50 protein-coding genes and 1 riboswitch (2 of these 51 running past the window's edge) are annotated in these 57243 nt (G+C 71.5%); of the genes, 26 read left to right on the forward strand and 24 right to left on the reverse strand.

The window, feature by feature from the left end; genetic code table 11:
- The 3 genes from ACFQSB_RS03945 to ACFQSB_RS03955 all read right to left on the reverse strand — a co-directional run.
- Positions 1–418, reverse strand: partial view of a DUF6879 family protein gene (locus ACFQSB_RS03945; RefSeq protein ID WP_354838798.1) — the 5' portion only. It extends 230 nt beyond the left edge of the window; only the first 418 of its 648 coding nucleotides appear in the window; its start codon is at positions 416–418; its stop codon lies off the left edge, out of view.
- Between the two features lie 263 nt (positions 419–681).
- Positions 682–1308 (reverse strand): DUF1707 SHOCT-like domain-containing protein, encoded by a 627-nt coding sequence (locus tag ACFQSB_RS03950; RefSeq protein WP_380824258.1) that lies wholly within the window; start codon positions 1306–1308, stop codon positions 682–684.
- Positions 1309–1314: 6 nt separating this feature from the next.
- Positions 1315–2067, reverse strand: coding sequence for a PadR family transcriptional regulator (locus tag ACFQSB_RS03955; RefSeq protein WP_380824259.1), 753 nt, complete (start codon positions 2065–2067; stop codon positions 1315–1317).
- A 423-nt stretch (positions 2068–2490) separates the two neighbouring features.
- Between ACFQSB_RS03955 and ACFQSB_RS03960 the strand changes: the two genes are divergently transcribed.
- The 8 genes from ACFQSB_RS03960 (at position 2491) to ACFQSB_RS03995 (ending at position 13260) form a co-directional block, all read left to right on the forward strand.
- Positions 2491–3225 carry a metal-dependent hydrolase gene (locus ACFQSB_RS03960; protein WP_380824260.1) on the forward strand — a complete coding sequence of 245 codons (735 nt, stop codon included), beginning with the start codon at positions 2491–2493 and terminating at the stop codon, positions 3223–3225.
- A 284-nt stretch (positions 3226–3509) separates the two neighbouring features.
- Positions 3510–6296, forward strand: coding sequence for an aconitate hydratase (locus ACFQSB_RS03965; RefSeq protein WP_380824261.1), 2787 nt, complete (start codon positions 3510–3512; stop codon positions 6294–6296).
- 204 nt (positions 6297–6500) lie between these two features.
- Positions 6501–7700, forward strand: a complete 1200-nt coding sequence (locus ACFQSB_RS03970; protein WP_380824263.1) for a cytochrome P450 — start codon at positions 6501–6503, stop codon at positions 7698–7700.
- Positions 7701–7783: 83 nt separating this feature from the next.
- Positions 7784–8509 (forward strand): sulfite exporter TauE/SafE family protein, encoded by a 726-nt coding sequence (locus tag ACFQSB_RS03975; RefSeq protein ID WP_354838815.1) that lies wholly within the window; start codon positions 7784–7786, stop codon positions 8507–8509.
- Positions 8510–8738: 229 nt separating this feature from the next.
- Entirely contained in the window at positions 8739–9863 is a 1125-nt protein-coding gene (locus tag ACFQSB_RS03980) for a sugar ABC transporter substrate-binding protein (RefSeq protein ID WP_354838818.1), read from the forward strand.
- A 100-nt stretch (positions 9864–9963) separates the two neighbouring features.
- The gene (locus ACFQSB_RS03985) at positions 9964–10740 is read left to right on the forward strand and encodes an ATP-binding cassette domain-containing protein (protein WP_380824264.1); all 777 of its coding nucleotides are present in this window, start codon (positions 9964–9966) and stop codon (positions 10738–10740) included.
- Entirely contained in the window at positions 10737–11990 is a 1254-nt protein-coding gene (locus ACFQSB_RS03990) for a sugar ABC transporter permease (RefSeq protein ID WP_354838824.1), read from the forward strand. Before ACFQSB_RS03985 ends, ACFQSB_RS03990 begins: the two co-directional genes overlap by 4 nt.
- Positions 11991–12057: 67 nt before the next feature.
- On the forward strand, positions 12058–13260 hold the full coding sequence (locus tag ACFQSB_RS03995) for an ROK family transcriptional regulator (RefSeq protein ID WP_354839694.1): 1203 nt from the start codon (positions 12058–12060) through the stop codon (positions 13258–13260).
- A 15-nt stretch (positions 13261–13275) separates the two neighbouring features.
- On the opposite strand, the gene ACFQSB_RS04000 is transcribed toward ACFQSB_RS03995, so the two are convergent.
- Positions 13276–14088 carry a neutral zinc metallopeptidase gene (locus ACFQSB_RS04000; RefSeq protein WP_380824266.1) on the reverse strand — a complete coding sequence of 271 codons (813 nt, stop codon included), beginning with the start codon at positions 14086–14088 and terminating at the stop codon, positions 13276–13278.
- 71 nt (positions 14089–14159) lie between these two features.
- A complete protein-coding gene (locus ACFQSB_RS04005) occupies positions 14160–14999 on the reverse strand; it encodes a neutral zinc metallopeptidase (protein ID WP_380824267.1) in 840 nt (279 codons plus the stop codon).
- A gap of 238 nt (positions 15000–15237) precedes the next feature.
- Between ACFQSB_RS04005 and dxs the strand changes: the two genes are divergently transcribed.
- The 3 genes from dxs to ACFQSB_RS04020 all read left to right on the forward strand — a co-directional run bounded on the left by dxs (position 15238) and on the right by ACFQSB_RS04020 (position 19962).
- Positions 15238–17142 (forward strand): 1-deoxy-D-xylulose-5-phosphate synthase, encoded by a 1905-nt coding sequence (dxs, locus tag ACFQSB_RS04010; RefSeq protein ID WP_380824516.1) that lies wholly within the window; start codon positions 15238–15240, stop codon positions 17140–17142.
- A 198-nt stretch (positions 17143–17340) separates the two neighbouring features.
- Positions 17341–18813, forward strand: coding sequence for an amino acid permease (locus ACFQSB_RS04015; RefSeq protein WP_380824268.1), 1473 nt, complete (start codon positions 17341–17343; stop codon positions 18811–18813).
- A gap of 87 nt (positions 18814–18900) precedes the next feature.
- The gene (locus ACFQSB_RS04020) at positions 18901–19962 is read left to right on the forward strand and encodes a LacI family DNA-binding transcriptional regulator (protein ID WP_380824270.1); all 1062 of its coding nucleotides are present in this window, start codon (positions 18901–18903) and stop codon (positions 19960–19962) included.
- Between the two features lie 58 nt (positions 19963–20020).
- Here ACFQSB_RS04020 and ACFQSB_RS04025 read toward each other — a convergent pair whose 3' ends face one another.
- Both ACFQSB_RS04025 and ACFQSB_RS04030 read right to left on the reverse strand, forming a co-directional pair.
- Positions 20021–21268, reverse strand: a complete 1248-nt coding sequence (locus ACFQSB_RS04025) for an HRDC domain-containing protein (RefSeq protein ID WP_380824271.1) — start codon at positions 21266–21268, stop codon at positions 20021–20023.
- Positions 21265–21867 (reverse strand): DUF3000 domain-containing protein, encoded by a 603-nt coding sequence (locus tag ACFQSB_RS04030; protein WP_354838845.1) that lies wholly within the window; start codon positions 21865–21867, stop codon positions 21265–21267. Before ACFQSB_RS04030 ends, ACFQSB_RS04025 begins: the two co-directional genes overlap by 4 nt.
- A gap of 816 nt (positions 21868–22683) precedes the next feature.
- Between ACFQSB_RS04030 and hemE the strand changes: the two genes are divergently transcribed.
- A complete protein-coding gene (gene hemE / locus ACFQSB_RS04035) occupies positions 22684–23721 on the forward strand; it encodes a uroporphyrinogen decarboxylase (RefSeq protein WP_380824273.1) in 1038 nt (345 codons plus the stop codon).
- Positions 23722–23734: 13 nt separating this feature from the next.
- Here the strand turns inward: hemE and ACFQSB_RS04040 are convergent, their stop codons facing one another.
- A complete protein-coding gene (locus ACFQSB_RS04040) occupies positions 23735–24901 on the reverse strand; it encodes a DUF4349 domain-containing protein (protein WP_380824274.1) in 1167 nt (388 codons plus the stop codon).
- 128 nt (positions 24902–25029) lie between these two features.
- Between ACFQSB_RS04040 and hemG the strand changes: the two genes are divergently transcribed.
- The 3 genes from hemG (at position 25030) to ACFQSB_RS04055 (ending at position 27989) form a co-directional block, all read left to right on the forward strand.
- A complete protein-coding gene (hemG, locus tag ACFQSB_RS04045; protein WP_380824275.1) occupies positions 25030–26478 on the forward strand; it encodes a protoporphyrinogen oxidase in 1449 nt (482 codons plus the stop codon).
- Between the two features lie 105 nt (positions 26479–26583).
- Positions 26584–27225 (forward strand): hydrogen peroxide-dependent heme synthase, encoded by a 642-nt coding sequence (gene hemQ / locus ACFQSB_RS04050; protein ID WP_354839703.1) that lies wholly within the window; start codon positions 26584–26586, stop codon positions 27223–27225.
- A gap of 230 nt (positions 27226–27455) precedes the next feature.
- The gene (locus ACFQSB_RS04055) at positions 27456–27989 is read left to right on the forward strand and encodes a hypothetical protein (protein ID WP_380824277.1); all 534 of its coding nucleotides are present in this window, start codon (positions 27456–27458) and stop codon (positions 27987–27989) included.
- A 288-nt stretch (positions 27990–28277) separates the two neighbouring features.
- Here ACFQSB_RS04055 and msrB read toward each other — a convergent pair whose 3' ends face one another.
- Positions 28278–28682, reverse strand: coding sequence for a peptide-methionine (R)-S-oxide reductase MsrB (msrB, locus tag ACFQSB_RS04060; protein ID WP_354919692.1), 405 nt, complete (start codon positions 28680–28682; stop codon positions 28278–28280).
- 129 nt (positions 28683–28811) lie between these two features.
- Between msrB and ligD the strand changes: the two genes are divergently transcribed.
- Entirely contained in the window at positions 28812–29831 is a 1020-nt protein-coding gene (ligD, locus tag ACFQSB_RS04065) for a non-homologous end-joining DNA ligase (RefSeq protein WP_380824279.1), read from the forward strand.
- A gap of 85 nt (positions 29832–29916) precedes the next feature.
- Here ligD and ACFQSB_RS04070 read toward each other — a convergent pair whose 3' ends face one another.
- The 3 genes from ACFQSB_RS04070 to ACFQSB_RS04080 all read right to left on the reverse strand — a co-directional run bounded on the left by ACFQSB_RS04070 (position 29917) and on the right by ACFQSB_RS04080 (position 33291).
- Entirely contained in the window at positions 29917–31191 is a 1275-nt protein-coding gene (locus tag ACFQSB_RS04070; protein WP_354919698.1) for a C39 family peptidase, read from the reverse strand.
- A gap of 147 nt (positions 31192–31338) precedes the next feature.
- Complete coding sequence (locus ACFQSB_RS04075; protein WP_380824281.1) at positions 31339–32499, reverse strand: carbohydrate kinase family protein; 1161 nt, start codon at positions 32497–32499, stop codon at positions 31339–31341.
- A 249-nt stretch (positions 32500–32748) separates the two neighbouring features.
- Positions 32749–33291, reverse strand: coding sequence for a PadR family transcriptional regulator (locus ACFQSB_RS04080; RefSeq protein ID WP_380824282.1), 543 nt, complete (start codon positions 33289–33291; stop codon positions 32749–32751).
- 63 nt (positions 33292–33354) lie between these two features.
- On the opposite strand from ACFQSB_RS04080, the gene ACFQSB_RS04085 reads away from it, so the two are divergent.
- Entirely contained in the window at positions 33355–34155 is an 801-nt protein-coding gene (locus ACFQSB_RS04085) for an alpha/beta fold hydrolase (protein WP_380824284.1), read from the forward strand.
- A 63-nt stretch (positions 34156–34218) separates the two neighbouring features.
- Here ACFQSB_RS04085 and ACFQSB_RS04090 read toward each other — a convergent pair whose 3' ends face one another.
- Entirely contained in the window at positions 34219–34773 is a 555-nt protein-coding gene (locus ACFQSB_RS04090; RefSeq protein WP_380824285.1) for a Clp protease N-terminal domain-containing protein, read from the reverse strand.
- Complete coding sequence (locus tag ACFQSB_RS04095; RefSeq protein ID WP_380824286.1) at positions 34770–35009, reverse strand: helix-turn-helix domain-containing protein; 240 nt, start codon at positions 35007–35009, stop codon at positions 34770–34772. Before ACFQSB_RS04095 ends, ACFQSB_RS04090 begins: the two co-directional genes overlap by 4 nt.
- A 177-nt stretch (positions 35010–35186) precedes the next feature.
- Here ACFQSB_RS04095 and ACFQSB_RS04100 point away from each other — a divergent pair, with 177 nt between their 5' ends.
- Together ACFQSB_RS04100 and ACFQSB_RS04105 are read left to right on the forward strand one after the other, a co-directional pair.
- Entirely contained in the window at positions 35187–35921 is a 735-nt protein-coding gene (locus tag ACFQSB_RS04100; RefSeq protein WP_380824288.1) for an AfsR/SARP family transcriptional regulator, read from the forward strand.
- Between the two features lie 136 nt (positions 35922–36057).
- On the forward strand, positions 36058–36498 hold the full coding sequence (locus tag ACFQSB_RS04105) for a hypothetical protein (protein ID WP_380824290.1): 441 nt from the start codon (positions 36058–36060) through the stop codon (positions 36496–36498).
- Positions 36499–36600: 102 nt separating this feature from the next.
- Here ACFQSB_RS04105 and ACFQSB_RS04110 read toward each other — a convergent pair whose 3' ends face one another.
- Complete coding sequence (locus ACFQSB_RS04110) at positions 36601–37734, reverse strand: ATP-dependent DNA ligase (protein ID WP_459117322.1); 1134 nt, start codon at positions 37732–37734, stop codon at positions 36601–36603.
- Positions 37731–38453: a pyrimidine reductase family protein gene (locus tag ACFQSB_RS04115; protein WP_354838881.1), complete on the reverse strand. Its 723-nt coding sequence runs from the start codon at positions 38451–38453 to the stop codon at positions 37731–37733. Before ACFQSB_RS04115 ends, ACFQSB_RS04110 begins: the two co-directional genes overlap by 4 nt.
- Positions 38454–38611: 158 nt before the next feature.
- Here ACFQSB_RS04115 and ACFQSB_RS04120 point away from each other — a divergent pair, with 158 nt between their 5' ends.
- Positions 38612–39019, forward strand: a complete 408-nt coding sequence (locus ACFQSB_RS04120; RefSeq protein WP_380824291.1) for a hypothetical protein — start codon at positions 38612–38614, stop codon at positions 39017–39019.
- 34 nt (positions 39020–39053) lie between these two features.
- On the opposite strand, the gene glgX is transcribed toward ACFQSB_RS04120, so the two are convergent.
- The 7 genes from glgX to ACFQSB_RS04155 form a co-directional block, all read right to left on the reverse strand.
- Complete coding sequence (glgX, locus tag ACFQSB_RS04125) at positions 39054–41177, reverse strand: glycogen debranching protein GlgX (RefSeq protein ID WP_380824292.1); 2124 nt, start codon at positions 41175–41177, stop codon at positions 39054–39056.
- A gap of 375 nt (positions 41178–41552) precedes the next feature.
- Positions 41553–41981, reverse strand: a complete 429-nt coding sequence (locus ACFQSB_RS04130) for an OsmC family protein (protein WP_380824294.1) — start codon at positions 41979–41981, stop codon at positions 41553–41555.
- 43 nt (positions 41982–42024) lie between these two features.
- On the reverse strand, positions 42025–42792 hold the full coding sequence (locus ACFQSB_RS04135) for an ABC transporter ATP-binding protein (RefSeq protein ID WP_380824295.1): 768 nt from the start codon (positions 42790–42792) through the stop codon (positions 42025–42027).
- Entirely contained in the window at positions 42789–43676 is an 888-nt protein-coding gene (locus tag ACFQSB_RS04140; protein ID WP_380824296.1) for an ABC transporter permease, read from the reverse strand. The genes ACFQSB_RS04135 and ACFQSB_RS04140 overlap by 4 nt, the downstream gene beginning before the upstream one ends.
- On the reverse strand, positions 43673–44662 hold the full coding sequence (locus ACFQSB_RS04145) for an ABC transporter substrate-binding protein (protein ID WP_380824298.1): 990 nt from the start codon (positions 44660–44662) through the stop codon (positions 43673–43675). Before ACFQSB_RS04145 ends, ACFQSB_RS04140 begins: the two co-directional genes overlap by 4 nt.
- A 14-nt stretch (positions 44663–44676) precedes the next feature.
- Positions 44677–45846, reverse strand: coding sequence for an agmatinase family protein (locus ACFQSB_RS04150; RefSeq protein ID WP_354838902.1), 1170 nt, complete (start codon positions 45844–45846; stop codon positions 44677–44679).
- Between the two features lie 48 nt (positions 45847–45894).
- Positions 45895–45998, reverse strand: a riboswitch (guanidine-I (ykkC/yxkD leader).
- Positions 45999–46123: 125 nt separating this feature from the next.
- Positions 46124–47161 carry a fatty acid desaturase family protein gene (locus ACFQSB_RS04155; RefSeq protein WP_380824300.1) on the reverse strand — a complete coding sequence of 346 codons (1038 nt, stop codon included), beginning with the start codon at positions 47159–47161 and terminating at the stop codon, positions 46124–46126.
- 1101 nt (positions 47162–48262) lie between these two features.
- On the opposite strand from ACFQSB_RS04155, the gene ACFQSB_RS04160 reads away from it, so the two are divergent.
- The 6 genes from ACFQSB_RS04160 (at position 48263) to ACFQSB_RS04185 (ending at position 56517) form a co-directional block, all read left to right on the forward strand.
- On the forward strand, positions 48263–49285 hold the full coding sequence (locus ACFQSB_RS04160; protein WP_380824302.1) for a LacI family DNA-binding transcriptional regulator: 1023 nt from the start codon (positions 48263–48265) through the stop codon (positions 49283–49285).
- 183 nt (positions 49286–49468) lie between these two features.
- Positions 49469–51649 (forward strand): alpha/beta hydrolase-fold protein, encoded by a 2181-nt coding sequence (locus ACFQSB_RS04165; RefSeq protein ID WP_380824303.1) that lies wholly within the window; start codon positions 49469–49471, stop codon positions 51647–51649.
- Between the two features lie 208 nt (positions 51650–51857).
- A complete protein-coding gene (locus tag ACFQSB_RS04170; RefSeq protein ID WP_380824304.1) occupies positions 51858–53219 on the forward strand; it encodes an extracellular solute-binding protein in 1362 nt (453 codons plus the stop codon).
- 74 nt (positions 53220–53293) lie between these two features.
- Complete coding sequence (locus ACFQSB_RS04175; RefSeq protein ID WP_380824306.1) at positions 53294–54235, forward strand: carbohydrate ABC transporter permease; 942 nt, start codon at positions 53294–53296, stop codon at positions 54233–54235.
- Entirely contained in the window at positions 54235–55116 is an 882-nt protein-coding gene (locus ACFQSB_RS04180; protein ID WP_380824307.1) for a carbohydrate ABC transporter permease, read from the forward strand. Before ACFQSB_RS04175 ends, ACFQSB_RS04180 begins: the two co-directional genes overlap by 1 nt.
- Positions 55117–55395: 279 nt before the next feature.
- Positions 55396–56517 carry a glycosyltransferase family 2 protein gene (locus ACFQSB_RS04185; RefSeq protein ID WP_380824308.1) on the forward strand — a complete coding sequence of 374 codons (1122 nt, stop codon included), beginning with the start codon at positions 55396–55398 and terminating at the stop codon, positions 56515–56517.
- Between the two features lie 63 nt (positions 56518–56580).
- Here the strand turns inward: ACFQSB_RS04185 and ACFQSB_RS04190 are convergent, their stop codons facing one another.
- Positions 56581–57243 carry the end of an isovaleryl-CoA dehydrogenase gene (locus tag ACFQSB_RS04190; protein ID WP_380824309.1) on the reverse strand. Its footprint extends 966 nt past the window's final position, so only the last 663 of its 1629 coding nucleotides appear in the window; the start codon falls outside the window, past its right edge — the gene reads right to left on this strand; it ends in the stop codon at positions 56581–56583.

Raw genomic sequence — 57243 nt, forward strand, 5'->3', positions numbered from 1 at the left:
CGGACCGCTCCAGAGCGCGGACGGCCGAAGCGGGGACCACGCGGGCCTGCTCGCCGGCCTCGGCGCGGGCGGCGAGCACGTGCAGCTCCCACTGCATGTAGGGGGTGAGCGGCGCGTCGACGACGCGGACCCTGCGGAACTCGGCGTATCCGGCGTAGTCGGCGGTCAGGGAGCCGCGCAGGTCGTCGATCAGCAGGAGGGAACGGTCCCAATCGCCTGCGGCCATCGCCTCCCAGCTCGGCTCGTAGGGCTCGTGGAAGTGCTGGGCCCGCTCGAGCTTCCACACCACGCCTTCGGCGCTCTCGTACGCCCGGCGGAACTCCGGGCCGTACACCTCCGGGGGGAGGACCACCGCGTCGACGTCGCGCACCCTCTGGAACACACGGTGATCAAGCTGATCGTCCGTGATCGGGCCCATGGGCTACTCCTCGTCGTCGGGGGCCGAGCCCGTGGCGGTTCCACTAGGCCGGTGGCGCGCTGATCGCGGGCAACGTGCGCCACCATGCCCGGGTGCGCGCGAGCCGAAACCCGGGAATGACGACGGTCGGGAAGACAGGCCGATCATGAAACGGCTGACTGGAGGCGTCAAGACCCAATTAGCGCCGGCGGTTCCCAGCCGGTCCGCGAGACCCGGCCGGGGAACCGCCGGCGGTGCGTCGGAGGGGCGCCGGCCGGGCCGGCTCAGAGGCGGCGGCCGAGGCGCCCGCGGTGGTGACGGTGGTGGCGGTGGTGGGCCAGCCCCAGCACGGCCATGACGATCCAGACCAGGAACAGCACCTTCAGCACCCCGAAGATAGGCGCCAGCGAGCCCGAGACCGCCGCGGCGATCAGGATGACCGCGAGGATCATGAGCGGGACCGCCGGCACGCCGTGCCGGCGACGCCCCCGGCGGGCCAGGTGCTCGCGGCGGACGGCGGCCATGTGCCCGGCCCACACCGCCGGCCCGTCTTGCGGCGACGGCCAGCCGCCCGCAGGCCACCCGTGCCCGCCGTCCCACGACCCCGGACGCGGCCGGGGACCCGCCCACGGGCCGCGAGGACCCGCCCACGAGCCGCCCGGACCGGCCCACGGGCCGCGGGGGCCGTCCATCGCGGGATGATCGCCCTCGGCCGCGGCGCGCCGAGCGGGGAAGGGCAGGTCGGCCGTCACCCGCCGCAGCTCACCCGCGGTGCGGGCGGCGAGCGCCGTGTCGAGCCGCTCGTCGAGCTCTTCGTGGGTGAGCCGGCCCTGCGCGAAGTGCTCGCGCAGGGCGGCCATCACCTCGTCGCGCTCCGCGTCGCCGATGCGCAGATCGTCCCGCGATGTCATCGAGGCTCACTCCTCCGGGGTGTCGCCGTCGGCCAGGATCTGGTACAGATTGCGCCGGGTGTCGGCGAGGATCTTCTTGGCCTGGCCGACCTGGGCGTCACTCCCAGTCTGCGCGATCTGGAAGAGCGCCGCGGCGGCCTGGCGGCTCAGGTCGAACAATTCGTAGACGCCCTCCTCCATGTTCGGCGTCATGTCCTCCCAAGGCGCCCGCAGCTCATCGGCGTGCTGGGCCACGTAGTCGCGGCCCGCGTCGGTGAGCTGGAAGGTCTTGCGCCCCTCGGTCTCGTCGGCGCGCACGAGGCCCTCGTCGGCGAGCTGCTGGAGCGCCGGGTACACCGCGCCGGGGCTGGGCTTCCAGCCCCCCTCGCTGCGCTCGGCGATCTCCTGGATGATCTGGTAGCCGTTGCGCGGCTCCTCGCCCAGCAGGGCGAGGATGGCGGCGCGGACGTCGCCGCGCTTGGCCTTGCGACCGCCTCTGCCGAACGGCGGCCGCCCGCCCCCGAAGCCCCCGAACGGGAAGCCCTGCCGGAACGGGCCGCCGCCGAAGTCCCACGGGCCGGGGCCCCTGCGGCCGCCCCGGCCCCCCCGGTGGCGGCGCTCGGACCCGGCCTCGTCGTCCTCGCCGGGCACGCCGTGGCGGTGCTGGTGGTGGTGATGCGCCTGGTGCAGGGCGGCCATGGCGCCCAGCAGGCCGAGTGTCATGGGCCGTCCGCCTCGGGGGGTTCCCCAGGGCGCGGCTCCCATCGCGAATCCCGTCATCGTTCTCTCCTCACATCGACGATCGACCTTCGACCGTTCTCGATGCTTCAAAGATATATCGTTAGCGTTCTCAGAACAACCCCCCGAAACCAACTCGCCCACTTCGCGGGTGAAGAAGAACGCCGACGGCGCCGGGGCTCGGAGAAATCAGTGACACACATCACGCTCACCGGGGAACACATGCCGGGATGCGAGCGTTAACAGCATTCGGACGGGTCGTTCCGCTCTGAGAGGGCTGGGGGGTGCTCTTGGAGCGGAACGGCCCCGTCCTTCTTTTTTTCCACGACCCTCGGGCGGTTCTCTCCGCGCTTCCCGGCGTGCGCCGGTCGCCGGGCGCGAGGCGACACGCCGCGCCCCCGGCGGGACACCTCCGCCGCTTGGTGAGGTTTTTGCCATAGGGTGCCCGATCGTGATCGACGCATGATGGGGCATACGCACGCACTCAGCGGGGCGGCGGCCTGGCTGCTGGTCGCGCCGGGTCTGGTGGCGCTGCCGGGCCTGACGGCGCTGTCCGGCCTCACCGGCGACCTGACGCCGGTGGTGGCCAACGCGCTGTCCCCGGCCGAGCTGGTCGCCGGCACGCTCGTCTGCGCGGGCGCGGCGATGCTCCCCGATCTCGACCACCCGCACGCGACGATCGCCCAGACCTTCGGCCCGGCCACCTGGGTGCTGAGCAAGGCGGTCAACTGGGCGAGCGGCGGGCACCGGCACGCCACCCACTCGCTGGCGTTCGCGATCGCCGCCGGCCTCGGCGCGCACCTGCTCGCCGACCACTATTCCATCGGCCGCGACGTCGTGGTCATCCTGATGATCGGCCTCGCGCTGCGGTCGATCGGCATCGGCATCCCCGGCAAGACGATCACCTCGGCGATGGTGAACGTCGGCCTGACCGCCATCGCGTTCATCCTGCTCCACTCCGCCCACGTCGGGTACCTGTGGCTCGGCTTCGCGATCTCGATCGGCTGCCTGGCGCACGTGGTGGGCGACTGCCTGACCGAACGCGGGTGCCCGGTGCTGTGGCCGCTGCGGCACCGGTGGCTGCTGCCGTGGAAGATCGGCATCAAGACCGGGAGGGTGTTCGAGATCAAGATCCTCGGCCCGGTGCTGTCGGTGGTCGTGATCGGCCTGTTCGCCGCACGTCTCATGCCGTCCTTCTAGCGTCTCCCGCTCGCCTCGCCTCGCCGCGGACCGTCCCGCCGTCCCGCCGCCTTGCGTTCCGTCGCCGGGTCCTCGTCGCGCTCATCGCTACCCATGAGTAACTTGATGTCGAGATATAACACCCGATATCTTGATGTCGAGAGATCCGAGAGGCCGTGTTCGGTTAGGAGTACCTAACTGGCGGCGGCACTCCGCCGGTGCGGCAGGATCTATGGGGCGAACCAGGCACAGTCTGCGACCCATCATCAGTGGCGATGAGTGTGAAATGAGGGAGGCGAGTCTCCGTGTCCGCCAACAGCTTCGGCAGCCGTGACACACTCCGCGTCGGTGACGCGGCATACGAGATCTACCGGCTGGACGCCGTCGAGGGGTCGGCGCGCCTTCCGTACAGTCTGAAGATCCTTCTCGAGAACCTGCTGCGCACCGAGGACGGCGCCAACATCACCGCCGACCACATCCGGGCGCTCGGCGGATGGGACCCCACCGCGGCCCCCAGCGTGGAGATCCAGTTCACGCCCGCTCGCGTGATCATGCAGGACTTCACCGGCGTGCCCTGCGTCGTCGACCTGGCCACCATGCGCGAGGCCGTGCGCGACCTGGGCGGCGACCCGGCCAGGATCAACCCGCTGGCGCCGGCCGAGATGGTCATCGACCACTCGGTCATCGTCGACTTCTTCGGCGGCCCCGACTCCTTCCAGCGCAACGTCGAGCGCGAGTACGAGCGCAACCGCGAGCGCTACCAGTTCCTGCGCTGGGGCCAGACGGCGTTCGACGAGTTCAAGGTCGTCCCGCCCGGCACCGGCATCGTGCACCAGGTCAACATCGAGCACCTGGCCCGCGTGGTCATGACCCGCGACGGCAAGGCCTACCCCGACACCTGCGTCGGCACCGACTCCCACACCACCATGGAGAACGGCGTCGGCGTGCTCGGCTGGGGCGTCGGCGGCATCGAGGCCGAGGCCGCCATGCTCGGCCAGCCGATCTCCATGCTGATCCCCCGGGTGGTGGGCTTCCGGCTCACCGGGGAGCTGCCCGCCGGGGCGACCGCCACCGACCTGGTGCTGCGCATCACCGAGATGCTCCGCGAGCACGGCGTCGTCGGCAAGTTCGTCGAGTTCTACGGCGAGGGCGTCGCGGCGGTGCCGCTGGCCAACCGCGCGACGATCGGCAACATGAGCCCCGAGTTCGGCTCCACCTGCGCGATCTTCCCGATCGACGACGAGACGGTGAAGTACCTCACGCTCACCGGCCGCGCCCCCGAGCAGGTCGCCCTGGTCGAGGCGTACGCCAAGGAGCAGGGCCTGTGGCACGACCCCGCGAGCGAGCCGGTCTTCTCCGAGTACATCGAGCTGGACCTGACGACGGTCGTCCCGGCCATCGCCGGCCCCAAGCGCCCGCAGGACCGCATCGCGCTGACCGCCGCCAAGCAGACCTGGCGCCGTGACGTGCGCGTCTTCGTCCCCGACGCCGAGGGCGTGGACGAGGAGGGCAAGGAGTCCTTCCCGGCCTCCGACGCCCCCGCCTCCAACGCCCAGGCCGACGGGCACGACAAGGAGCAGGACAGGCCGCACGCCGCGGCGGCCGCCGAGGGCTCCACCCGGCCGAGCAGCCCCATCCCGGTCACCCTGGCCGACGGCGCCTCCTTCGAGCTGGACCACGGCGCCGTGGTGATCGCCGCCATCACCTCCTGCACCAACACCTCCAACCCGTACGTCATGATCGGCGCGGCCCTGCTCGCCAGGAACGCCGTGGACAAGGGCCTCACCCGCAAGCCCTGGGTGAAGACCTCCCTCGCGCCCGGCTCGCAGGTCGTCACCGGCTACTTCGAGCGGTCCGGCCTGACGCCCTACCTGGACAAGCTCGGGTTCAACCTGGTCGGCTACGGCTGCACCACCTGCATCGGCAACTCCGGCCCGCTGCCGGAGGAGATCTCGGCCGCCGTCCAGGAGGGCGACCTGGCCGTCACCGCGGTGCTGTCGGGCAACCGCAACTTCGAGGGGCGCATCAACCCCGACGTCAAGATGAACTACCTGGCCTCGCCGCCGCTGGTCGTCGCCTACGCGCTGGCCGGCACGATGGACCTGGACCTGGACACCGAGCCGCTCGGCACCGGGACCGACGGCGAGCCGGTGTTCCTCAAGGACATCTGGCCCTCGGCCGAGGAGATCGCCGAGGTCGTCCACTCCTCCATCGGGGAGGACATGTTCCGGCGCGACTACGCCGATGTGTTCAAGGGCGACGACACCTGGCGGTCGCTGCCGATCCCGACCGGCGACACCTTCGAGTGGGACCCCGAGTCGACCTACGTCCGCAAGGCGCCCTACTTCGACGGCATGCCGAGCGAGCCGGAGCCGGTGACCGACATCGCCGGAGCCCGCGTGCTCGCGCTGCTCGGCGACTCGGTGACCACCGACCACATCTCCCCTGCCGGTTCGATCAAGGCCGACTCGCCCGCGGGGCTGTACCTGAAGGAGCACGGGGTCCAGCTCAAGGACTTCAACTCCTACGGCTCGCGCCGCGGCAACCACGAGGTGATGATCCGGGGCACCTTCGCCAACATCCGCCTGCGCAACCAGATCGCGCCCGGCACCGAGGGCGGCTTCACCCGCGACTTCACGCAGGAGGGCGGCCCGGTCTCGACGATCTACGACGCCTCCTCGAACTACCAGGCGGCGGGCGTCCCGCTGGTGGTGCTGGCGGGCAAGGAGTACGGCTCGGGGTCCTCGCGCGACTGGGCCGCCAAGGGCACGGCGCTGCTCGGCGTCCGCGCGGTGATCGCCGAGTCCTACGAGCGCATCCACCGCTCGAACCTGATCGGCATGGGCGTGCTGCCGCTGCAGTACCCCGAGGGCGAGAGCGCCGCCTCGCTCGGCCTCACCGGCGAGGAGACCTTCGACATCACCGGTGTCGAGGAGCTCAACGCGGGGACGACCCCGGCCACCGTCACGGTGAAGGCGGGGGACAAGGAGTTCCAGGCCGTCGTGCGCATCGACACCCCCGGCGAGGCGGAGTACTACCGCCACGGCGGCATCATGCAGTACGTCCTGCGCTCGCTGCTCGCCAAGAGCTGAGACCCCGAGCCGGGCCCGCGGGCCCGGCGGACGGCGGGGCCCGTCGGGGCCCCGCCGACGGGACGTCGCGTCCCGTGCGGCCCGGCGGCACCTGGTGCCCCGGGCCGCACGGCGTCCTGTCGAATCTTTACTCCGCCCGATACCTCCCTTCATATAGCGGAATGTCCCCGCTTGTAGGGTCTGGGAGAAAGGGAGGAGCGCATCATGACGCACGCGATGTCACGGCCGGTTACCCTTTCCCTCGAACGCCCGAACCCCTTCGACCCGCCCGGAGAGCTGGCCCGGTGGCGCGAGGAGGGCCCGATCCGGCCGATGCTGTACGCGGACGGGCACGTGGGATGGCTGGTCACCGGCTATGCCGCCGCGCGCGCCGTGCTCGCCGACCCGAGGTTCAGCACCGACCTGAAGGTGCTGCACCCGCCGGTCGGCGGGCGGCTCACCCAGGCGATGTTCGCCGACGTCCCCGGCTTCTTCCTGCACCAGGACCCGCCCGAGCACACCCGCGTCCGCGGGCTGCTCACCGGCCAGTTCACGCTGCGCCGGGCCAAGGAGATGGAACCGAGGATCGCCCAGATCGCCGAGGACCTTCTGGACGCGATGGAGAAGGCCGGCCCGCCGGTCGACCTGGTGCGCGCGTTCGCCCTGCCGCTGCCCTCTCTGGTGATCTGCGAGCTGATCGGCGTGCCCGTCGAGGCGCAGGAGGACTTCCAGCGGCAGTCGGAGGTGATGCTCGATCTCGCCTCCACCCCGGAGATGGTCCGCCGGGCGAAGGACGAGCTGATGCGGTTCATGCTGGAGCTGGTGGACGGCAAACGGGCGCGGCCGGCGCAGGACCTGATCGGCAACCTGGTGGCGACCCGGCAGCTCACCAAGGAGGAGATCGCCGGCGTGGCGATGCTGCTGGTGATCGCCGGCCACGAGACGACCGCCAACATGCTGGCGCTCGGCACCTTCGCGCTTCTGCGCAATCCCGGGCAGCTCGCCGCGCTGCGCGAGGACCCCGGCCGCCGGGCCGGGGCCGCGGTGGAGGAGCTGATGCGCTACCTGAGCATCATCCACATCGGCCTGCTCCGCTCGGCCACCGAGGACGTCCTGGTCGAGGGCCACATGATCAGGGCGGGGGAGACGGTGACGGTGTCGGTGGCCGCCGCCGACCGCGACCCCGCGCAGTTCCCGGCCCCCGACGCCTTCGACGTCACCCGCCCGGCGACCGGGCACCTGGCCTTCGGGCACGGCGTCCACCAGTGCATCGGCCAGCAGCTCGCGCGCGCCGAGATGCGCGCCGGCTATCCCGCGCTGCTGCGGCGCTTCCCCGGCCTGCGCCTGGCCATCGAACCCGAGCAGGTCGCGACGCGGTCGGACATGGCGATCTACGGGGTGCACCGGCTCCCGGTCGCCTGGTGACCTCCGCAAGGCCCCGATCAGCGGTTGCGGGCGGCCGATAATCCGTTGCGGCGGGTGGGCGGCCTGCCTCTACTGTGCCACGCATGGGTGTCGAGGGCTTTTACGTGCTGGTCGCCGGCGTGGCGGTGTTCGTGGGCGCCATCGTGCAGGGAGGGGTGGGCTTCGGCCTCGGCCTGGTGGCCGCGCCGCTGATCACGGTGCTCGATCCGAGCGTGATGCCGGGGGCCGTCCAGATCGTCAACGTGACGCTGCCGCTGTTCACCCTGGCCGCCGAGTGGCGCAGGGTCGACTGGAGGGGCCTGGGGTTCGCGCTGCTCGGCCGGCTGCCGGGCAGCGCCCTCGGCGCGCTGGTCGTCGTGTACGTCAGCACCCGCGTTCTCGGCCTGTTCGTCGGCCTCATGGTGCTGGTCGCGGTGGCGGTCACCGCCTCGGCGGTCGCCGTCCCGCGCAACGGGGCCACGCTGGCCGGCGCGGGGTTCATCTCGGGGATCACCGGCACGGCGACCGGCATCGGCGGCCCGCCCATGGGCATCGTCTACCAGCACGCCAAGGGGCCGCAGATCCGGGCGACGCTCGCCCTGTACTTCTTTCTCTCGGCCGCGCAGTCGCTGGCCCTGCTCGCCGCCGTCGGCAAGCTGCCCGCCCGGTCGGCGCTGGCCGGGGCCGTGCTCATCCCGTTCATGGTCGCGGGCTTCGCCGTCTCCGGCCCGCTGCGGCGGTTCCTGGACGGCGGGCGGGTCAGGGCGGGAATCCTCGCGGTAGCCGCCATGTCAGCTCTTGTGTTGATCGGGCAGAGCCTGGGCAGTTAAGGGCGCGTTTCCCGATTGTTACCGGAGACAACAAATCTTGACCCTTCCAGGTCTGGTATCCGGCCCCGGGACGGAATACGTTGCCGCAAACAACATTCAAGGAAACGGCAAAACCGCGACCCGGTGACAGCCGTGCCATCCCCGGTCAGAGCTCGGCCGGGCACCTCCCGAACAGACCCCCGTGCCACGCCGTCAGTGGCCATCTCTGTAGAAAGGACCCGGTGCATCCATGCGCAAGGGGATCCTCGGCCTGACCGCCGCCGCGGCGGCGCTCTCTCTCGGTCTCACCGCCTGCGGGGGCGACAGCGGTGACTCCGGCGCGGCTCCGAGCGGCAGCGCCCCGGCGTCGTCCGCCGCCGCCAAGCCGGCGGGCAAGATCGGCGTCATCCTTCCCGACAGCAAGTCCTCCCCCCGCTGGGAGACCGCGGACCACAAGTACCTCGAAGAGGCCTTCAAGGCCGCCGGGGTCGAGTACGACATCCAGAACGCGCAGAACGACAAGACCGCGTTCCAGACGATCGCCGACCAGATGATCACCAACGGCGCCACCGTGCTGCTGATCGTCAACCTGGACAGCGGCACCGGCAAGGCCGTCATCGACAAGGCCAAGGGCCAGGGCGTCCCGGTCATCGACTACGACCGCCTCACGCTCGGCGGCGGCGCCTCGTACTACGTCAGCTTCGACAACGTCAAGGTCGGCCAGCTTCAGGGCGAGGGCCTGGTGAAGTGCCTGACCGACAAGAAGGTCGACAAGCCCATCATCGCCGAGCTGAACGGCTCGCCCACCGACAACAACGCCACGCAGTTCAAGGAGGGCTACGACGGCGTCCTGAAGCCCAAGTACGACTCGGGCGACTACAAGAAGGGTCCCGACCAGTCGGTTCCCGACTGGGACCCGCGCAAGGCCAACACGATCTTCGAGCAGATGCTGACCTCCGAGCCCAAGATCGGCGGCGTGCTCGCCGCCAACGACAACCTGGGCAACGCGGCCATCACCGTGCTGAAGAAGCAGAAGCTCAACGGCAAGGTCCCGGTGACCGGGCAGGACGCCGGCGTCCAGGGCCTGCAGAACATCCTGGTCGGCGACCAGTGCATGACGGTCTACAAGGCGGTCAAGCAGGAGGCCGACGCCGCGGCCAAGCTCGCCGTCGCGCTCGCCAAGGGTGAGAAGCCCACGGTCAGCGGCACGACCAAGGACACCCAGACCGGCCAGGACGTCCCCGCCGTCCTGCTCGACCCGCTGGCGGTCACCTTCGAGAACGTCAAGGACGTCGTCGCGGACGGGTTCGTCACCAAGGACGAGCTGTGCAAGGGCGAGTACGCCGACAAGTGCACCGAGGCCGGAGTCCAGTAGAACCGCGGTTCGGCACGGCTCACGCTCCCGCGGGGAGGTCCCGGCAAGGGGCCTCCCCGCGGGGATGCGGGTGACGTACCGTCAGTCCCTGAGGAGCAACGTGTCATCCCAACCCGTCCTGGAGATCCGGGGGCTCGACAAGAGCTTCGGTCCCGTGCAGGTGCTGCACAATGTCGCCTTCTCGGCCTACGCCGGTGAGGTCACCTCCCTGGTCGGCGACAACGGCGCAGGCAAGTCCACCATGGTCAAGTGCATCGGCGGCACCTACACGGCCGACGCGGGGGAGTTCCTGTTCGACGGCAGGCCCGTGCAGGTCAACAGCCCCCGTGAGGCCGCCGACCTCGGCATCGAGATCGTCTACCAGGACCTCGCCCTCTGCGACAACCTCGACATCGTCCAGAACATGTTCCTCGGCCGCGAGAAGAAGAGCGGCCTGGTGCTGGACGAGGCGACGATGGAGGAGATGGCGGCCAAGACGCTCGACAGCCTCTCGGTGCGCACCGTCAAGTCGATCCGCCAGCACGTGTCGAGCCTGTCCGGCGGCCAGCGGCAGACCGTGGCCATCGCCAAGGCCGTGCTGTGGAACAGCAAGGTCGTCATCCTGGACGAGCCGACCGCGGCGCTCGGCGTCGCCCAGACCGCCCAGGTGCTGGAGCTGGTGCGCCGCCTGGCCGACAACGGCCTGGCCGTGATCCTCATCTCCCACAACATGAACGACGTCTTCGCCGTCTCCGACCGCATCGCGGCGCTCTACCTCGGCCGGATGGCCGCCCAGGTCAAGGCGTCCGACGTCACCCACTCACAGGTCGTCGAGCTGATCACCTCGGGACGCAGTGGCGAGCTCGGCCTGCAGAACGTCAACGGAGTCACCGCATGAGTACGACGATGGTTCCCGACAAGCAGACCGCGGCGCCGGCCCCGAGCCTCAGCGGCAACGCCCGTGCCTACATCGGACGCGTCCGGGGTGGTGACATGGGCGCGCTGCCCGCCATCCTCGGGCTCCTCGTCCTGTGCACGGCCTTCGCCGTCCTGCGGCCGGTGTTCCTCTCGGCGATCAACTTCGCCAACCTGTTCACCCAGGGCGCCGCGATCAGCGTGATCGCCATGGGGCTGGTCTTCGTCCTGCTGCTCGGCGAGATCGACCTGTCCGCCGGGTACACCAGCGGCGTGTGCGCCGCGGTGCTCGCGGTGATGATGACCCAGAACGGGCAGCCGTGGTACCTCAGCGTGGGGGCGGCGATCCTCACCGGCGTCGTGATCGGCCTGATCCTCGGCGCGCTGGTCGCCAAGCTCGGCATTCCCTCGTTCGTGGTGACCCTGGCCGCCTTCCTGGGCTTCCAGGGCCTGCTGCTGGTGCTGGTCAACGAGGGCAACAACATCGCCATCCGCGACCCGCTGATCATCGCGATCGAGAACAAGAACCTGCCGCCGTCCCTGGGCTGGATCCTCTACGCGGTGTGCGTCCTGGTCTACGCCGCCATCCAGGTCGTGCGGGCGCGCCGCCGCGCCGGGCGCGGGCTCGCCGCCGACACCGCCGGCATCATCGCCGTCAGGGTGGGCGCCCTGGTGATCCTCGGAGGCCTGGCCGTCTATGCCCTGAACCTCGAGCGCAGCCGCAACGCCCTGCTCGTGTCGCTCAAGGGCGTGCCGATCGTCGTGCCGGTCGTGCTGGCCCTGCTGATCATCTGGACGTTCGTCCTGCGCCGCACCGCCTACGGGCGGCACATCTACGCGGTCGGCGGCAACGCCGAGGCGGCCCGCCGCGCGGGCATCAACGTGGACCGCATCCGGGTCAGCGCCTTCGTCATCTGCTCGGGCATGGCCTCGATCGGCGGCATCATCCTGGCCTCCCAGGCCAGCTCGGTCGACCCGAGCACGGGCGGCAGCGACGTGCTGCTGTTCGCCGTCGGCGCCGCGGTCATCGGCGGCACGAGCCTGTTCGGCGGCAAGGGCCGGGTGCTGGACGCCATCCTCGGCGGCGCCGTGGTCGCCGTGATCAACAACGGCATGGGCCTGATGGGCTACAGCGCCAGCGTCAAGTACATCGTCACCGGGCTGGTGCTGCTGCTGGCCGCCGGGGTCGACGCGCTGTCGCGCAAGCGGGCGGCCGCCTCTGGGCTCAGGTGATCGCCGGTCCGGTGCCACCTGACCCCCCACCCGGACCGGACGATCAACGAGCAGAGGAACGCCGATGATGCGCGCGGGACCCTCGCAGGAGGAGATCCGCCGCCACAACCTCGGAGCCCTGCTGCGTCACGTGCACCTGGGCGGCCCGACGTCCCGCGCCGAGCTGACCACGCGGATGGGGCTCAACCGCAGCACCATCATGGCCCTGACCGCCGACCTGACGGCGGCGGGCCTGGTGCGGGAGGAGCTGCCCAGGGAGACCGGCAGGGCCGGGCGCCCCTCCCTCGTGGTGCGGCCCGAGTCGGCGCGCGTGTACGTGCTCGCGTACGACATCGGGGTCGATCGCCTGGTGGCCGCGCGGGTGGGGCTCGGCGGGGTGATACTCGACCGGCGCGAGACCACCCGCCGGCGCGGGGTGTTCGCCATGGAGAACGAGGTCGAGCGCCTGGCCGCGTTCACCGGGCAGATGCTGGGCAAGACCCGCTCCGACACCGTGTGCGTCGGCGCGGGCGTGGCCTTCTCCGGCGGGGTGCGGCACTCTGATGGGTTCGTCCGCTTCAGTCCCAACCTGGGGGTCTTCGACATTCCGCTGGGCGAGGAGCTGGAACGCAGGCTGGGGCTCGGGGTGCCGGTCGTCGTGGGCAACGACGCCAACGTGGGCGCGCTGGCCGAGCAGGCGCGCGGGGTCGGCGTCGGAAGCCGTGACCTGATCTACCTGCACGGGGATGTCGGCGTCGGCGGCGGCATCATCACCGCGGGCCAGCTGCTCGGCGGGCACGGCGGCTACGGCGGCGAGGTCGGCCACATGGTGGTCAACGCGGGCGGCCGGCCCTGCGGGTGCGGGTCGCACGGCTGCCTGGAGGCCGAGGTGGGGGAGCGCGCGCTGCTGGAGGCCGCCGGCCGGTTCGGCCCGCAGATCGGGCGCGACGCCGTGCGCGCCGTCGTGGACGCCGCCGACCGGGGCGACAGCATCGCCCAGGAGGCGCTGGCGCGCGTCGGTGACTGGCTCGGCCTGGGCGTGGCCAACCTGGTCAACATCTTCAACCCCGAGATCGTCATCTTCGGCGGCATGCTGCGCGAGATCTACCTGGGGGCGGCGGCGCAGGTGCGCAGCCGCATCACCACCGACGTGCTGTACGCCTCCCGCGAGACCCTGCGCCTGCGCACCCCGATGCTCGGCGACGACACCACCCTGGTGGGCGCGGCCGAGCTGGCGTTCGCCCGGGTGCTCGCCGACCCCCTGGACGCCCTGGCCCGGGTCGGGGCCTGAGCGGCGGCGGCCGGGCTACGCGGGCGCGGAGGCGACCATCGCCGCGCCGGCGCCCCAGGTGTTGCAGGCGCCGGGGCCGGCGGCCTTGAAGCCGCGGCTCAGCCAGTTGGCGATGGTGCGCCCCTTGCCGTGGTCGCGCACCTTGGTGCGCTCGTCGCCGCTCTCGCGGGTGGCCTCCAGCAGATAGTCCCAGTCGTCGGAGGTGCGGTCCAGGGAGTCCCAGACGCTGCCGATGAACGCCCCGGCGAAGCACTCGGCCTGCAGTTCCAGGCGGCGGTACTGCTCGTAGTACTCCGGCTTGCCGCGGTAGGCCAGGCCGTTGAACGCGGCCTCGATGCCGGACAGGTTCTGCACGTGGTGGCCGTACTCGTGGGCGATCACGTCCATCAGGAACAGGTCCTCGGCCTGCCGGGTGAGGTGCTTGTCGAGCATGATGACGATGCGCCGCTGCGAGGGGCAGTACAGCCCCTGGGCGTTCTTGGGCCAGCTGTGCCCGCACACGCGTCCCGGCCGGGTGATGAACTGCACACCCGGCTCGGAGAAGCGGATGCGCGCCTTGGCGAGCTGGGTCTTCCACGACGCGCCGAGGCAGTCCAGCAGCGGCAGCACGTATCTCTTGGCGGAGGCGACGCTGCCGGGTGTCACGGGCTTCTCCGGGCACCGCGCCGCGGGGAGCCTTCCGGAGGTGTACAGGGGGCTGCGGGTCAGCGCGGCGCGCTTCACCGGGTAGGACGCCGCTGTCGCGGGGATGCCCGGCGCCGAGGCCGCGAGGCAGAGACCCGTGAGTAGTCCGGCCGACAGCGTGGTGGAGCGCTTTCGACTGATCACAGCAGAGGAGAGTAGCCGCTATGTATGCGTAAGGGCCGATAAATGAGGCAGATCGGGTCCGGGGGTCCGTCTCAGGAGACCGCGGACGCCGAGGCGCTCCAGGTGTTGCAGGCGGAGGGCGAGGCGGCGCGGAAGCCGCGGTCCAGCCATCCGGCGATGTTGGCGCCCTTGCCGTGGTCGCGCACCTTGTAGTTCTCGTCGCCGCTGCGGCGTTCGACGGCCAGCAGGTCCTTCCATTCCGCGCCGGTGCGCTTCAGGGAGGGCCACACGCCGCCGATGAAGACCCCGCCCAGGCACTCGGCCTGAAGCTCGTGCCTGCGGTCCTGCTCTTCGGCCTCCGCCCTGCCGCGGCTGTCCATCACGTTGTAGGCGCGGGCTATGCCGGCCAGGTACTGCACGTGGTGGCCGTACTCGTGGGCGATCACGTCCATCAGGAACAGGTCCTGGGGGGTGGCCACGCTGTCCTTGTCCAGCAGCACGGTGATCCGCCGGTCGCGGCCGCAGTACAGCGCCTGGACGTCGTGGCCCCACTTGTCGCCGCACGTCCGCTCGGGTTTGGTGATGAACCTCACAGTCGGCGTGCTGAACGGGATGCGGGCCTTCTGGAGCTGCACCGCCCACACGGCGTCCAGGCACCGCAGCAGCGGCGTGAGGTAGGCGCGCACCGAGGCCACGTCGCCGGGCCGCACCGGCCGCTCCGGGCAGGAGCTCCACGGCAGGCGGCCCGTCGTGTACAGGGGATTTCGCGTCAGGACGCCCGCGTCGCCGACCGGGTAGGCGGCCGGGTTGGCGGCCGGGTTGGCGGCCGGGTTGGCGGCCGGGTTGGCGGCCTGGGCGGCGGCGGCCGGCCCACTGCCGACGACCAATCCGGCAATAAGCATGAACAGCACAGGCAGCGACGAAGTTCGCATGGTTCCGTGAGGGTACGCGAGCTGCGCGCTTGGCGTAAAACCGATCTAATGTGGACAAGTTGTGGAGGTTTTCCGTGCATGTCCCAAAGGCGCCGCAGGGGTGGGACCCTGGGGGCGAGCCGGAGGGGCGGACCCCTCCGGTGAATAGACTCGACGGGCGTCGGTAAGAGGCGGAGGAGATGATTCCGTGAGCGAGCGGACCCAGCGAACCGAAGGTTCGGGCGCGGACAAGGCCGGCCTGCTGGAATCGGTGAAGGGTCCGGGAGATCTCAAGCGCCTGGAGGCCGGCGAGCTGCCCGCCCTGGCGGCCGAGATCCGCGACCTGCTCGTGTCCATCACCTCCCGCACCGGCGGCCACCTCGGCCCGAACCTCGGGGTCGTCGAGCTGACCATCGCGCTGCACCGGGTGTTCGACTCCCCGCGCGACCGCATCCTGTGGGACACCGGCCACCAGGCCTACGTCCACAAGATGCTCACCGGCCGCTCGGGCGACTTCGACACCCTGCGCCAGGAGGGCGGCCTGTCGGGCTACCCGTGCCAGGCCGAGTCCGACCACGACGTCATCGAGAACTCCCACGCCTCCACCGCCCTGTCCTACGCCGACGGGCTCGCCAAGGCCTACAAGCTGCGCGGCGAGGCCGACCGCACGGTCGTCGCGGTCATCGGCGACGGCGCGCTGACCGGCGGCATGGCCTGGGAGGCGCTCAACAACATCGCAGGCCACGCCAAGGACCCCGACCTGCCGCTGGTCATCGTGGTCAACGACAACGGCCGGTCCTACTCGCCCACCATCGGCGGGCTCGCCTCCCACCTGGCGTCCCTGCGCATGACCCAGAGGTACGAACACCTGCTGGAGTCCGTCAAGCACAACCTCAGCCGGGTGCCCGTGGTCGGCCCGCCGCTGTACGAGACGCTGCACGGCGTCAAGAAGGGCATCAAGGACGTCCTGGCGCCCCAGGTGATGTTCGAGGACCTCGGCCTGAAGTACGTCGGCCCGATCGACGGCCACGACGAGCAGGCCGTCGAGGCCGCGCTGCGCAAGGCCCGCGCCTTCCGCGGGCCGGTCATCGTGCACGTCCTCACCATCAAGGGCAACGGCTACTCCCACGCCGAGAACCACGACGAGGACCGCTTCCACTCGCCCGCGCCGTTCGACCCGCTCACCGGCGAGGAGCAGCCCAAGCCGCACAGCTGGACCAACGTCTTCGGCCAGGAGCTCGTGCGCCTCGGCGCCGAGCGCCGCGACATCGTGGCGATCACCGCGGCCATGCTGCACCCCACGGGCCTGGCCGCCTTCGCCGAGGCCTACCCCGACCGCACCTACGACGTCGGCATCGCCGAGCAGCACGCCTTCACCAGCGCCGCCGGCCTGGCCCTCGGCGGGCTGCACCCCGTGGTCGCCGTCTACGCCACCTTCCTCAACCGGGCCTTCGACCAGCTCCTCATGGACATCGCCCTGCACCGCCTGCCGGTCACCGTCGTGCTCGACCGCGCCGGGGTCACCGGGGACGACGGGCCCAGCCACAACGGCATGTGGGACATGTCCATCCTCCAGGTCGTCCCGGGGCTGTCGATCGCCGCGCCGCGCGACGCCGCCCGGCTGCGCGAACTGCTCGCCGAGGCCGTCGAGGTCGACGACGGCCCGACCGTGGTGCGCTTCCCCAAGGGCGCCCTCGGCCCCGAGATCCCCGCCGCCGGGCGCCTGGGCCGCATGGACGTGCTGCGCGCGGGCGGCCAGGACGCCGACGTCCTGCTGGTCGCGGCCGGTGCCATGGCCCAGCCCGCCCTGGACGCCGCCGTGCTGCTGGACGCGCAGGGCATCTCGGCCACCGTGGTCGACCCGCGCTGGGTCAAGCCGCTGGACGAGGCTCTGGCCAAGGCCGCCGCGGCCCACCGGCTGGTCGCCGTGGTGGAGGACAACGGCCGGGTCGGCGGGGTCGGCGACGCCGTCGCCCGCCTGCTCAGGGACGCCGGGGTCGACGTCCCGGTGCGCACCTTCGGCATCCCGCAGCGGTTCCTCGACCACGCCAAGCGGGCCAAGATCCTCGCCGAGATCGGCCTCACCGGGCAGGACCTCGCCCGGGAGATCACCGGCGCGGTCGCCGGCCGCTCGGCCACCCTGGAGGGCGACCCCGCCCGCTGAGCCGCCCCGCACCGGCCGCCGCCCGGGCGGCCGGTGCCTTCCCCTCACCACCTCGACGAACCCGCCCTACAGGCTCCCGTGACCCTGAGCCGGGCGGCGCCCCGAACGCGGAAGGATGTTCACCCGCCCTGTGGGTAGGCATGACCTGCGCTTTCATGGGCAGGCGTCCTCGCGGTCATCGAGGAAAGGGGCACGCGGATGTCGGTTTTCCGGACGAAGTCTGTTGAACGGTCGATCGAGGACACCGAGGCGCCCGAGCACCGGCTCCGGCGCAACCTGAGCGCGCTGGACCTGACCGTCTTCGGGGTCGGAGTGATCGTCGGCACCGGCATCTTCGTCCTGACCGGCCAGGTCGCCCGCGACACCGCCGGACCGGCCGTCGCGCTGTCGTTCGTCGTCGCGGGCGTCGTCTGCGCGCTCGCGGCGCTCTGCTACGCCGAGTTCGCCTCCACCGTGCCGGTCGCCGGGTCGGCCTACACCTTCTCCTACGCCACCATCGGCGAGTTCCCCGCGTGGATCGTCGGCTGGGACCTGATGCTGGAGCTCGCGCTCGGCGCCGCGGTCGTCGCCGTCGGCTGGTCGGGGTACTTCTCCGAGCTGATGGCTTCGCTCGGGGTGCACCTGCCGGACTCCCTCGCCGGCGAGCACGCGACGTTCAACGTGCCCGCCGTCGTCGTCGTGCTCGCGCTGACCGCCGTGCTGGCGGCCGGAATCAAGCTGTCCGCGCGGATCAACCTGGTCATCGTCACGGTCAAGGTGGCCGTGGTCCTGCTGGTCATCGTCGCGGGCCTGTTCTTCGTCAAGGGCGCCAACTACACCCCCTTCGTCCCGGACGCGCAGCCGACCCCGGCCGTGCACGGCCTCAAGGCGCCCCTGATCCAGGTGGTCTTCGGCATCACCCCGGTCGCCTACGGCCTGCTCGGGGTGTTCGTCGGGGCGGCCGTCGTCTTCTTCGCCTTCATCGGCTTCGACGTGGTGGCCACCGCCGCCGAGGAGACCCGCAGGCCCCAGCGCGACCTGCCGATCGGCATCATCGCCTCCCTGGCCGTGTGCACCGTCCTGTACGTCGCGGTCTCGCTGGTGGTCGTCGGGATGCAGCCGTACAACCGGCTCAGCCGCTCGGCCCCGCTCGCCGGAGCCTTCCGCGTTGTCGGGCAGGACTGGCTCGCCACCATCATCAGCATCGGGGCGCTCGCCGGTCTGACCACGGTCGTGATGATCCTCATGCTGGGCCAGAGCCGCATCTTCTTCGCGATGAGCCGCGACCGGCTGCTTCCCGGCGGCCTGGCCGCCGTGCACCCGCGGTTCGGCACCCCCTACCGCATCACGATCATCATCGGCGTGGTCACCGCGCTGCTGGCCGGGTTCATCCCGCTGTCCGCGCTGGCCGAGCTGGTCAACATCGGGACGCTGTTCGCCTTCGTCCTGGTCTCGGTCGGGGTGATGATCCTGCGGCGGACGCGGCCCGACCTGCCCAGGGCGTTCCGCACGCCGCTGGTGCCCGTGGTGCCCGTCCTGTCGGTGCTCGCCTGCCTCTACCTGATGCTGAACCTGCCGGTCGAGACCTGGGTGCGGTTCCTGGTCTGGATGGCCCTGGGCATCGTGCTGTACTTCGCCTACGGGCGGAGGCACAGCCGGGTCGAGGAGCCCTCGCCGGCCCGCGCCGGGTAGCCGGGGCGCCGCGACGGAGGTCGTGACCGGGCACTCCAGAAGCGCCGCACAATTGAGGGAGGGGCGGCAGGCAGGAGGAGGACCGCCATGATCACGCTTGAGGACGTCGCCAGGCACGCGGGGGTGTCACTGGCCACGGCGTCGCGGGTGCTCAACGGCAGCAGCCGCCAGGTCGGCGCGGCCCTGCGCGTCAGGGTCGAGTCCTCGGCCGCCAAGCTCGGCTACCGCGTGGACGCCGCCGCCCAGACGCTGGCACGGGGCGCCAGCAACGTCGTGGGCGTGATCATCCAGGACCTCACCGACCCCTACTTCGCCGCCATCGCCGACGGCGCCATCCGCTCGGCCGACCTGCACGACATGGTGGTGACCCTCGGCACCACCTACCGCGACCCCGAGCGCGAGATCGCCCTGGTGGCCACGCTGAACGCCCAGCGGGCCCGCGCGGTCCTGATCACCGGGTCCCGCGTCGACGACGCCTACCTGCTCGGCAGGCTGCGCGCCGAGCTGGAGGTGTACCGCGCCTCCGGCGGCCGGGTCGCCATGATCGGGCAGGACCTCCTCGGCACCGACACCGTGGCCCCGCTCAACCGCGAGGGCGCCCGCGAGCTGGCCCACGCGATCGCCGGCCAGGGCCACCGCCGGTTCGCCGTGCTGGCCGGTCCCAAGCGGCTGTTCACCGCCGCCGACCGCACGCTGGGCTTCCTCGAAGGGCTGTCGGAGCTCGGCCTGCCCGCGCCCGTCGTCGTGCACGGCGGGTTCGACCGCGACGGCGGGCAGGCCGCGGCCGAGGAACTGCTGGACATGGGCGCCGAGGTCACCTGCGTGTTCGCGGTGAACGACGTCATGGCGATGGGGGCGCTGGCCGCCTTCCGCGCCCGCGGCGTCGAGGTGCCCGGCGAGCTGTCCCTGGCCGGATTCGACGACATCCCCACGCTGCGCGACGTGGTCCCCTCGGTGACCACCGTGCGGCTGCCGCTGTCGCACATGGGGTCCATGGCCCTTGATCTCGCGCTCTCCAGCGAGGACGCGCCCCGCGTGGAGCCGGTGGCCGGGCAGGTCGTGCTCCGCGAGAGCGTCCGCAAGCTGGGCGCCCCGGGCACGGCCGCGACCACCACGGCCCCGGCGGCGCACACCCCGGTCACTCCCTGAGGCGGCGCACACCCCGCCTGCCCGGGTGCGGCCCCTGGCGGGCTCGCGGAGGCGGCGCTCAGCCGCCGAGGTCCTCCTTGGCCGCCAGGCGGATCAGCGCCTTGGACAGCGGGTGGGCGGTCAGGGCGATCTGCCACTCGCGCGCGCCGAGCCGGCGCAGCCGCTCGGCCACCGCGTCGTCGCCGAGGTCGTCCGGCGGCTCCCAGGTGAGACGGCGCACGGCCTCGGGCTGCAGGAGGTTCTCCGTGGGCATGTGGTTGGCGTCGGCGAGCGCGGCGATGGCCGTGCGGGCGGCGGCCAGCCGCCTGGCCGCGGCGGGGTCGCGGTCGGCCCACCGGTTGGCGGGCGGCGGACCGTCGCCGGGGCCGCTCTGCTGCGGCAGCTCCGCCTCGGTCAGCACGCGCGCCCGGCCGATGGCGTTCAGCCAGTCGCGCAGATGGCGCCGCGCGCTGCGCCCGGTGAACGGGGGGATCTCGGTCAGCGCCTTGGTCGTGCGCGGCTGCTCGAGCGCGGCGGTGACGATGGCCGAGTCGGGCAGCACCCGGCCCGGGGCCAGGTCGGCCTCCCGCGCGAGCTCGTCGCGCAGCGTCCACAGCTCGCGCACCACCGCCAGGCCGCGCAGCGAGCGCACCCGGTGGATGCCCGACGTGCGCCGCCACGGGTCGACGCGCGGCGGCGCCGGGGGAGCGGCGAGGATCGCGGCGAACTCCTCCTGCGCCCAGGGCAGCTTGCCGCTGCTCTCCAGCTCCGCGTAGAGCATGTCCCGCAGCTCGATGAGCACCTCGACGTCCAGCACGGCGTAGCGCAGCCAGTCCTCGGGCAGCGGGCGGTGGGACCAGTCGGCCGCCGAGTGGCCCTTCTCCAGGCGCAGGCCGAGGACGTTCTCCACCATCGTGCCGAGGCCGACGCGCTCGTAGCCGAGCAGCCGCCCGGCCAGTTCGGTGTCGAAGAGCCTGCGGGGGACCAGGCCCAGCTCGGCCAGGCACGCGAGGTCCTGCGTGGCGGCGTGCAGCACGATCTCGGCGCCGTCCAGCGCGGCGTCCAGCCGCGACAGGTCGGGGCAGGAGATGGGGTCGATCAGCGCGCTGCCGGCCCCGGCGCGGCGCAGCTGGACCAAGTAGGCGCGGCCGCTGTAGCGGTAGCCGGAGGCGCGCTCGGCGTCGACGGCGACCGGGCCGGTGCCCTGGGCGAACGCCTGTACGGCCGCGGCGAGCGCGGCGGGGTCCTCGATGACCGGCGGGATTCCCTCGCGGGGCTCCAGAAGCGGCACTATCTCGGATGCGGGGATGATCTCTTCGTCGGTCACGTCCTGAAGGACTCCGGGTCTTCGCGACGCGCGGTCCGCGGCTGCAGGGCCGCGACGTCAGGTGGCAGGGGTGGGATGCCCGCGGCGAGGCAGATGAGGTCGCACCAGGCGGCGACGTGGGCCGACAGGTCCTCCTCCAGGGGGGACCACGAGGCCCGCAGCTCCAGCTCGGTGGTGACCGGGTCGTCGGCCTTGTTGCCGAAGCCCTCCGACACCGCGCGGGTGACGGTGCCGCCGGCGGCGGCGTACCGCGCCTGGTGGGAGTCCAGGGACTCGGTCAGCCAGCTCCACGCCACCGGGCCGAGCATCGGGTCGGAGGTGATCTCCGGCTCCATGTCGGCGCGCACGTAGGCGACCAGGCGGAAGGGGCCGTCCCACCCGCGCTGGCCGTCGGGGTCGAACAGCATGATCAGCCGGCCGACCGCGAGCTCGTCGTCGTCGCGGTAGACCGACGCGCCGACCGCGCCGGAGTAGGGGGCCAGCCGCTGGGGGGCGGGGATGTCCTCCAGCTCGATCTCGGGCCTGACCTCGGTGGGACGCAGGCTTTCCAGCGCCCGCCGGAATGCGGCGGGGGCCGGTGGCGCGTCACCGATGGTCATGATGGCAGCGTAGGACGGAGCGGGCGGGGCCGGAAGCAGGGGGGTATGCGCGGAGGACACCGAAGGTGATCAAGCCGTCATCACCGGTGCGCCGCCACGCTCCATGGAGACCCGGTCGTGGCGCAGGTGGTGGCGGGGTTGCTCCTCGAACCCCTGCTCGCCGGCACGGAGCGCACAATGCACAGTGCGGTGCTCGGAGGAACTCCACATCGCGGTCATCGCGGGCCTTTCGTCGGGTCCCAAGATCGAGTGCTCGCACGGACAGGAGCGCGCGCCGCCGCCTGGCCGGCGCATCCCCGCGCGCGCCATGTCCGTGAACTCGAGGGCTGGTCCGACGTTGACACGTCACGGCGACATTTCCCCGCAACGCGCTCGGCGTGTCCCGAAAGTGGTCACCGAATCAGCGCCGCGCGGTGATTTGGCGAGCATTTGAACCAGCCGTGACATGATCACGAACCTCGCGTGAGACGTACTGTACCTGCGCTTGGCCGCTGATTGGCGCGGTCGGCGGCCGTCCGGGCCGCAGACTGCCCCTACTGAACCAGACATATTGTACGGATCGCCACGTCGTTCACCATGACCGGACATCGGCCTGGTAGGTAACTTTTTCGCGGCAAACTTTGCCGTCGCCCTCCAGGAAGGCGGCGGACTTGTTTCCGCCGGGCCCGCCGGCGCCGCCTTCAACGGCCGCGTGGCCCTCCGACGGCCGCGTGGCCCCTGCGTGCGGCCGCCGGCCCCCTTCCGCGCGGCGCGGCCCCCCTGTTCCCCCGGCCAGGCGATGCTCCGACCACGTGACCGGCGTGGCACTCTGGTCAGGTGAATCCCGAGACCGCCGAGTCCCCGTTCATCCGCGCGTGCAGAGGTCTGCCCGTGCCGCACACGCCCGTCTGGTACATGCGTCAGGCTGGGCGCGCGCTGCCGGAGTACCGCGCCGTGCGCGCCGATGTGCCCATGCTCACGGCCTGCGCCACGCCCGACCTCATCGTGGAGATCACGATGCAGCCCGTGCGGCGGTACGGCGTGGACGCGGCGATCTTCTTCAGCGACATCGTCGTGCCGCTCAAGGCCATCGGCGTCGACCTGGACCTCCGGCCCGGCGTCGGCCCCGTCATCGCCGCCCCGATCAGGGACGCCGCCGCGGTCGCCGCGCTGCGCGACCTGACGCCCGGCGACGTGCCCTACGTCACCGAGGCCATCGGCGCGCTGACCAAGGAGCTCGGCCCCACGCCGCTCATCGGCTTCGCCGGAGCCCCCTTCACGCTGGCGTCCTACCTCATCGAGGGCGGCCCGTCCAAGAACCACGACCACACCAAGGCCATGATGTACGGCGAGCCGGCGCTGTGGCACGCGCTCATGGACCGCCTCACCCAGATCACGCTGGCCTACCTGCGGGTCCAGGCGGACGCCGGCGCCTCGGCCCTCCAGCTGTTCGACTCCTGGGTCGGCGCGGTGGCCCCCGACGACTACCGCGAGTTCGTCATGCCCTACACCAGCCGCATCTTCGCCGGCCTGGCCGACCTCGACGTGCCGCGCATCCACTTCGGCGTGGGCACCGGAGAGCTGCTCGGGTTGCTCGGCGAGGCCGGCGCGGACGTGGTCGGCGTCGACTGGCGCGTCCCCCTGGACGAGGCCGCGCGCCGGGTCGGCGAGGGCAAGGCCCTGCAGGGCAACCTCGACCCGGCCATCCTGTTCGCCCCCTTCGAGGTCGTCGAGCGGCGCGCCCGCGACATCCTCGCGCGGGGGCGGGCGGCGGGCGGCCACGTGTTCAACCTCGGCCACGGCGTGCTCCCCACGACCGACCCCGACCAACTCACCCGCCTCACCGACCTCGTCCACGAAGCCTCAACCCGCTGACCGCGTCCCAGCACTATTCGAGTCGGCCGGGCTCGCCGGAGTGCGGAGGGTGTCCCTGGCCGACGGGGCCGGAGAAGGGCCATACAGGGCGGTCGGCGAGCGGGGCCTCACCCTCCGGCCTCTCCCGGGTCTCCGGCGTCTCCGAGGGGGCCGGGGGCTCCGGTCTCTCCGGGGAGTTCTGGGACTCGGACGACGGGTTCCCGGGGAGGGCGTGCTCTGGCGGCGCGCCGGGGTGGGGCGTGGGCGGGACGGCCACGCCGGGGCCGTCATCGCCGCCGCGCCCCCGGCGCAGCGCCCTGATCCCCCGGCGGGCGCCGACGTAGGCCGCCCACAGCACGGCGAGCACCGCCAGCCACGGCAGCAGCGCTCCGAAGACCGCGAGGCCGACCCGCGCCGTCTGCTTGAGCGTCGTCCACCCCGACCGCAGGCCGGTGAAGAAGTTCGGCGGCTGGGGCTTCGGCCGGTGCACCATGGGCTCCCGGCGCACCGGCCCCTCCACGTGCAGGGTGAGTGTGCCGTCGGCGACGCGCGTGGCGAGGCTGCGCTGGCGCGCCTGCAGGGCTTCCAGGTCGGCCTCGCGGCCGGAGATCTCCCGCTCGACCTTGAGCACCTCCGAGACGTTCTTCGCCTTCTTCAGCAGAGAGCGGAGCTGGTCCAGGCCCGCCTTGGCCGACTTCACGCGGCTGCCGACGTCGGCGATCTCCTCGGTGACGTCCTCGGTGGACAGGCGCAGCGACACGCGGGTGCCCAGTTCCTTGCCGAGCCGGTCGGTCACCGTCGCGTAGTGGTCCGGCGGGATCTTGAACACCAGGGTCGAGGTGTCCTGGCGCGCCAGGGCGGCCGCCTGCTCGCCGTCCAGCCGGCCCCCGGCGCCGGCGACGATCCGCTTGGCGGTGTCGGTGGCCGCGGTGACGTCCTTCACCCGCACCGTCATCTCGCCCGTGTACACGATCGCCCGCGGGCCGGCCTGGGGCGCGTCGGGAGTGGGGGCCGCCTTCTGCGGCGTCACCTTCGTGGAGTCGCCGGCCTGGCCGGCCGCGCCTTCGTCCCTCTGGACGGGTGCGACCGCCGGTGCGCCGGCCTCGTCCGATAAGGAGGCAGGGCCCCCGCAGCCGGACAGCGCGAAGGCCGCCGCCGCCAGGGCCGCCGCGAGGGCCGGGCGGCATCGTAATCTGCTCATGTCATGGTTGACGACGCGGCCTCTCGGCGGGTTTGACGTGCCGCGTCACAATGCCGTCACGGTCTCGACCAGGGGCCCGCCGGAGCCGCGGCCCGCACCGGCGGTGCCGGAGGGTAACGTCTGGGGGCATGGAACCTACTCGGCGGCACGTCGTGGTCGTCGGCGGGGGCATCGCGGGGCTGGCCGCGGCCTTGCACCTCCGCCAGGAGGACGGCGACGTTGCGGTCACCGTGCTCGAAGGCGCCTCGCGCATCGGCGGCAAGCTGCACGCCTCGCAGGTTGCGGGCTTCCCGGTGGACGAGGGCGCGGAGGCCATGCTGGCCCGGCGTCCGGAGGGCAAGGAGCTGGCGCGCATGGCCGGCGCCGGCGGCGATCTGGTCCATCCCGCCTCCGTGGGAGCCTCCATCTACAGCAGGGGAGCGCTGCGGCCGATGCCCAAGGGGCAGGTCATGGGCGTTCCCTCCGACCTCGCCGAGCTGGCCCGCTCCGGGGTCCTGTCGCCCGGCGGCCTGGTCCGGGTGCCGTTCGACCAGGTCCTGCCCGCGACCCTGATCACCTCCGACGTCTCGGTGGCCGCCTACATCCGGGCCCGCATGGGCGGGGAGGTCCTCGACCGCCTGGTCGAGCCGCTGCTCGGCGGCGTCTACGCCGGGCGCGCCGAGATGCTCTCGCTGGACGCCACCATGCCCGCCGTCGCCACGGCGGCCCGCACCGAGCGCTCCCTGCTCCAGGCGGCCCGCGCCATGGCCGCGAAGGCCCCCAAGGACGCCGGCCCGGTGTTCACGACACTGAGAGGCGGCATGGGCGGCCTGCCTGAGGCGGTCGCCGCGGCGTCCGGCGCCGAGGTGCGCACCGGCGTCATGGTGCGCGAGCTGAGCCGCACGCGCGCCGGATGGCGCCTGGTGACCGGCCCGGCGCGCGCCCCCGAGACCGTCGAGGCCGACGCGGTGATCCTCGCGGTGCCCGCGCCGGCGGCCGGCCGGCTGCTGTCCGGCGAGGTGCCCAAGGCCGCCGCCGAGCTGTCCCGGGTGGAGTACGCCAGCATGGCGATCGTCACCCTGGCCTATCCGCGCGCGGCCTTCCCCGAGCAGCCCTCCGGCAGCGGCTACCTGGTGCCGCCGGTCGAGGGCCGGGCCGTCAAGGCCGTGACCTTCAGCACGGTCAAGTGGCCCCATCTGGCCGAGGCCGATCCCGGCGTGCTGGTGCTGCGCTGCTCCATCGGCCGGTTGGGCGAGGAGGCCGTCCTGCAGCGCGACGACGGCGAGCTGGTCGCCCTGGCCATGACCGAGATGGCCGAGGTCATGGGCGTTCGCGGGCTGCCGCTCGACACCCGGGTGACCCGCTGGGGCGGCGCACTGCCGCAGTACGAGGTGGGCCACCTCGACCGCGTGGCGCGCATCCGCGCCGCCGTGGCCGTCCAGCCGGGCCTGGCCGTGTGCGGCGCGGCCTACGACGGGGTGGGCATCCCCGCCTGCGTCGCCTCCGCGCGCGCGGCGGCGGCGAGCATCCTCGCGCACCTGCGGGAGGAGCGCGGGGGAGAATGGCGTGAGGACCAGCCGGCGGCCGGCACCCGCTGAGGTGCCGCGCCGGTCAGAGCATTCGACGGAAGCGAGCGTGGACTTGTGAGTGAGGAGCGGGCGCGGCCCAAGGCGCGCGATCTCAACGAGGTGATCCGCTACACCATGTGGTCGGTCTTCCGGGTGCGCGAGGAGCTGCCCGGCGAGCGGCAGGATCTGGCGCACGAGGTCGAGGCCCTGTTCGCCCAGGCCGCCGAGAAGGACGTGGTGACCCGCGGCGCCTACGAGGTGGCCGGGTTCCGCGCCGACGCCGACTACATGTTCTGGTGGCACGCGCCCACCGCCGAGGACCTCCAGGAGGTCTACGGGCGGTTCCGCAGGACGTCCCTGGGCCGGGCGAGCGAGCCGGTGTGGTCGGCGATGGCCCTGCACCGGCCCGCCGAGTTCAACAAGTCGCACATCCCGGCGTTCCTGGCCGAGGAGGAGGCGCGCGGCTACGTCTGCGTCTACCCGTTCGTGCGCTCGCTGGAGTGGTACCTGCTGGAGGACGCCGAGCGCCGCAGGATGCTCGCCGAGCACGGCGCGCTCGCCCGGGGGTACCCCGACGTGCGGGCCAACACCGTCTCGTCGTTCGCGCTGAACGACTACGAGTGGATCCTCGCCTTCGAGGCCGACGAGTTGCACCGCATCGTCGATCTGATGCGCGCCCTGCGGGCCTCCGACGCCCGGCGGCACACCCGCCTGGAGGTGCCCTTCTACACCGGCACCCGCAAGCCGGTCGGAGAGCTGCTGACCGCCCTCCCATAAGCCTGCATAGCCGGACAATCGCGACATCTGTCACTCAAGCCTCAAAGGACACATCTGTTACTTTTGGGGAACAACCGCCGCGAGGATGCGATCTTTGGCATACTCGTGGGGATTCCCGTGTCGAAGTGAGGCAGAGGGTGACCAGGGGCAAGAGTCTGGCACGGTCCAGGCGAGGGGGGCACCGGCGGCGCAAGGCCCGCCGCGCGCGCGTTCTCGAGGGTTTCTTAGGGGTGGCCGCCGTCACGGTGGGGGCCCTGGCGGTCGGTGCGGTGTTCCTGCGGCCGGACGGCGGCCAGGCCGTCGCCGGCCTGGCGCCGCCCCCGCCGCGGGTGGCGGCGGCGCCTCCCGCCGCGCCGGTGGAGTCCGGTGGCGGCTCCCAGGCCAGGGCCGCCGGAGCCAAGGCCAAGAAGGCCCGCGACCCGGCCAAGACGGCGTCGGGTCCCTCCGAGCACACCGATGCCAAGGCGGTGAGCTACTTCAAGCAGCGCTGGGTGGACGACAAGGCGATCAAACGCATCACCGACATCAGGACCGTCGGGAAGTACCTGCGCATCTACACCGACCTGCCGGAGTCGGCGCACGACTCCAAGCCGGCGATCGACCTGTGCAAGCGCGGGCTGGAGTACCTCGTGCAGGAGGTCGGGGACGAGCACCCCGTGGTCTTCGTGCAGGCGGAGTTCGGTCAGAACGGCAACCCGGTGCTGGCCAACATCATCGGCGCGGGCGACAAGTCGTGCCGGCTCACCCATCCCGCTCCGGACTGAGAGGTGTCCGCCCTGCCCGGGGGCGGAGGCCGCCGCACCCGCACGCGCGTCCGGCCGCAGACCGCGCAGCGCTGTGTGACCACCTGGCCGATGGTCTCGATCGTCTCCCACCTGTGACGAAGGTGCACACGGCTCCCGCACGAACCCCGACCCGGGCCCGCGCGAAGGCGTGCGCCCGGGATGGGTCTACCCGCACGGCGGCATGACCACTCGCTGACGGTGACATTCCGCTGGCTTTCCGTGACGAATGCGGGCATATGGGACGAGTTGCGGGAGCCGGGCGATCGGTCAGGAGTCGGCGGGGACCAGCCGCAGGGACACGGAGTTGATGCAGTAGCGGTCGTCGGTGGGCGTCGCGTAGCCCTCGCCGTGGAAGACGTGCCCGAGGTGGGAGTCACAGCGGGCGCAGCGGACCTCGACCCGGGACATGCCCAGAGAGTGGTCCTCGATCAGGGTGACGGCCTCGGACTCCGACGGCTCGAAGAACGACGGCCATCCGCAGTGCGAGTCGAATTTGGTGTCGGAACGGAACAGCTCGGCTCCGCAGGCGCGGCAGGAGTAGACCCCTTCGGCCTTGGTGTCGACGTACTCGCCGGTCCACGGGCGCTCGGTGCCCGCCTGGCGCAGCACGCGGAACTCCTCGGGGGACAGCTGGACGCGCCAATCGGCCTCGCTCTTGACCACCTTTTCCATGCCTTAAGCCTATGCGGGCGCAGGCGATGGGGATCGCGCGGACCGACGACGTAAGCACTTCGTCAGCGGCCCTCGGGGCGCGCCCGCCCGCCCCGGTTCCTGTCGGTGGCGCGGGGTACGGTCGAAGGCATGGCGTCGCCGTTCATCGAGCTCAACGTCGGGGGCCGGACCGTCAAGGTCACCAACCCGGACAAGGTCTACTTCCCTGACATCGGTGCGACCAAGCGCGAGCTGGTCGAATACTACGTGTCGGTCGGCGAGGGCGCTCTGCGCGCGCTCAGAGACCGGCCCACCTACCTCAAGCGCCACCCCGACGGCGTGCTGACAGAGGCCATCTACCAGAAGCGCGTCCCGCCCCGGCACCCCGACTGGCTGCAGACCGTCACGGTGCGCTTCCCGAGCGGGCGAAGCGCCGACGCGCTGCGGGTGACCGAGGTCGCCGCCATCGCCTACTGTGCCAACCTCGGCACCATCGACTTCCACCCCTGGCCCACCCGCGCCGACGACGTGGAGCGCCCCGACGAGCTGCGCATCGACCTCGACCCCCAGCCGGGCACCGGCTTCGAGGACGCCCGGGCGACGGCGTTCGCCGTGCGCGAGATCCTCGACGAGCTCGGCATGCGCGGCTTCCCCAAGACCTCCGGCACGCGCGGCATCCACATCAACGTGCGCATCGAGCGCCACTGGTCGTTCACCGAGGTGCGCCAGAGCGCCATCGCCCTCGCCCGCGAGGTCGAGCGCCGCCGTCCCGACCTCACCACCACGGCCTGGTGGAAGGAGGAGCGCGGCGAGAAGGTCTTCATCGACTACAACCAGAACGCCCGCGACCGCACCATCGCCAGCGCCTACTCCGTCCGGGCCAGGCCGCACGCCCCGGTCTCGACGCCGGTCACCTGGGAGGAGCTGGCGCAGGTCGATCCGCGAGACTTCGACATCCGCACCGTCCCCCCGCGCTTCGCCGAGCTCGGCGACGTGCACGCCGAGATCGACGACCGGGCCTTCTCCATCGAGCCGCTGCTCGAGTGGTACGCCAAGGACGAGCGCGGCGACATGCCCTACCCGCCCAACTACCCCAAAATGCCCGGCGAGCCCAAGCGCGTCCAGCCCAGCAAGGCCAGGCCCGAGGGGGAGCAGCCCGGGGCGGGCTGATCCGCCGCGCCCGCACGCGACCGGCCGCCGTCCGGAAGGGACGGCGGCCGGAGTTGTGAGGCCCGAGTTGTGAGGCCCGGGCGGGTCACCAGTTGGCGGGCAGGCCCGGGGTGGTGGGGGGCAGCGGCCGGTTCGGCGGGTGGATGACGTAGACCACGCCGCGGCTGCTGGAGCCGCGCAGCCAGACGTTCTCGAAGTTCGCCCTCGGATAGACGTGGCGCACCGCGTCGTCGTTCGGCGAGGCCGGGTCGTTGGCGATCACGTCACCGGTCGCGGTGAAGCCGATGATCACCATGAGGTGGCCGTTGGTGCTGTACCCGGCGCCGGGCAGCTCCTCCTTCTTGAACGACTGGGAGGTCACGACGGGGATGCCCGCGGCGATCAGGCGTTCCATCTCGGTGAGCGAGCGCAGCCGGGTGACGAACCCCTCCATGCCGTACCGGCCGGCGTAGGCGGTGTTGAACGGCCAGTTGCCGGCGCCCTCGTAGTCGTGGTCGTAGGTGTACCGGGCGGCGTAGTCGACCTCGGGGTCGGGGTCGGCGGGGTCCACCCAGGCGGTGTCCTGCGCGCTCGGCCACTTGCCCCAGTAGCCGAGGACCATGGTGGTGGAGGTCGGGCTGCACCAGGCCTCCCCGCCGCCGTCCCACTCGGGGTAGTGGCCGGCGTGGACGTTCTGCGAGCGGCGCGGCACGTTCAGCTCGACGCCCCAGGCGGCGCCGCCGGGGCTGACCGGCACGGTGGCGCGGTCGGGCGCGGCCGAGGCCATCGCGCCGAGCGCCCGCACCTTCGGCACCACGTGGGAGCCCGGCGTGCGGTACAGCGTGAGGCGAAGCTGGTAGCTCGTGATCGGCCGGTCGTCGGCTGCGACGAAGGTGTCCACGGAGACGTAGCCGTTGTCGTCGCCCTGGCTCGGCACCGAGGTGCGCAGGATGTCGCCCTCGGCGTAGGACCAGCGCCCGAGCACGTACCACTTGGTCTGGCCGGTGGAGTTGCGGCCGCGCATCTCGACCTGCAGCCAGCTCCCGGCGGGGACGTCGGCGTTCCACGAGGCGACGGCCTCGGTGGCGGCGAAGCCGATCTGCCGCTCCGTGCCGGTCCACCGGGCGTACTCCCACGTCTTGGTGCCCAGGGCGTCGGTGTAGACGGTGGTCCCCACGGGGCGGGCGAAGGACAGCGTCCTGCCGGGGGCGACGCCCTCGGCCCTGCCCTGGTGGAAGGAGGCCCGCTGGTAGGTCACGTCCACCGCGGCGGGGGCGGGCCCGCTCCCGGCCATGGCGGGGCTCGCGGAACCCGCGGTGAAAAGGACGGCGGACAGGGATGTGCTAAGGAGGGTGGAGAGGAACCTGGTCAGCACGCGCATGGGCTCACCTTGCCTGTCGGTCGGTTGGCCGCCGACGGTAGATCCTTTGACCGCCGCTCGCATCGGATGGTTTACGTATGAGTAGACAAAGGTGACGTCCTGGCCACATCGCCGGCGCCGGCGTGCCGCATCAGGGCCGCCGGGGTCTCACTCGCTCTCGACCGGAGGGGTCGTCACGGCCGCGCCGGCGGCCACGTCGGCGTGCCGCGACATCGTGGCGGCGGCGCGGCGAACGGCGCCCACCGGGACGGCGGGCACGAGCTTGTCCAGGAAGGCGTACCGGCGGGCCAGCGAGTCGATGTAGGCGCCGCTGTGGCCACTGGCGGCGGCGGCCCGCACGTCGTGCCACCAGTCGGCGATGTCCCCCCAGCCGGGGGCGGCGAGCGAGCCGCCGAACTGCTGCACGGCGAGGGCCGAGCAGACCCCGGCGAAGGACAGGCGGTCGGCCAGCGGCCAGCCCGACAGCGTGCCGAGCACCAGGCCGGCCCCGAAGACGTCGCCCGCGCCCGTCGGGTCGAGCGCGGTCACCCGCAACGCCGGAGCGTAGGCCTCCTCGCCGGTGGTGGAGTCGATGGCCATCGCGCCGTTGGCCCCGTCGGTCACCACCGCGAGCGGCACCCGGTCGGCGATGGCGTACAGCGCCTCGCGCGGGGTCTCGGTGCCGGTGTACGCCATGGCCTCGACGGCGTTGGGCATGAAGGCGTGGCAGACCGACAACTGGTCGAGCACCGAGGCCGACCAGGTCTCCGAGGGGTCCCAGCCGACGTCGGCGAAGATCAGCGCGCCGTCCTTGCGCGCGAGGTCGGCCCAGGTGCACGCCTCGTCGTCGCCGAGCGGCTCCTCCAGCGACAGCGGCGCGATGACGGCCCGCGAACGGGGCGGGCGGCCGATCATCTGCGTCGGCGACATGGGCGCGGGATGGCCGTGGGTGACCATGCTGCGGTCGCGGTTGACGGCCATCGAGACGGTCACGGGGGAGTGCCACCGCTGGAACCGGCGCGAGCGCGACAGGTCGACCGACTCCTGCTCCGACAGGATGCGCCAGTTGAAGTCGGCGTAGTCGTCGTCCCCGAACGCGGCGGCCATCGAGGTGCGCAGCCCGAGCCGGCTGGAGGCGATGGCGAGGTTGGCGATGCCGCCCGGGCACGACCCCATGCCCTCGGCCCACACCTCGGTGCCGGCGGCCGGCATGGCCTGCAGGCCGGTGAAGACGATGTCGAGGAAGACGGTGCCCGCCGTGAACACGTCGAACTCGGGCCCCTCCGGGCCGCGTTGGTCGGCTAGCGGATCGTATGCCTGGACTGACACGGTGGTGCTCCCCCTCGACGTGCGAAGATGTGCGCACTCTCGCATGTTTCGCCCACCCAGATCAAGGGTGATCAAGCCGGTGCCCGCCCGTGCGGCCCGCCGTTCCCGCAGGTCGCGGCCCTGAAGCACCCGGTGAGGATGCCCGCCGCCCCGGCGGGTCAGGCGGGCGGCCCGGCCCGCCCTGGCGGCGCCGCGCGGCGTCGGGCGGACCGGCAGGGCCGCTCGGTTCTCGGGCGGCGCCGTGCGGCGTCAGGCGGACGGGTCCAGCCGCCCGATCATCCAGCGGCACCATTCGGCGCGGTGGCGTTCGTAGCTCAGACCGCACCACAGGGCCGCGTAGTTGCCGAACGCCGGATCGCCGGGGTCGGGGACGCCCGCGAAGCCCGCCCGCTGCCCTTCGTACCGGGCGATGCGCTCCTCGTGCAGCAGGAGCTGGGCGCGGAACAGCTCGGCCATCTCGGCGGGGTCGGCGAGCCAGGACGCGTAGGTCTTCAGCACCAGCTCATCACGCTCGGTGCGGGCGCGCGGCGGCTCGGTGACCCAGTCGCGCAGCGCCGCCCGGCCCTCGGGGGTCAGGTGGTAGACCTTCTTGCCCTGCGGCCCGGGCCCGTGCTCGGCCTCGAACCGCACCAGGCCGTCGGCGAGCAGCTTCTGCAGGTCGGTGTGGATCTGGCTGTGGCGGGCCGTCCAGAAGTAGCCCACCGGGCGGTTCATGACGGCGGTGAGCTCGTAGCCGGTCCTCGCGTCCTTGGCGAGCGAGGCCAGGATCGCGAAACCAAGTGTTGATGGCATCGCACCCCGAGTGTAGTGTGCGGCACTATGTCAGTTCAGACATAGAGCGAGATGGTGGTGGTCATGCGAGCGATCGTCGGGCTGGCGGCAGTGGTCATGGCGCTGAGCGCGTGCGGGGGCGAGACGGGAGCGACGGCCGCGGGCGGGCGGGGCGCGAGCGCCGGTCCATCGGCGTCCGGGACGCCCGCCGCCACGCCGTCGGCGGCGCCCGCTCCCACGCTCTCCCCGTCCCCGAAGCGCCCGCTCCCCAAGGGGCCGAACCTGTCGGGGTGTTACACCGAGGACGACGGGAAGATCTTCACCTACGGCGAGGAGAAACTGCCCGGCGTCGTCATGGGCAAGGGCGCCACCGGAGTGGTGATCTCCTACGAGCGCGGCGGCAACGCCTGCACCTGGCGGCCCCTCGCCGACCGGCTGGTCTCGGCCGGCTACCGCGTGCTGCTCTACGCCCGCGATCTGGAGGCCATTCCCGAGGACAACATCGTGGACATGGCCAGGCGGCTGGACAAGGAGCGCGGTGTCGGGCGCATCGTCCTGGCCGGCGGCTCGATGGGCGGCACGCTGTCGGTGAGCGCGGCGCTGAAGCTCGGGGACCGTGTCGCGGCCGTGGTCGCCCTGGCGGGCCCGCCGCTTCCCGAGGAGGCGGCCCGCCTGAGGGTCCCGCTGCTGCAGATCGCCGGCGTCTACGACGGCGACCGCGCCAAGCGCATGCGCGAGTCCGACGACGCGGCCGTCCTGGCGCCCGACCGGCAGGTCGTCGTCGTCCCGGACGAGTCGGCGCACGCCTCATCGCTCTTCGAGACCCCGCACGGGCCCCAGGTGCTCGACACGATCATGGCGTTCGTGAACCGGCACAGGGTCTGAGCCGGACCTGACGGCCGGGGGGACGCCCGCGGGAACGGGGCGGCCCGCCGGACGGGGGCGCCCTCAGGCGGCGCGGCGCAGGAAGCCGAGGCCTGCGGCCAGGCGGCGCAGGTCGACGCCGCTCGCGCGCATGATGCGCACCGAGCGGTTGGCGCTGTCGGCGAGCAGCCCGCACATCAGATCCTCGCCGGTCACCCGGCGGGCCGCGCGCCGGTTCATGGCGACCTCCACGACCTTCCTGGCCCGGCCGGTCAGCGGCAGGTCGTGGACGGGGCCGGAGAGCGTCACCCGCAACGGTCGCCACCGCGAGCGCCGCAGCGTCCAGCGCGCCGGGTCGTCGGCCCGGGTGAGCCCGGACATGCGCCGCCGCACCTCCTCAAGGTCGATGCCGAGCGCGGCCAGCAGTTCCTGGTCGCCTCCTTGGGAGGCGACCGCGGCGCGGACGGTCTCGGCGTCGAGGTCAAAGCCGTCGAGGGGCCGCTCGAACGGACGGGTCTCGGCCAGCGCCAGCAGGATGACGTCCTCGTCCAGGTGAGGCCGGCCGGCGTCCACGGCCAGCAGGCCCGCGCGGACCATGGACCGCCGCGCCTGCGGGGTGAACCTTACGAACATGCTCATCTCTCACTCCCCGATGCCTCGCCGATGACCCGGTGGGCGTGCTTCCTGTGCGCGGTCTGACGCCGTACGCCGAGGGCGGCGGCGATCGCCTCCCACGACCAGCCCTGTGCCCGCGCGTTGCCGACGTGGGCGGCCTCCAACTCCTCCAGGAGCCGGCGCAGGGCGGCCACGGCGGCGAGGCCGGTGGCCGGATCGCGGCTGTCGGCCGCCGCGGCGAGTTCGGTCGCTGCGCTCATGATGTCAGCATAAGCTGACATCGGCCGTTTGTCAGCAGAAGCTGACGAGATCGGTGCGCCAGACGCGCCCGCAGAACGGGACAAATCCGTACATGCCGGGTACATAGCCGGGGAGGGACGGCGACGGGAGGGCTGCTTACCAGACGACTCGCTTTCCACGTGGGAGGCAGCAGAACTATGGGGAGCGGCGAGCGGCCCGCGCTGCGGGTCGATCTTCTGGGAGGCTTCCGGCTTCTGGTCGGAGGGGAACAGGTGACGGTCTCGGGCGGAACCGAGCGCCTGGTGTCGTTCACCGCCCTCTGCGGGCAGGGAGTGCCTCGCACGCTGCTGGCGGGCACGCTGTGGCCCGACCGGCCCGAGCGGCGGGCGCAGGCCAGCCTGCGCTCCGCGCTGGCGCGACTGGAGGCCGCCGGCCGGCAGGTGCTCGACATCGGATCCACCGAGGTGCGGCTGAGCCCGGCCGCCGGCGTCGACATCGGCGAGGCGCGCGCCCTGGCCCGGCGCGTCCTGGACCCGGGCGAGCGGCCGGCCGGCGCGGACCTCAGCGCCGCCGCCGTGGAGGCCCTGTCGGTGGACCTGCTGCCCGGCTGGTACGACGACTGGGTGGTCCGCGAGGCCGAGGAGTGGCACCAACTGCGCCTGCACGCCCTGGAGGCCCTCGCCGACGACTTCGTCGAGGTCGGCAGGTTCGCCGACGCCGTCGCCGCCGCGGGGACGGCCGTGCGCGCCGAGCCCCTGCGCGAGAGCGCCCACGCGGCGCTGATCCGCGCACACCTGGCCGAGGGCAACCAGGCCGAGGCCCTGCGCGTCTTCGAGCGCTACGAGCGCCTGCTGTCCTGCGAGCTCGGCCTGCGCCCGACCCCGCTGGTCTCCGACCTCGTCGCCGGTCTGCGCGCCGTCGCCCAGCGGTGAGCGGCGCCGTGATCCCGCGTCACGCCGCCGTCACGGCGTGGTGGCGCGGCCCCGGAAAGCATGTGGATCGGACCCCGGGGGCGGCCTCCGCCCCCAGCGGCCCGAATCGATGGCCACAAGAGAAAAGGAGTCGGCCATGGTAGGCAAGCGATCCTTGATGCTCCTCGGCCCGGCGCTCCTGTCACTCTCGCTCTACACCTCCGGGGTCGCGCAGGCGTCCTCGGCGCCGCGGCCCGCGACGGCGGTCGCCGGCGCACAGCAGGCCCCGGCGGGGCCGGCGGGACTGCGCGTGCTGCCGCGCGACCGCGACGACTTCAAGAAGGGGTACGGGGAGGGATACCTGGACGGCAGGGACGCCTGTAAGTCCGGCAGCGGGAAGAAGAACAAGCCCCAGGGCCTGAAGGCCGCCGAGGCGGACTACGAGCGCGGGTACTCCGACGGCTTCGACTCCGCCTTCGGCAGCTGCGACAAGTCGGAGAAGAAGGGCAAGAGCTCGTCGTCCAAGAAGGGCAAGTCCGAGAAGGGCTCCTCCAGCAAGAAGGGCAGGTCCGAGATGAGCTCCGGCACGACCGACTGAGCCATTCCGCAGGACCACGGCGGGTTCTCGCGGGCGCGCCCCGGGACATGGGCTCCCAGCCCATGTCCCTCCGCGTCCCTCCGCGCCGCCGCGCGCCGTCGGTCAGCGGGCCAGGATGTCGTCCAGGTTGTAGCCGACCGGGGTCTCGAGCTGGGCATAGGTGCACGACTCGGGGGTGCGGTCGGTGCGCCAGCGCCGGAACTGGGCGGTGTGCCGGAACCGGTTGCCCTCCATGTGGTCGTAGGCGACCTCGACCACCAGCCGGGGATCCAGCGGGATGAACGCGAGGTTCTTGCCCGCGCTCCACCGGGAGATCGCCCCGGGCATGCGCTGGGCGGTGTTCTCGTCCTGCGAGGTCCACGAACTCCACGGATGCCCGCCCAGGTCCTCCAGCAGGTAGGGCTTGAGCTCCTCGATCAGCTCGGCGCGGCGCTTCATCGGGAACGACGCCGACACCCCCACGTGGTGCAGCACACCGGCCTCGTCGTACAGGCCGAGCAGCAGAGACCCGACGACCGGGCCCGACTTGTGCTCGCGGTAGCCGGCGACGACGCAGTCGGCCGTGCGCTCGTGCTTGACCTTGAACATCGTGCGCCGGTCGGGCTCGTAGGGCTGGTCGGTGCGCTTGACCACGATGCCGTCCAGTCCGGCGCCCTCGAACATCTCGAACCACTCGCCCGCGCGCTGGTCGCTGGCGGTGACGGGGGTGAGCCGGACGCGGTCGCCCGCGCCGGCCAGGGCCTCGGCGAGCCGGGCGCGGCGCTCCCCGAACGGGGTGTCCATCAGGCTGTCGCCGCCGATCGCGAGCAGGTCGAAGGCGACGAACGAGGCGGGCGTGCGCTCGGCGAGCAGCTTGACCCGCGAGGCGGCCGGGTGGATGCGCTGCTGCAGCGCGTCGAAGTCGAGGATCTGGCCCTGCCGCAGGACGATCTCGCCGTCGACGACGCAGCGCTCGGGCAGCTCGCGCCGCACCGCCTCGATGAGCTCGGGGAAGTAGCGGTTGAAGGGCCGCTCGTTGCGGCTGCCCAGGTAGACGGTGTCGCCGTCGCGGAACACGATGCAGCGGAAGCCGTCCCACTTCGGCTCGTACAGCAGGGTGCCGTCCTGCGCGGGCAGGGCCTTGACGGCCTTGGCGAGCATCGGCGCCACCGGCGGCGGCACCGGCAGGTCCATCTCGGGAGGCGGCTCCGGCGGGGCGGGACGGCCGGGACGGCTCGGCTGTTCGGGGAGGGTCATTTCGGCTCCCGGGTGTACCTGCAGAACAGGAAGTCTTCTTCCGTGAGGACGTGCGCGAGGCGCAGGGGCACGTGGGAGGCGGGCCCGTTGAGGATGCGCGCGGAGTCGCCGCCGGTCAGGACCGGGCTGACGGTCAGGCACAGCTCGTCCACCAGCCCGGCCGCCGCGAGCTGCCCGTTGATCCTCGGCCCGCCCTCGCACAGGATGCGGCCGAGGCCGCGCTCGCGCAGCGAGGCCACGGCGAGGGACATGTCGACCCGCTCGTCGCCGGCCACGATCACCTCGGCGTGCCGTGCGGCCTCGTCGCGGCGGTCCTTGGGCGCGCGCTCGGTGGTGATCACGATCGTCCTAGCGTACGGCTCGGCCTCGGTGAACAGCGGACTGGCCAGGTCGAGGTCCAGGCGCCGGGTGATCACGGCGATGGGCGGGGAGAGCGGGCGTCCGACCCGCAGTTCGCGCCAGGACGGGCGCGGGCGGGCCGGCCCGTAGGCCTCGGTGCGCACGGTGGCGGCGCCGGCGAGCACCACGTCGGCCAGGCCGCGCAGCACGCCGAACAGGCGCCGGTCGCCCTTGCCTGACAGGCCCTCCGACACGCCTTTGAGCCAGGCGCCGCCGTCGGCGCCGGCCACCATGTTCAGGCGCAGGCAGCCGGACCGGGGGTAGGCGTAGGCGTGGGCGAGATCGACGTCGTCCGCGGGGCTGGGAAGGATGCGTCGCACGCTTCCTACCTTGGCACAAGGGGAATTGCCGGGTCGCGGAGGGGGCGGCAAGGTCGCCGAAGCAATAGCTCGCTATATATAGCCATTTGTGAGACATGGGATGCGTAGCGTTACGCCGCCGGGCTCAGATGTAGGGGAGGAGGAACACGCGGCGGCGAATGGAGGGCCTGGTGCGGCTGGCGGCGGTGGCGATATGGGTGGTGGCGGCGGGCCTCGGGGTCTATCTCCTGGGTCTGTGGCTGACCGGGGGAGGGCTGCGCCAGCAGAAGACCAAGGTGACCCGTTTCCCGGCCACTCTGGTCTTCCTGCACCCCGCCTTGGGAGTCTGCTCGCTGGCCTCGTGGCTGGGCTTCGTGGTCAGCGGGCGCCATGGCTACCTGTGGCTGTCGCTGAGCCTGCTGTGCGCGGCCCTGCTGCTCGGCTTCGCCATGTTCACCCGCTGGATCGGCGGCGGGCGGCATGCCAAGGGCGCCGAACAGGGTTTCCCCGTCATCGCCGTGCTCCTGCACGGCCTCGCGGCGCTGGCGACCTTCGTGCTGGTGCTGCTCACCGCCGCGATGCTCTGAGCGTGCCTTGGACGGGCGGCGCCGCCCCCGGCGGTCAGGAACCGGCGGTGGCGCGCAGGATCTGCATGGACCGGCTGGTGACGGCGACCAGGGCGCCGGGCAGGTGCAGGGCGTGGGAGGGGGTGCGCAGGTCGACGCGCTCTTCGGCGGTGTCCAGGACAGGCCGCCAGCCGGGGCCGAACTCGCCGCCGGGCAGGGCGAAGGTGATGTTCTCGTGGTGGGCGTTGACCAGCAGCAGGAAGGAGTCGTCGCTGATGCGCTCGCCCCGCGGCCCCGGCTCGCTGATCGCCTCGCCGTTGAGGAACACCGCCATCGCCTTGCCGAAGCCGCTGTGCCAGTCGCCCGAGGTCATCTCCTTGCCCGACGGCGTCAGCCACACGATGTCGCGGACGTCGCCCTCGGGCACCCGGCCGAGGAAGAACCGCCGGCGCCGGAACACCGGATGCCGCTTGCGGAACGTGGCGAGCGCGCGGACGAAGTCGAGGAGCTCGGGCTCTGACCGCAGCAGCGACCAGTCGACCCAGGACACCTCGTTGTCCTGGCAGTAGGCGTTGTTGTTGCCGAGCTGCGTGCGGCCGATCTCGTCGCCGTGCAGCAGCATGGGCACGCCCTGCGACACGAACAGCGTGGTCAGCAGGTTGCGGCGCTGGCGGCGGCGCAGCCGGACGATCGCGGGGTCCTCGACCGGCCCCTCGGCCCCGCAGTTCCAGGAGCGGTTGTCGTCGGTGCCGTCGCGGTTGTTCTCGGCGTTGGCCTCGTTGTGCTTGTGGTCGTAGGAGACCAGGTCGGTCAGGCTGAAGCCGTCATGGCAGGTGACGAAGTTGATGGAGGCGACCGGGCGGCGTCCGCTGTTCGCGTACAGGTCGGAGGAGCCGGCCAGGCGCGAGGCGAACTCCGGCAGCCCCGACGGGCTGCCCCGCCAGAAGTCGCGCACGCTGTCGCGGTACTTGCCGTTCCACTCGGTCCACAGGGGCGGGAAGTTGCCCACCTGGTAGCCGCCCGGACCGACGTCCCACGGCTCGGCGATGAGCTTGACCTGGGAGATCACCGGGTCCTGCTGGATCAGGTCGAAGAAGGCCGACAGGCGGTCCACGTCGTGCAGCTCGCGGGCCAGTGCGGCGGCCAGGTCGAAGCGGAAGCCGTCGACGTGCATCTCCATGACCCAGTAGCGCAGCGAGTCCATGATGAGCTGCAGCGCGTGGGGCGAGCGGACGTTCAGCGAGTTGCCGCAGCCGGTGTAGTCGAGCAGCAGGCGCCGGTCGGAGTCCAGCAGCCGGTAGTAGGAGGCGTTGTCGATGCCGCGGTAGGCCAGCGTGGGGCCCATGTGGTCGCCCTCGGCGGTGTGGTTGTAGACCACGTCGAGGATCACCTCGATGCCGGCCTCGTGCAGGGCCTTGACCATCCCCTTGAACTCCAGCACCTGCTCGCCGCGCTGGCCCGCGCTCGCGTAGGCGTTGTGCGGGGCCAGGAAGGCGATGGTGTTGTAGCCCCAGTAGTTGGTCAGGCCGCGCGCCACCATCGCGTGCTCGGGGACGAACTGGTGCACCGGCATCAGCTCGACGGCCGTCACGCCGAGGCTCACCAGGTGGTCGATCACCGAGGGGTGTGCCAGGCCGGCGTAGGTGCCGCGCTGCTCGCGGGGCACGTCGGGGTGGCGCATGGTGAGCCCGCGCACGTGCGCCTCGTAGATCACCGTCTCGTGGTACGGGGTGCGCGGCGGGCGGTCGTCGCCCCAGTCGAAGAACGGGTTGACCACGACGTTCTTCGGCATGTACGGCCCGCTGTCGTCGGTGTTGCGCCGGGACGGGTCGGTGAACTGGTAGGCGTACAGCGACTGGTCCCAGCGGACCTCGCCCTCGATCGCCTTGGCGTAGGGGTCGAGCAGCAGCTTGCTCGGCTCGCAGTGGTGCCCGGCGGCCGGGTCGTAGGGCCCGTGCACGCGGTAGCCGTACCGCTGGCCGGGCATGATGCCGGGCAGGTAGCCGTGCCAGACGAAGCCGTCGACCTCGGGCAGGTCGACGCGGCTCTCCTGACCGGCGTGGTCGAAAAGGCAGAGCTCGACCCGCTCGGCGACTTCGGAGAAGAGCGAGAAGCTCGTACCCACGCCATCCCAGGTGGCGCCCAGAGGGTACGGCTCACCAGGCCAGACCTCACGCATGTAGCCTCATTGTGGTCGTGGAACGTTTCGCGGTGCAGCTTGATCGCGCGGCTCGTTGCTCTGTCGTGATCCGGGCTCCCGTGATCTCCTCTCGTCCGGGGGCTCCGCCGCCGCAGACCTGGATGCTTGCGTTCCGGCTCTACCGTTGATTTTAGGGCCGCGCGTCTGATTTACCAGATCTTTCCGGCCATATGGGGGGCTCGCGGCCGACGGTGGTGAGGGTGCCGCCGGAAGCTCCATCAACATACTGCAAATCGGTCAAATGTGGACATGTCCGCTGTAAAGGTTTACTTTGCCTTGAAAACGGATGCCGGACATACCGGGACATGGCGAGGCCCCCGCGCGGTCGTCGCGCGGGGGCCGTGGGCCGTCCGGTCAGGCGACCAGCTCGGCGTTGAGCGAGATGGTGGTGCCGGCCAGCGCCTTGCTCACCGGGCAGTTGGCCTTGGCGGTCTCGGCGGCGGTCTGGAAGTCCTCCGCGGAGATGCCCGGCACCTGCCCGCGCACCGACAGCACGATGCCGGTGATGCCCTCGCCCGGCTGGAAGGTCACATCGGCCGTGGTCTCCAGCTCCTGCGGCGGCGTGCCCGCCCCGGCGAGCGCGTGCGACAGCGCCATGGAGAAGCAGGAGGAGTGCGCGGCCGCGATCAGCTCCTCGGGGCTGGTCTTGCCGTTCGCGTCCTGCGAGCGCGAGGCCCAGGTGACGTCGAAGGTTCCCACGCCGGAGGTGTTGAGCGAGACCGAGCCCGAGCCGTCGAGCAGCGCGCCCTTCCACTGCGTCGTCGCGGTACGTGTGGTCGCCATGGCGATCTTCCCTTTCAACGCTGAGATGGTTACATGCCCGAACCTACACGCGCGCCTGGTGCGCGCGGTGCTCGGCTCGGACCAAGTCCTCCACCTCGGCGCGCAGCGCGAGGAACGCGGGCGACCGCTTCACGGTGAGCGGCCGTTCGGCGGGCAGGCCGACGGTGAGGTCGCGGGCGATCCGGCCGGGGTCGCAGGACAGCACCAGCACCCGCCGGCCGAGGAAGACCGCCTCCTCCACGTCGTGGGTGACCATGATCACGGTGGTCGGTTCCTCCTGCCACATCTGGCGGACGAACAGCTGCATGTCCTCCTTGGTCTGCACGTCCAGCGCCCCGAACGGCTCGTCCAGCAGCAGCACGCGCGGAGAGCAGGCGAGGGCCCGGGCGATCGCCACGCGCTGCTGCTGCCCGCCCGACAGCCTCCCGGGCAGCGCGCCGGCGAGGTGGGACAGCCCGACCTCCGAGAGCAGCCTGCCCACCCGCTCCTCGCGCCGCGCGCGCGGCAGCCCCAGCGACTCCAGCCCGAAGGCGACGTTGCGCGCGACGCTGCGCCACGGATACAGCGACGCCGTCTGGAACACCAGGCCGCGCTCGGGGCCCGGCCCGGTGACCTCCTCGCCGTCCAGCAGCACCCGTCCGGACGTCGGGCGGGTCAGCCCGGCGATCAGCGAGAGCAGCGTCGACTTGCCCGACCCGCTGGCTCCCACCACGCAGACGAACTCCCCGGGCGCGACGGTGAGGTCGAGATCGGCCAGCACCGGCCGCCCGGGCGCGAACTCCTTGCCGACCGACTCAAGGCGCAGCGTCACGCGGCCCACCTCCCGACCCGTGCGCGCAACAGCCGGAGCAGGACGTCGATGGCCAGGCCGATCAGGCCGATCACCACGAGGATCGCGAAGATCCGGTCGGTCTGCAGGAACCGCTGCGCGCGGATGACGCGGTACCCGAGCCCGGAGGTGGCCGCGATCAGCTCGGCCACGACCACGAAGTTCCACGCCGCCGCCGCGTTGACCCGCATCGCGTCGATGACGCCGGGCAGCGCGTAGGGGAACACCACGCGGAAGGCGACCCTGAGACGGCGCGCGCCGAGCGTCGCGGAGACCTCCAGCAACCGCCGGGGCACCTGCCGGACGACGTCGGCCGTCATCAGCGTGTTGAAGAAGACCACCCCCAGCACCAGCAGCGCGACCTTGGACGCCTCGCCGATGCCCAGCCAGATGATCAGCAGGGGGATGAAGGCCGAGGCGGGCAGGTAGCGCAGCAGGCCGATCAACGGCTCGGCCAGCGCCTGCGCCCACGGAAGCGCGCCCATCGCGAAGCCGAGCGGCACCGAGATGAGCACCGCGAGCGCGAAACCGAGGCCGACGCGGCCGAGACTCGCGGCGAGGTCGGACCACAGCTCGCCGCGGACCGCCATCTCGCGGCCGGCCGCGAGGACGGCGGCGGGCGAGGGCAGGAAGGTGGGGTCGGTCAGGCCGCTCACGCTGACCGCCTGCCAGGCGGCGAGCGGGAGCAGCACGGAAAGGGCGCGCAGCACCCAGGCCGTCCGGGGCGAGACGGCGCTGGACAGCAGCCGCACCCGCCGTCCGCGCCCGCCCGGCACGGCGCCCGGCGCGGGGGACGGCTCGAGCGGGCCGGCGGCGCCGGCGGGCCGCGACATCGGGGCCCCGGCGGGCGCGGAGGCCCGGGTCACGGCTGCACCGCCTGGACGAACCGGGGCTCCAGCAGTCCGTCCAGCGGGGGAGCGGCGTCGACCAGCTTGCTGGAGACCAGGAACTCGGAGATCTCCTTGGCCCGGGCGGGCAGCTCGCCGGCGAACGCCGCCCGGTTCTGCTCCAGCGTGAAGATCGTCGTGCCCTTGTCGTAGGTCTCGTAGTCGGCGGCGCTCACGCCGGCGCGCCCGGCCATGATCTGTACGGCCTCGGCCCGGTTCGCGCCGATCCAGGCGATGGTGTCGAACCACGTCTTCACCAGCGCCTGCACGGCCTTGTCGTTCTTGGCCAGCAGGTCCCTGGTGACCACCAGGTGGTCGGGGATGGCGCCGGGAAAGTCCGCGGAGCTGGTGATCGCGCTGCTGCCGGGCCGCTTGAGCGCGGTGGTGGTGAAGGGGGCGAAGACGCCGACGGCGTCCACCCGGCCGGCGACGAACGCGGCGGCGGCCGCGTCGGTCGGCAGCGGCTGGAACTTCACCTGCGCCTCGGTCAGGCCGGCCTTGCGCAGGGCGAGCAGCAGCAGATAGTGGTCCACGGTGCCCTGCTCGGCCGCCACGGTCGCGCCCTTGAGGTCGGCCAGGGATTTCACGCCCTGCTTGGCGATGATCTGGTCGTTGCCGGTGGAGTTGTCGTTGACCAGCACGACGGTCTCCTTGGCGCCGCCCGCGACCGAGGCCAGGGTGTCGTTCAGCGTCTGGCTGTTGGCGTCGATGTTGCCGGTCGCCAGGGCATTGAGACTGTCGGTGTAGCTGTCGAAGTACTTCAGCTCCACCGTGACGCCGTTCTTGGCGAACAGCCCCTTCTCTTCGGCGACCTGCCAGGGGAACCAGCCGGGCCAGGCGCTGAACCCGAGCCTGACCGCCGGGGCGCCCCCGGGGTCGGCCGGCCGCGCGGAGTCCGGCGCCGCGGCGCACGCGGTGCCCAGCACCAGGACGACGGCGGCGGGCAGGATGAGGCGTCGGAGCATCGAAGGCTCCCCTCTCAGGCTTGCGAAGCGTTGACGTGCGCCCCCGCGGGCCCGGAGCCGTCCGCCCGGGCGGCGGCGCGCCGGGGGAGGTGGCCGGCGCGGACCAGGCACCCGAGGGTGTCGCAGATGACCCGGGTCGCGATGAGGGCGGTGATCTCGGCGTTGTCGTAGGGCGGCGCGCACTCGACGACCTCGATGCCCGCGAGCGGCCGGGCGTCCGCGATGAGCTGGATGAACTTCAGCACCTCGCGCGGCAGGAAGCCGCCCGGCTCCGGCCAGCCGGTGCCGGGGACGAACGCCGCGTCCAGGCAGTCGACGTCGAACGACAGCCACACCGCCTCGGCGCCGTCCCAGGCGACCTCCAGGGCGCGCTCGGCGGCCGCCTCGATGCCCATCTCGACGCAGTCGGTGACGGTCATGATGGTGGTGCCGCGCTCCCTGCCCACCTTCACGCCCGGCCGGGGCGCCTGCCATCCGCCGATGCCGATCTGCACGAGGTTCTTGGCCGGCACGTTCGGGATGTCGGTCGCGTGGAACCAGGGCGTGGTGTGCATCCGCTCGTCGAGGTCGGTCTCCTGGGTGTCGACGTGCCGGTCGAAGTGGATGATGCCGACGTTGCCGGAGACGTGCTCGGCGACGCCGCGCACGGTCGGGTAGCCGATGGAGTGGTCGCCGCCGAGCACCACAGGGAACGCCCCGCTGGCGTAGACGTGCGACACCGCCTTGCTGATCTGGTCGAAGGTCTTCTCGATGTTCGCCGGGATGGTGAAGACGTCCCCGAGGTCGGCGATGGTGATCGACTCGCGCAGGTCCACGCCCAGCTCGAAGCTGTACGGCCCGTACAGCGCGGAGATCTTGCGGATGCCCTGCGGGCCGAACCGCGTGCCCGAGCGGTAGGTCGTGCCGCCGTCGAACGGGGCGCCCAGCACGGCCACGTCGTACTCGCCGCAGCGCCGCACGTCCTCCACGTAGGGCGCCTTGAGGAAGGTGTTGATCCCGGCGAAGTGCGGCAGCTCGCCTCGGGAGAAGGTGGGGATGGTGCGGTCGACGATCGACTCGGCGCCCGGCAGGCCGTACTCCAGCCCGCGCTCGATCTCGCGGCGGTGCATCGTCAGGGGAAGCTCGGCCTCGCGTTCGACGGCGCGGCGGGCTTCGGGTCCGTAGTTGTCGTGAAGGTGACCCACGGCACTCCCTTTCGGAAACGCCTCACACAGGAGGCAGCCGATATGACTGTCTCCCGGGTTTTTGTCCCGCCGTGGAACGGCCGCAGGCCGCCTGCACCTCTCGGACCAGCCCCTCGCCGGCCGACGAGGGCGGAACCCTAGGTGCGCCTCACCGGGGGCGGTGAGTCCCCTTCATGACAGCCGCGGCCTGTTTCCTCCGGGTTTCCCGTCCGTAGCGGATCGGTGACGTACTACGCACAGCCCTGCGGCACGGGGCGCGGGCGACCCGTCTCGGGGGTCAGTCGGTCGCGCTCCCCGCGCGGAGCGGCGCGCCCACGGTGTGCATGTGGCGCAGGGCCTGGGCGTAGGAGGCGATCAGGCCCGTCTCGTGGAACGGGATGCCGAGCTCCGCGCAGTAGGCCCGCACCAGGGGCTTGGCCCGGCGCAGGTTGGGCGTCGGCATGCTCGGGAACAGATGGTGCTCGATCTGGTGGTTCAGGCCGCCGAGGGCGATGTCCAGCATCAGGCCGCCGCGCACGTCGCGGGAGGTCAGCACCTGACGCCGCAGGAAGTCCAGGCGGTCCTCGGCGGTCAGCATGGGCATGCCCTTGTGGTTGGGCGCGAACGTGCATCCGAGGTACACCCCGAAGATCGCCTGGTGAACGGCGACGAACAGCAGCCCCTTGCCCAGGGGGAGCACGGCGAACACCGCCACGAGGTAGGCCACGACGTGGGCGGTCAGCAGCGCGGCCTCCACCCCGCGGTGCTTGAGCCGGGGACGCCGCAGCGCCCGGAAGCTCGCCAGGTGCAGGTTGAGGCCCTCCAGCGTCAGCAGGGGGAAGAACAGGAACGCCTGCCACCGCCCGATGACCCGGGCGGCGCCCCGGCTCGACGCGGCCTGCCGCGAGGACCAGATCAGCACGTCGGGGGAGACGTCCGGGTCGTGGTCCTCGTGGTTGGGGTTGGCGTGGTGCCGGGTGTGCTTGTCCATCCACCAGCCGTAGCTCATGCCGATGGCCAGGTTGCCCGCCAGCCATCCGGCGCCCTGGCTCAGCCGCCTGGACCGGAAGACCTGCCGGTGGGCCAGGTCGTGGGCGATGAGCGCCACCTGCGCGAAGGCGACCGCGAGGCCCGCCGCCACCAGCAGTTGGGCCCAGGAGTCGCCGAGGGCGAGGAAGGCGGCCCACCCGCCCGCGAACAGGCCGGTGACCAGGCCGAGGCGCAGAGCGTAGTAGCCGGGACGCCTGTCCAGCAGTCCGGCCTCGGCCACCCGTCGGGAGAGCCGGGCGAAGTCGCTGCCGCGCGTGGCGGCGTCGATGGTGGAGGTTTCGGTCACGGCTCTCCTGACGTGGTGGCGGATCGGCCGCCCGTCCCCGCGCCGTGGCGACACCGCACGCGGCGCCGGACGGATCGGGCAGGCCCGATCAACACTGTCCGGGGCACCATGTCCTTCGACATCCTGGTACCAGGCGGGTACACGGTAGTGCTGGCCCCACCATGGCCCCACGATGGCCCCGCCACGGCCGCATCACGGCCGCATCACGGGCACGCGGGCCTGCCATGGCGGCGTACCCGGCGGCCGGAGATGGACGGCGGCATTCCCTCGCGCGAAGGCGATCCAGCGGATACACCGGGAGGCGCGCGGCGGTTTTCCGGATTCGCCGCGTGTCAGGGCCCGGTTCACGGCGCGTTCGTGGCGGAGTTGACGGCCCCGGCCTGGCGGGGAAGCGGGCCGAGGGCGCGCGAGGCGGCTCACGCGCGGCGCCGGCCGGCAGTGCGCCTGACGGCGCGGGCGCCGCTGTGACCTGGTGCGCGAGGCGACCCGTCATGACGCGCGGGCATGTCCGGGGTTCTCCGGAGAACGGCGGCGGAATGACGGCCGGCCCGGCCCTATGAAGAGAATTCTCGGGCGATATTCCGGCCGATGCGATGACGGGCTCATCGCGGGGGACACGGGTCGAAATGCTCGCACGGGAATGCGTGCCGCCGGCAGGATTCCGCCGGTGGAGAACGGCGCCGGACGGGGGTCCAATACGGCGGTGGAATCCGCGGTCCCCCGCGTCCGAGGCCTCCTGCCCCGGACGTTCATGCGCGCCCCCGCCTCGGGGCGCCGCGGCGAACTCCGGCCGTCCGGCGCTGCCACGGGGCACCTCCCGGCGACGGCCACCCTGGTCGGTTCTCCGCGGGGCGCGCCCGCACTCTCATGAGCACGCTCACATGACCGGTGACGCCCGCCGTCCTCCGCCGTGTCCGCATACCCCCGCCGTGGCTTCCGAGTTCGCCCTGGCAGGGGCGGTTTCCCGGTCGGTCCGCACCACGCGGCCATGCCCTTTAGTGCGTGTCCGCAAGGCCGAAAAGGGTCTTGTGTGCGCAAACATTGTCAGTTACGTTAAGCGCCGGAAACGTGATCGAAAACGTTTGCAATGGAGAGGGCCGCATGGCCGATGTCGGTGCGCCGGTGACGATGAGCGATGTCGCGCGAGTGGCGGGCGTCTCCACCGCGACGGTGTCGCGGGTCGTCAACGGGCGTTACGGCGTCAGCGCCAGCACCATCGCGCAGGTGCGTTCGGCCATCGAGCAGCTCGGCTACGAGTCGAGCCTGGTGGCGACGAGCCTGCGGCGCAGTCGCACCAACGTTCTGGGCCTGGTGGCCCACAGTTTCCAGTCCTACACGGCCGAGGTGCTCAAGGGCGTGATGCAGGCACTGAGCCGGTCGGGCTTCGACCTGATCATCTACGCCAACAGCGACCTCTACGGGACGTACGCGGAGGGCTGGGAGCAGCGGCATCTGACCCGCCTGTCGGGCACGCTCACGGACGGATGCATCGTGGTCACGCCCTGGGACGAGGTCCGCAGCGGCACTCCGGTCGTGGTCATCGACCCGGTCCGGGGCTCTACGGTTCCCTCGGTGACGGCGGACAACCTCGCGGGCGCGACTTCGGTGGTCGAGCATCTCCTCGGCCTCGGGCATCGGCGCATCGGATTCATCGCGGGCCGTTCCAGCCTTGCGTCCGCGTGGTCGCGCGAGGAGGGATACCGCAAGGCGCTGGCCGCGGCCGGTGTCCCGTTCGACCCGGCCCTGATCGGCAGAGGGGATTTCAACCCCGAGTCCGCGACCCCGCTGGCACACGCCCTGCTGGCCGGCGCGGACCGTCCGACGGCGATCTTCGCGGCGAGCGACGGGATGGCGTTGAAGGTTCTGGAGGTCGCGAAGGGGCGTGGGCTCAGCGTCCCCGGCGACCTTTCGGTGGTCGGATTCGACAACATCCCGGAGTCGGCGCTGGCCGAGCCGGGGCTGACCACGGTGGACCAGTCGATGTACCGGCTCGGATACGAGGCCGCGCACCTGCTGAAGTCACTGGTCACCGGCGAGTGGGAGGGCCACCGCCGCATCGAGATTCCGACCCGCCTGGTGGTGCGCGGCTCCACCGCGCCACCGAGGAGCACGCCCGGCTTATGACCGGCACACCACGCAGACCATATCGAGACGCACCGAAGGGTCAGGAGGGCATGGCCTGCCCGTGACGGAGGTGACACAGGGAGACCACGGCGCACCCACTCAGGAGCTGATCGGCTGGCGGGTCGCATCCGCCGCCGACCATTTAAGGAAGGGTGAAACCAAGTGAAAGATTACCATGGGAGCGTGCGCCACGAGGGCGTACGCCGTTTCTCGGCGATGGTCGCCGCCGGAGTGCTGGCGATCACGACGATGCTGCTCGCACCGCGACCGGCCGCGGCGGCGGACACGCCGTGGCTGAGCGTCTCGGAGGACCGCTACGCGTCGTTCAGCGTCCCGGCGGCCTACATCCAGGCGAACCTGGGCCAGGTGTCGCAGGTCATGATCGTGGGGAACTTCGGCCCCTCCGCGGCCTTGACGGAGTACGGACTGACCCGCCGGGGAGACGTCTGGTCGGGGGTTCTCGGCCCGCTCAAGCCGGGGCTGTACTACTACCAGGTCACCGCCGATGACACCAAGAGCATCAAGGACCCGACCAACAGCGCCGGCGTGGCGTCCAAGCCGCTCCTGAGCACCTTCCTCGTGCCGGGCGACTCGGCGCGGCTGCTCGCGGACGCGCCCGACGAGCAGGGCGGCAAGATCGAGACCCTGACCTACCGCACCAAGGACCAGGAGCGGTCGGCCCTGGTGTGGACGCCGCCGGGGTACGCGGCAGCCAAGGGCGGCAAGCCGTACCCGGTGCTGTACCTGCGGTCCGGCGCGGACGGCAGTGCCACCGACTGGCTCGACCTCGGCCGCGCCAAGCAGATCCTCGACAACCTGTCGGCCGGTCACGCCATGGAGCCGATGGTGGTCGTGATCTCCGACGGCGCGGACGGCGACAAGGAGCTGAACGACCTCGGCAAGGCGGTCGGGGACGCCTACCGCGTCCACCGCGACCGGGAGCACCAGGCCATCGCCGGTGTGTCCGAGGGCGGGTCGCAGGCGCTGCGCGCGGCCCTGCCCGGCCCCGGCCGGTTCGCCTACGCCGGCTCGTTCTCCAGTCCGCTGACGCAGCTCCCCGCCGGAGTGCCGGGACCGGGTCCCGGACCGGGTCCCAAGCCCGGCCCCGACCACGGCGCCAAGCTGGTGCGTCTGTACACCGGCAACGTGACCGACCCCGCCTACAACGCGACCGTCGCCCTGACCAAGGCGCTGGACCGCGCCCGGGTCAAGTACGAGTTCGACGGCGTGAACCCCGACGCGGGAGGCAACTGGAACGCCTGGCAGGAGAACCTGATCGACTTCCTGCCGCGGCTGTTCCGCAAGGTGGGCGACCACGGTCCGAGCGCCGGTCACGGGCCGCTGAAGGGCGAGTTCACCCCGCCGGCGCCCGGCACCACCCCGACGCCGTTCGTGACCAAGGACGGCTTCGTCACCTTCGAGACCACGACCGACTACAAGGACGCCAAGCACGTCACGGTGTGGGCGAACATCGCTCCCGGTGGAAGCTGGCTGCGCGTGCCGATGTCGCGTGAGGGCGACCGGTGGCGGGCGACCGTGGGACCGCTGGAGCCGTGGTTCTACTACTACCGGTGGATCGTGGACACGGTGGGGGTCAAGGACGCGTCGAACCCGACGAAGATCACCTCCGAGCCGGCCTGGAGCTCCTTCTTCATCCCCGGTGAGAGGTCGCGCCTGCTGTCCGACGTTCCCGCCGGCCAGGGCGGGAAGGTCGAGAGCCTGACCTACCAGAGCACCGTGGCGAACGCCGAGCGCACCGCGCTGGTGTGGACCCCGCCGGGGTACGACCCGAACCGCGCGGAGGCCTATCCCGTCCTCTACCTCCAGCACGGCAGCGGCCAGAACTACACCGACTGGACCGAGATGGGGCGCGCCAAGCAGATCCTCGACCACGAGTACCTCGACGGCGACATCGTGCCCATGGTGGTCGTGATGGGCAACGGCAACTCCTCCAACTTCACCAAGGAACTGCTGGAGAACATCGTCCCGGCGGCCCGCGCCGCCTACCACATCTCCAGCGACCCCTCCCAGCAGGCCCTCGCCGGCCTGTCGATGGGCGGCGGCCAGGCGATCGGCGTGCTCAAGGCCTACCCGGGCCGGTTCGCCTACGTCGCGGCGTTCTCGGCCGGGTTCGGCAGTGGCACCGGCGTCGACGTGGCGGCGATCAACAACGGGACCAAGCTGTTCCGCGTGTACGTCGGAGACGTGACCGACTTCGTGTACCCGTCGTTCATGGCCGGACTGACCACGATGAACACCCTCGGCGTCCACTACGAGTTCGACGGGGTCACCCCTGGACCGCACGGCTGGGACGTGTGGCAGAAGAACCTCATCGACCTCGCGCCGCGCCTGTTCAAGCGCTAGGCGATCCCGTCCGAGGCGGCGCCGCCGGGGCATCGGGGGCCCCGGTGGTGGTCGCCGGGCACGGGAGCGTGCCGAGCGCTCACCGGAGGATCGGCAATGGGAACCGGGCACGGGGTGTGTCACCCGTGCCCGGTTCCGCCGATCATCCGGCCTCAGCGGTGGCGCATGGACCTTGTGCGCCACGACCCCCCCAAAGGGAGAACATCCAATGAAGAGAAAGTCCCTCATAACCGCGGCGGCCCTGCTCGCCGCCGCGGGCGCGCTCGCGGCCTGCTCCCCCGACCAGGGCAAGAGCACGGCCAATCCGGGCGGGAACAACGCGAGCAGCTGCACCAACACGATCACCAAGAAGGATCTGCCGGTCGTGACGATGTGGGGCTGGTACCCCAACACGCAGCTCGTCGTCGACAACTTCAACAAGCAGAACAACGAGGTGCAGGTCTGCTGGACCAACGTCGGCCAGGGCGGCGACGAGTACCAGAAGTTCCAGACGGCCATCTCCGCGGGCACCGGCGCGCCCGACGTGATCATGGTGGAGATGGACCGCATCCCGACCTTCCAGATCCAGAACGCGCTCGTCGACATCAGGAAGTACGGCTTCGACGCGGTCAAGGCCAACTACAGCGAGGGCGCGTGGAAGGACGTCTCGGTCGGTGAGGCCGTCTACGGCGTGCCGGTCGACGGCGGCCCGCTCGCGATGATCTACCGCAAGGACGTCTTCGACAAGTACAAGATCACGCCGCCGAAGACCTGGGACGAGTACGAGAAGGCCGCGCAGAAGGTGAAGGACGCGGGGGGCCCGCACTTCGGCGACCTCGGCGCCAACGTGCCGGCGCTGCTGATGGCGCTGCAGATCCAGAAGGGCGCCGCTCCGTTCACCTACGACCCGGCGCAGCCGAAGTCGATCGGGGTCAAACTCAACGACCAGGCGTCCAAGGACGTGTTCGACTACTGGGGAGGCCTGGCGAAGAAGGGCCTGGTCGGGACCCAGGACCAGTTCACTCCCGAGTACATCTCAGGTGTGATCAACGGCAAGTACGCCACCTACATCTCGGCGGCCTGGGCGCCCGGCTACCTCACCGGCGCCGGCGTCGGCAAGGGCAAGGACACCGGCAAGTTCGCGGTGGCGCCGCTCCCGCAGTGGGACCCGGCCAACCCGGTGCAGGTGAACTGGGGCGGGTCGGCCTTCTCGGTGACCAGCCAGGCGAAGAACCCCGAACTCGCGGCGAAGGTGGCCTACGGCCTGTACGCCGACGACGACTCGCTCAAGGACGGCTGGACCAACCAGGTCATCTTCCCGCTGAACCTCAAGGCGCTGAAGTCCCCCGAGTTCGTGGACGCCAAGGTGGGCTTCTTCAACGGCCAGCAGGCGAACAAGGAGGTCTACGTCCCCGCGGCGGACGCCTACAAGGGCGTCACCTACAGCCCGTTCGGCCAGTACTACTTCGACGCCATGACCAAGCAGGTCAGCGCGATGATCGAAGGCTCGGTCACCGGGGCGCAGGCGGCCGACAAGCTGCAGGAGGACGTGGCGGCCTACGCCAAGGAACAAGGATTCACCGTCCAGTGACGACCCGGGTGGGCCGCGCCGTCCCCGGCCGGCCCACCCACGATCTCCCAGCGTCGACATTCCCGGAGCCCAAGATGACCCTCCTGATCGAGGAGAGCGCACCGCGCACTGAAGACAAGACATCCAAGATCCACGGCAAGGTGCGCCTGCGCGAGCATCTGATGGGGTGGCTCTTCGTCGGCCCGTTCGCGATCGTCTTCCTGGCGTTGCTCATCGCGCCGCTCGCCTACGCGCTGTACCTCAGCCTGTTCCAGAAGAAGCTGATCGGCGGCACCAGCTTCGTCCTGTTCGACAACTACGCCAAGGCGTTCACCGACCCGAGTTTCCTGTCCGGGGCGTGGTTCGTCATCCGCTTCTCGCTGGTGGCCATCCCGCTGCAGATCGTCATCGCGCTCGCCATGGCGCTCATCCTTGACGCCGTGACGACGTTGTTCACCCGCTTCTCCCGGCTGATGATCTTCCTGCCGTACGCGATCCCCACGGTCATCGGCGCCGTCATGTGGGGCTTTCTGTACAGCAAGAGCTTCGGGCCGCTCACCGACATCTTCGGGTTGTTCGGCGGCACCCCGCCCGACTTCTTCAGCAAGAACCTGATCTTCTACGCCCTGATCAACGTCGTCACCTGGCAGTGGGCCGGCTACTACATGATCATCCTGTACGCGGCGCTCCAGGGCATCGACCCGACGCTCTACGAGGCCGCCCGCATGGACGGCGCCGGCAGATGGCAGACCGCGCTGCGGATCAAGATCCCGCTGATCGCCCCCGCGATCTTCCTCATCCTGGTCTTCTCGCTCATCGGCACCCTGCAGTTCTTCAACGAGCCGCAGATCCTGCGCTACCTCGCGGCCGGCACGATCACACCGGACTTCACCCCCAACATGTACGCGTACGCGCAGGCGTTCAAGCTCGCCAACTTCAACTACGGATCGGCGATCTCCTTCGCCCTCGGCGGCATCGTCTTCGTCTGCGTCTACGCCTTCCTGTTCTTCACCCGCAAGCGGAGGAGCTTCCTCTGATGACCACCCTCTCCCGCGCCGCCGGACGCCGAAGGCCGCAACGCCACCTTCCCCTGCAGGTGCTCCTCGGCTTCCTGGTCGTGTACTTCCTCGTCCCGTTCTGGTGGGTCATCGTCAACAGCTCCAAGGACGCCCCCGGCCTGTTCGGCGGCGGCAACACGCTGTGGTTCACCGACAACGTCGACTACTTCGGCAACCTCGAGCGCCTGTTCACCTACGACGGCGGCATCTACGGCAGGTGGATACTCAACTCCACGCTGTACGCGCTGGCGGGCGGCGTCGGGGCCACCATCCTCGCCGTCATGGCCGGCTACGGATTCGCCAAATACCGGTTCGCCGGCCGGCGCTTCACCTTCTCGGTGCTGCTGGGCGCGTTGATGGTGCCCGGAACGGCGCTGGTGATCCCCACCTTCATCATGTTCTCCGGGCTCGGACTGACCAACACGATCTGGGCGGTGATCCTGCCGTCGCTTCTCAACCCGTTCGGCGTCTACCTGATGCACGTGTACGCGCGCGACGCCGTCCCCGACGAGATCCTCGACGCGGCTCGGGTCGACGGCGCGGGGGAGATGCGGACGTTCTTCCGGGTGGCCTTCCCGCTGATGCGGCCGGCGGTGGTGACCGTGCTGCTGCTGTCCGCCGTGGCGTCCTGGAACAACTACTTCCTGCCCCTCGCCATGCTCTCCGACAACCGCCTGTTCCCGGTCACCGTCGGCCTCGGCGTCTGGCAGGGGATCGCCTCGGCGAACAACTCGGGCGGCACCTCCCTGTGGAGCCTCATCATCATGGGCGCCCTGGTGTCGGTGGTCCCCCTCATCATCGCCTTCTTCACCCTCCAGCGGCACTGGCGCGGCGGCCTGTCGGTCGGCGGCCTGAGGTAGCCGCGGCTCGCAAGACCTCCGGGCGTGGTGGAGATGTCATATCCACCACACCCGGAGGTCTTCCTGTTCTCACCGTCGATTCGCACAGTGGGCGCATTCACCAGAAGGGCGATCGATTCGCGCGCCTGACGGCGACGACCGTGGTCCGTTCATCGATCCGGTGCCCTTCCACAATCGTTGCACTGGACTTGCGGACGGTTGATAATTCTGGTCGCGACGGCGTTCGATGTGTCCGTGACCGTGTCGGTCGTCCTTTGCCGCCCATTCACCGGAGGTTCCGTGAAGGTCAGCGTCGTCATTCCAGCCTTCAACGCGCGGAGCAAGTTGCGCCTGTTGTTATACACGCTTGCGCACAGCGTGCTCGATCCGGAGGACTCCTTCGAGGTCGTCGTCGCCGACGACGGCTCCACCGACGGCACCGGCGAGATGGTCGCCGAGCTGTCCGGCCATGACGATCTGACCTACCTCTACCTTCCGCGCACCGAACGGTCGAGCCGGGCCGCCGCCCGTAACGCGGCCATCGCCAAGGCCACCGGCGAGCTCGTCGTCATGGTCGACGCCGATACGGTGGTCGGGCCGGCCTTCCTCGCCGAACACGTCCGTTACCACCGGCTCAGGAATGACCTCGTCGTGATCGGCGCCCGCCCGGACCTCGGAGACGGGGACTTCGACGAGGAGCGCCTCCGCCGCGAATTCGCCTTCGACGCCATGCCCGCCGTCGCCTGGGGTGATCCGCGCGAGAAGGTGCTGGCCGAATTCTCGGGCAACATGAACAGGCTCGCCATCTGCTGGCATCTCCTGTTCTCCTGCAACGCCTCGGTGCGCGTCGAGCACCTGCGCCGCATCGGGGGTTTCGACGAGGCATTTCTCGGCTGGGGACTCGAGGACACCGACCTTGGATATCGGCTGCGGCAGGCGGGACTGGCCTTCGCTTTCAGCGCCTCGGCCGTGGCGTACCACCAGCGGCGCCGGGGGATAGACGCCGGAATGTACGACGACTGGGTCCGCAATCTCGCCTACATGACGGCCAAGCACCAAGCGCCCGAAGTGGCGATCCAGTCGATCGCCGGCCTCGCCATGAACCCCGCCGGCGGGCGGATCGGCTGGGTGGAGGCGATGCGCTGCTTCGAGGTCGCCGCGCGGGCCCTCGATGGCCGGCCGCCGGTGTCCCGCACCTACCGGCTCATGGTGGTCGAGGAGGACACGGTCGAAACCGCGATGGCGGAGTTGGCGGCCCGCGGTGCGACGAGCGATCTTCTGATCATCGACGAGACCCGCGGTGCCGAGCTGTCCGGCCCGGTCCAGTGCATGGACACCCCGGGCGAGCTGCTCTACTTCCACCGGCCGTCGGCGACGCGGCGAGCCGAGATCCTCGGCCGCTACCCGGTGGCCGCCCGATGAGCGCCGATCCCGGGCCCGCGCGGCTCCCTCCGCGAACGACCCCCTCCTGACCACCCGTACTTCTCAGGCGAACCTCACCCCGGCCCGTCCGATGATCGCGTCGAGGTCCGCGCCGGGCGGCAGGCCGCCGTACGCGAGACTGCGATCAGGGCTCAGTCGGGAGGCGCAGAAGGCGTCGGCGACGGCCGGCGGGCTGTGCCTGACCAGCAGGGACGCCTGGAAGACCAGGGCCACGCGCTCGACGATCCGGCGGCCGCGGTGTTCGAGGGCGGCGGGGTCGGCCAGGGAGTCCTTCGCCTCGCGCACGGCCGCGTCCAGGTGGGAGTCGGCGCCCTTCGCGAGGTCGACCTCGCCGAAGAAGGCGTCCAGGTTGTCTGGATCCTTCGCCATCGACCTGAGCACGTCCAGGGCGGCCACGTTGCCCGAGCCCTCCCAGATGCCGTTGAGGGGGGACTCGCGGAACAAGCGTGGCATCTGCGACTCCTCGACGTACCCGTTGCCGCCCAGGCACTCCAGCGACTCCGCCGCGTGCGCCGGAGCCCGCTTGCACACCCAGTACTTGGCCGCCGCCAGGGCCGTGCGGCGCAACGCCCCCTCGCCGGTGTCGCCGCGGATCGCGCGGTCGGTCGCACCGGCCAGGCGCAGCATGACCGCGGTCGCCGCCTCCGACTCGAGGACCAGGTCGGCCAGCACGTTGCGCATCAACGGCTGATCGGCGAGCGCCTC

It is taken from the genome of Sphaerisporangium rhizosphaerae, assembly GCF_042665155.1.
GTDB classification, from domain to species: domain Bacteria; phylum Actinomycetota; class Actinomycetes; order Streptosporangiales; family Streptosporangiaceae; genus Sphaerisporangium; species Sphaerisporangium rhizosphaerae.

Bases quoted from the DNA above. Each gene is read 5' to 3' on its own strand.
- hemQ (WP_354839703.1), top strand. From the start codon at position 26,584: ATGTGGTCGGTCTTCCGGGTGCGCGAGGAGCTGCCCGGCGAGCGGCAG.
- ACFQSB_RS04095 (WP_380824286.1), bottom strand. From the start codon at position 35,009: ATGAGCGCAGCGACCGAACTCGCCGCGGCGGCCGACAGCCGCGATCCG.
- ACFQSB_RS04070 (WP_354919698.1), bottom strand. From the start codon at position 31,191: ATGCGCGTGCTGACCAGGTTCCTCTCCACCCTCCTTAGCACATCCCTG.
- ACFQSB_RS04105 (WP_380824290.1), top strand. From the start codon at position 36,058: ATGGTAGGCAAGCGATCCTTGATGCTCCTCGGCCCGGCGCTCCTGTCA.
- ACFQSB_RS03990 (WP_354838824.1), top strand. From the start codon at position 10,737: ATGAGTACGACGATGGTTCCCGACAAGCAGACCGCGGCGCCGGCCCCG.
- ACFQSB_RS04160 (WP_380824302.1), top strand. From the start codon at position 48,263: ATGGCCGATGTCGGTGCGCCGGTGACGATGAGCGATGTCGCGCGAGTG.
- ACFQSB_RS04090 (WP_380824285.1), bottom strand. From the start codon at position 34,773: ATGAGCATGTTCGTAAGGTTCACCCCGCAGGCGCGGCGGTCCATGGTC.
- ACFQSB_RS03980 (WP_354838818.1), top strand. From the start codon at position 8,739: ATGCGCAAGGGGATCCTCGGCCTGACCGCCGCCGCGGCGGCGCTCTCT.
- ACFQSB_RS04030 (WP_354838845.1), bottom strand. From the start codon at position 21,867: ATGACCATCGGTGACGCGCCACCGGCCCCCGCCGCATTCCGGCGGGCG.
- ligD (WP_380824279.1), top strand. From the start codon at position 28,812: ATGGCGTCGCCGTTCATCGAGCTCAACGTCGGGGGCCGGACCGTCAAG.
- ACFQSB_RS04020 (WP_380824270.1), top strand. From the start codon at position 18,901: ATGATCACGCTTGAGGACGTCGCCAGGCACGCGGGGGTGTCACTGGCC.
- ACFQSB_RS03950 (WP_380824258.1), bottom strand. From the start codon at position 1,308: ATGACATCGCGGGACGATCTGCGCATCGGCGACGCGGAGCGCGACGAG.
- ACFQSB_RS03995 (WP_354839694.1), top strand. From the start codon at position 12,058: ATGCGCGCGGGACCCTCGCAGGAGGAGATCCGCCGCCACAACCTCGGA.
- ACFQSB_RS04120 (WP_380824291.1), top strand. From the start codon at position 38,612: ATGGAGGGCCTGGTGCGGCTGGCGGCGGTGGCGATATGGGTGGTGGCG.
- msrB (WP_354919692.1), bottom strand. From the start codon at position 28,682: ATGGAAAAGGTGGTCAAGAGCGAGGCCGATTGGCGCGTCCAGCTGTCC.
- ACFQSB_RS04175 (WP_380824306.1), top strand. From the start codon at position 53,294: ATGACCCTCCTGATCGAGGAGAGCGCACCGCGCACTGAAGACAAGACA.
- hemG (WP_380824275.1), top strand. From the start codon at position 25,030: ATGGAACCTACTCGGCGGCACGTCGTGGTCGTCGGCGGGGGCATCGCG.
- ACFQSB_RS04145 (WP_380824298.1), bottom strand. From the start codon at position 44,662: ATGCTCCGACGCCTCATCCTGCCCGCCGCCGTCGTCCTGGTGCTGGGC.
- glgX (WP_380824292.1), bottom strand. From the start codon at position 41,177: ATGCGTGAGGTCTGGCCTGGTGAGCCGTACCCTCTGGGCGCCACCTGG.
- ACFQSB_RS04180 (WP_380824307.1), top strand. From the start codon at position 54,235: ATGACCACCCTCTCCCGCGCCGCCGGACGCCGAAGGCCGCAACGCCAC.
- ACFQSB_RS03955 (WP_380824259.1), bottom strand. From the start codon at position 2,067: ATGACGGGATTCGCGATGGGAGCCGCGCCCTGGGGAACCCCCCGAGGC.
- ACFQSB_RS04170 (WP_380824304.1), top strand. From the start codon at position 51,858: ATGAAGAGAAAGTCCCTCATAACCGCGGCGGCCCTGCTCGCCGCCGCG.
- ACFQSB_RS04110 (WP_459117322.1), bottom strand. From the start codon at position 37,734: ATGACCCTCCCCGAACAGCCGAGCCGTCCCGGCCGTCCCGCCCCGCCG.
- ACFQSB_RS04100 (WP_380824288.1), top strand. From the start codon at position 35,187: ATGGGGAGCGGCGAGCGGCCCGCGCTGCGGGTCGATCTTCTGGGAGGC.
- ACFQSB_RS04080 (WP_380824282.1), bottom strand. From the start codon at position 33,291: ATGCCATCAACACTTGGTTTCGCGATCCTGGCCTCGCTCGCCAAGGAC.
- ACFQSB_RS04130 (WP_380824294.1), bottom strand. From the start codon at position 41,981: ATGGCGACCACACGTACCGCGACGACGCAGTGGAAGGGCGCGCTGCTC.
- ACFQSB_RS04015 (WP_380824268.1), top strand. From the start codon at position 17,341: ATGTCGGTTTTCCGGACGAAGTCTGTTGAACGGTCGATCGAGGACACC.
- ACFQSB_RS03960 (WP_380824260.1), top strand. From the start codon at position 2,491: ATGGGGCATACGCACGCACTCAGCGGGGCGGCGGCCTGGCTGCTGGTC.
- ACFQSB_RS04085 (WP_380824284.1), top strand. From the start codon at position 33,355: ATGCGAGCGATCGTCGGGCTGGCGGCAGTGGTCATGGCGCTGAGCGCG.
- ACFQSB_RS04005 (WP_380824267.1), bottom strand. From the start codon at position 14,999: ATGCGAACTTCGTCGCTGCCTGTGCTGTTCATGCTTATTGCCGGATTG.
- ACFQSB_RS03970 (WP_380824263.1), top strand. From the start codon at position 6,501: ATGACGCACGCGATGTCACGGCCGGTTACCCTTTCCCTCGAACGCCCG.
- ACFQSB_RS03975 (WP_354838815.1), top strand. From the start codon at position 7,784: ATGGGTGTCGAGGGCTTTTACGTGCTGGTCGCCGGCGTGGCGGTGTTC.
- ACFQSB_RS04040 (WP_380824274.1), bottom strand. From the start codon at position 24,901: ATGAGCAGATTACGATGCCGCCCGGCCCTCGCGGCGGCCCTGGCGGCG.